40 protein-coding genes and 3 tRNA genes (2 of these 43 cut by a window edge) are annotated in these 57,671 nt (G+C 63.0%); 14 read left to right on the top strand and 29 right to left on the bottom strand.

Annotation, left to right across the window (positions count from 1 at the left end; genetic code table 11):
• The 4 genes from AC5RUP_RS14315 to AC5RUP_RS14300 form a co-directional block, all read right to left on the bottom strand.
• Positions 1-722, bottom strand: the 5' portion of a protein-coding gene (locus AC5RUP_RS14315; protein WP_494153509.1) for an HNH endonuclease. Its footprint begins 1,078 nt before the window's first position; the window shows 722 of its 1,800 coding nt (coding positions 1-722); its start codon is at positions 720-722; the stop codon falls past the left edge of the window.
• A 217-nt stretch (positions 723-939) separates the two neighbouring features.
• Positions 940-1,683 (bottom strand): SDR family oxidoreductase, encoded by a 744-nt coding sequence (locus AC5RUP_RS14310; protein ID WP_494153510.1) that lies wholly within the window; start codon positions 1,681-1,683, stop codon positions 940-942.
• 71 nt (positions 1,684-1,754) lie between these two features.
• Complete coding sequence (locus AC5RUP_RS14305) at positions 1,755-2,066, bottom strand: hypothetical protein (RefSeq protein ID WP_494153511.1); 312 nt, start codon at positions 2,064-2,066, stop codon at positions 1,755-1,757.
• 253 nt (positions 2,067-2,319) lie between these two features.
• Entirely contained in the window at positions 2,320-2,688 is a 369-nt protein-coding gene (locus tag AC5RUP_RS14300; protein WP_493977445.1) for a DUF488 domain-containing protein, read from the bottom strand.
• A 140-nt stretch (positions 2,689-2,828) separates the two neighbouring features.
• Here AC5RUP_RS14300 and valS point away from each other — a divergent pair, with 140 nt between their 5' ends.
• Positions 2,829-5,453, top strand: a complete 2,625-nt coding sequence (gene valS, locus AC5RUP_RS14295) for a valine--tRNA ligase (protein ID WP_494153512.1) — start codon at positions 2,829-2,831, stop codon at positions 5,451-5,453.
• Between the two features lie 348 nt (positions 5,454-5,801).
• Here the strand turns inward: valS and AC5RUP_RS14290 are convergent, their stop codons facing one another.
• The 10 genes from AC5RUP_RS14290 to AC5RUP_RS14245 form a co-directional block, all read right to left on the bottom strand.
• Positions 5,802-6,422, bottom strand: a complete 621-nt coding sequence (locus AC5RUP_RS14290) for a mycothiol-dependent nitroreductase Rv2466c family protein (RefSeq protein ID WP_494153513.1) — start codon at positions 6,420-6,422, stop codon at positions 5,802-5,804.
• A gap of 119 nt (positions 6,423-6,541) precedes the next feature.
• Entirely contained in the window at positions 6,542-7,834 is a 1,293-nt protein-coding gene (gene clpX / locus AC5RUP_RS14285; protein ID WP_494153514.1) for an ATP-dependent Clp protease ATP-binding subunit ClpX, read from the bottom strand.
• 58 nt (positions 7,835-7,892) lie between these two features.
• Positions 7,893-9,185, bottom strand: a complete 1,293-nt coding sequence (gene clpX / locus AC5RUP_RS14280; protein ID WP_494069170.1) for an ATP-dependent Clp protease ATP-binding subunit ClpX — start codon at positions 9,183-9,185, stop codon at positions 7,893-7,895.
• 200 nt (positions 9,186-9,385) lie between these two features.
• Positions 9,386-10,057 carry an ATP-dependent Clp protease proteolytic subunit gene (locus tag AC5RUP_RS14275; RefSeq protein ID WP_493977440.1) on the bottom strand — a complete coding sequence of 224 codons (672 nt, stop codon included), beginning with the start codon at positions 10,055-10,057 and terminating at the stop codon, positions 9,386-9,388.
• Positions 10,058-10,097: 40 nt separating this feature from the next.
• Positions 10,098-10,739 carry an ATP-dependent Clp protease proteolytic subunit gene (locus tag AC5RUP_RS14270; RefSeq protein ID WP_493977439.1) on the bottom strand — a complete coding sequence of 214 codons (642 nt, stop codon included), beginning with the start codon at positions 10,737-10,739 and terminating at the stop codon, positions 10,098-10,100.
• Positions 10,740-11,111: 372 nt separating this feature from the next.
• Positions 11,112-12,551: a trigger factor gene (gene tig / locus AC5RUP_RS14265; protein WP_494149019.1), complete on the bottom strand. Its 1,440-nt coding sequence runs from the start codon at positions 12,549-12,551 to the stop codon at positions 11,112-11,114.
• Between the two features lie 54 nt (positions 12,552-12,605).
• Positions 12,606-12,678, bottom strand: a tRNA-Pro gene (locus AC5RUP_RS14260).
• 138 nt (positions 12,679-12,816) lie between these two features.
• Positions 12,817-12,887, bottom strand: a tRNA-Gly gene (locus AC5RUP_RS14255).
• A 413-nt stretch (positions 12,888-13,300) separates the two neighbouring features.
• Positions 13,301-14,203, bottom strand: a complete 903-nt coding sequence (locus AC5RUP_RS14250) for an Fpg/Nei family DNA glycosylase (RefSeq protein WP_494158669.1) — start codon at positions 14,201-14,203, stop codon at positions 13,301-13,303.
• 12 nt (positions 14,204-14,215) lie between these two features.
• Positions 14,216-14,689, bottom strand: coding sequence for a ribose-5-phosphate isomerase (locus AC5RUP_RS14245; protein WP_494155005.1), 474 nt, complete (start codon positions 14,687-14,689; stop codon positions 14,216-14,218).
• Between the two features lie 127 nt (positions 14,690-14,816).
• Here AC5RUP_RS14245 and glsA point away from each other — a divergent pair, with 127 nt between their 5' ends.
• From glsA to AC5RUP_RS14210, 7 genes are all read left to right on the top strand, one after another.
• Entirely contained in the window at positions 14,817-16,619 is a 1,803-nt protein-coding gene (gene glsA, locus AC5RUP_RS14240; RefSeq protein WP_494158668.1) for a glutaminase A, read from the top strand.
• A 141-nt stretch (positions 16,620-16,760) separates the two neighbouring features.
• Positions 16,761-18,314, top strand: a complete 1,554-nt coding sequence (locus AC5RUP_RS14235; protein WP_494154755.1) for a glycosyltransferase — start codon at positions 16,761-16,763, stop codon at positions 18,312-18,314.
• Between the two features lie 195 nt (positions 18,315-18,509).
• Positions 18,510-21,062, top strand: a complete 2,553-nt coding sequence (gene pepN / locus AC5RUP_RS14230; protein ID WP_494158672.1) for an aminopeptidase N — start codon at positions 18,510-18,512, stop codon at positions 21,060-21,062.
• Between the two features lie 236 nt (positions 21,063-21,298).
• A complete protein-coding gene (locus AC5RUP_RS14225; protein WP_494158667.1) occupies positions 21,299-23,344 on the top strand; it encodes a DUF6541 family protein in 2,046 nt (681 codons plus the stop codon).
• Between the two features lie 402 nt (positions 23,345-23,746).
• Positions 23,747-25,732, top strand: coding sequence for a DUF6541 family protein (locus AC5RUP_RS14220; protein ID WP_494153171.1), 1,986 nt, complete (start codon positions 23,747-23,749; stop codon positions 25,730-25,732).
• A gap of 27 nt (positions 25,733-25,759) precedes the next feature.
• Positions 25,760-26,233: an OsmC family protein gene (locus tag AC5RUP_RS14215; protein WP_494153172.1), complete on the top strand. Its 474-nt coding sequence runs from the start codon at positions 25,760-25,762 to the stop codon at positions 26,231-26,233.
• Between the two features lie 139 nt (positions 26,234-26,372).
• Positions 26,373-26,801, top strand: a complete 429-nt coding sequence (locus AC5RUP_RS14210; RefSeq protein ID WP_494153204.1) for a globin — start codon at positions 26,373-26,375, stop codon at positions 26,799-26,801.
• A gap of 28 nt (positions 26,802-26,829) precedes the next feature.
• On the opposite strand, the gene AC5RUP_RS14205 is transcribed toward AC5RUP_RS14210, so the two are convergent.
• Both AC5RUP_RS14205 and AC5RUP_RS14200 read right to left on the bottom strand, forming a co-directional pair.
• Complete coding sequence (locus tag AC5RUP_RS14205; RefSeq protein WP_494090650.1) at positions 26,830-27,507, bottom strand: DUF8185 domain-containing protein; 678 nt, start codon at positions 27,505-27,507, stop codon at positions 26,830-26,832.
• Positions 27,504-28,034, bottom strand: coding sequence for an acyl-CoA thioesterase (locus AC5RUP_RS14200; protein WP_494153173.1), 531 nt, complete (start codon positions 28,032-28,034; stop codon positions 27,504-27,506). Before AC5RUP_RS14200 ends, AC5RUP_RS14205 begins: the two co-directional genes overlap by 4 nt.
• Positions 28,035-28,188: 154 nt before the next feature.
• Here AC5RUP_RS14200 and AC5RUP_RS14195 point away from each other — a divergent pair, with 154 nt between their 5' ends.
• Entirely contained in the window at positions 28,189-29,073 is an 885-nt protein-coding gene (locus AC5RUP_RS14195; protein WP_493999890.1) for an acyl-CoA thioesterase, read from the top strand.
• 91 nt (positions 29,074-29,164) lie between these two features.
• Here the strand turns inward: AC5RUP_RS14195 and ettA are convergent, their stop codons facing one another.
• Positions 29,165-30,847, bottom strand: coding sequence for an energy-dependent translational throttle protein EttA (gene ettA / locus AC5RUP_RS14190; protein ID WP_493999891.1), 1,683 nt, complete (start codon positions 30,845-30,847; stop codon positions 29,165-29,167).
• Between the two features lie 90 nt (positions 30,848-30,937).
• Positions 30,938-31,489 carry a single-stranded DNA-binding protein gene (locus tag AC5RUP_RS14185; RefSeq protein WP_494153174.1) on the bottom strand — a complete coding sequence of 184 codons (552 nt, stop codon included), beginning with the start codon at positions 31,487-31,489 and terminating at the stop codon, positions 30,938-30,940.
• Positions 31,490-31,721: 232 nt separating this feature from the next.
• On the opposite strand from AC5RUP_RS14185, the gene AC5RUP_RS14180 reads away from it, so the two are divergent.
• The 4 genes from AC5RUP_RS14180 (at position 31,722) to AC5RUP_RS14165 (ending at position 36,646) form a co-directional block, all read left to right on the top strand.
• Positions 31,722-32,576, top strand: a complete 855-nt coding sequence (locus AC5RUP_RS14180; protein ID WP_494153175.1) for a hypothetical protein — start codon at positions 31,722-31,724, stop codon at positions 32,574-32,576.
• Between the two features lie 310 nt (positions 32,577-32,886).
• Positions 32,887-32,959 (top strand) — tRNA-Arg (locus tag AC5RUP_RS14175).
• 490 nt (positions 32,960-33,449) lie between these two features.
• Positions 33,450-35,381: a cell wall-binding repeat-containing protein gene (locus AC5RUP_RS14170; RefSeq protein ID WP_494153176.1), complete on the top strand. Its 1,932-nt coding sequence runs from the start codon at positions 33,450-33,452 to the stop codon at positions 35,379-35,381.
• A gap of 89 nt (positions 35,382-35,470) precedes the next feature.
• Complete coding sequence (locus AC5RUP_RS14165; protein WP_494153177.1) at positions 35,471-36,646, top strand: CDP-glycerol glycerophosphotransferase family protein; 1,176 nt, start codon at positions 35,471-35,473, stop codon at positions 36,644-36,646.
• Here AC5RUP_RS14165 and AC5RUP_RS14160 read toward each other — a convergent pair.
• Positions 36,643-39,777, bottom strand: a complete 3,135-nt coding sequence (locus tag AC5RUP_RS14160) for a CDP-glycerol glycerophosphotransferase family protein (RefSeq protein ID WP_494158671.1) — start codon at positions 39,775-39,777, stop codon at positions 36,643-36,645. The two genes, AC5RUP_RS14165 and AC5RUP_RS14160, sit on opposite strands and share 4 nt — an antisense overlap.
• Positions 39,778-40,067: 290 nt before the next feature.
• Positions 40,068-41,261: a Stealth CR1 domain-containing protein gene (locus AC5RUP_RS14155; protein ID WP_494153179.1), complete on the bottom strand. Its 1,194-nt coding sequence runs from the start codon at positions 41,259-41,261 to the stop codon at positions 40,068-40,070.
• A 504-nt stretch (positions 41,262-41,765) separates the two neighbouring features.
• Between AC5RUP_RS14155 and AC5RUP_RS14150 the strand changes: the two genes are divergently transcribed.
• Positions 41,766-43,862 carry an acyltransferase family protein gene (locus tag AC5RUP_RS14150; protein WP_494153180.1) on the top strand — a complete coding sequence of 699 codons (2,097 nt, stop codon included), beginning with the start codon at positions 41,766-41,768 and terminating at the stop codon, positions 43,860-43,862.
• Between the two features lie 297 nt (positions 43,863-44,159).
• On the opposite strand, the gene AC5RUP_RS14145 is transcribed toward AC5RUP_RS14150, so the two are convergent.
• From AC5RUP_RS14145 to AC5RUP_RS14105, 9 genes are all read right to left on the bottom strand, one after another.
• Positions 44,160-47,864 (bottom strand): bifunctional glycosyltransferase/CDP-glycerol:glycerophosphate glycerophosphotransferase, encoded by a 3,705-nt coding sequence (locus tag AC5RUP_RS14145; RefSeq protein ID WP_494153181.1) that lies wholly within the window; start codon positions 47,862-47,864, stop codon positions 44,160-44,162.
• 78 nt (positions 47,865-47,942) lie between these two features.
• Positions 47,943-50,354: a polysaccharide pyruvyl transferase family protein gene (locus tag AC5RUP_RS14140; protein WP_494153182.1), complete on the bottom strand. Its 2,412-nt coding sequence runs from the start codon at positions 50,352-50,354 to the stop codon at positions 47,943-47,945.
• Positions 50,351-52,888, bottom strand: coding sequence for a CDP-glycerol glycerophosphotransferase family protein (locus AC5RUP_RS14135; protein WP_494153183.1), 2,538 nt, complete (start codon positions 52,886-52,888; stop codon positions 50,351-50,353). The genes AC5RUP_RS14140 and AC5RUP_RS14135 overlap by 4 nt, the downstream gene beginning before the upstream one ends.
• An 82-nt stretch (positions 52,889-52,970) precedes the next feature.
• Positions 52,971-53,432: an FAD synthase family protein gene (locus AC5RUP_RS14130; RefSeq protein WP_494153184.1), complete on the bottom strand. Its 462-nt coding sequence runs from the start codon at positions 53,430-53,432 to the stop codon at positions 52,971-52,973.
• A gap of 97 nt (positions 53,433-53,529) precedes the next feature.
• Positions 53,530-54,426 (bottom strand): glycosyltransferase family 2 protein, encoded by an 897-nt coding sequence (locus AC5RUP_RS14125; RefSeq protein WP_494153205.1) that lies wholly within the window; start codon positions 54,424-54,426, stop codon positions 53,530-53,532.
• Between the two features lie 5 nt (positions 54,427-54,431).
• Positions 54,432-55,256: a CDP-alcohol phosphatidyltransferase family protein gene (locus AC5RUP_RS14120; RefSeq protein ID WP_494153185.1), complete on the bottom strand. Its 825-nt coding sequence runs from the start codon at positions 55,254-55,256 to the stop codon at positions 54,432-54,434.
• Entirely contained in the window at positions 55,253-56,326 is a 1,074-nt protein-coding gene (locus AC5RUP_RS14115; protein ID WP_494153186.1) for a glycosyltransferase family 2 protein, read from the bottom strand. Before AC5RUP_RS14115 ends, AC5RUP_RS14120 begins: the two co-directional genes overlap by 4 nt.
• Positions 56,326-57,117, bottom strand: coding sequence for an ABC transporter ATP-binding protein (locus tag AC5RUP_RS14110; protein WP_494158666.1), 792 nt, complete (start codon positions 57,115-57,117; stop codon positions 56,326-56,328). The genes AC5RUP_RS14115 and AC5RUP_RS14110 overlap by 1 nt, the downstream gene beginning before the upstream one ends.
• Positions 57,101-57,671 carry the 3' portion of an ABC transporter permease gene (locus AC5RUP_RS14105; protein WP_494153188.1) on the bottom strand. The gene runs 278 nt beyond the window's last position, so 571 of the gene's 849 nt are visible here — the last part of the coding sequence; its start codon lies beyond the right edge, outside the window; its stop codon occupies positions 57,101-57,103. Before AC5RUP_RS14105 ends, AC5RUP_RS14110 begins: the two co-directional genes overlap by 17 nt.

The raw sequence follows: 57,671 nt of genomic DNA, 5'->3' as shown, positions 1-57,671 counted from the left end.
TCCAGGGTGATGGTCCCGGCGCCGGGAACAACCTTCGCCTCATAGTCGGCCAGGTCAGTCGGCGCCAAGCCCATGCCCTTCCGGGCGATCGCCACTGCCCGCGACAAATCAATCTCGCCGGCGTCCAAGGCACTGAGGGTGGCGGGCAGGTACCTGCCGACCTGCTGCGCGTCGGACAGTTCGGCAGCCGCCCGCTCGCGACGCACGGCAAGGATAGGTGCGAGTTCGGCGGCGGCGTGCCGGGAAATTCCGTCCGGTGCTCCGTTATCGGCGCCGGTGGCCGGGCGCAGCGCCGCCATGCGGTGCACTGCCCGCAGCCGCCGCGACTGGGTCCAGGCCTCATGCTTGCGGACCGCTTTGAGGTACTCCAAGGTGGACCAGTCATCCAAGGTTCCCGGGTCCGTCCCGGCGAGCAGACCGGCCAGTTCCGCCGGACCCAGCTCCTGCCATTCCTCCGCCCACAACTCACGGGCAGGCAGTGATACCGCAGGTTCCGGCCCTATCCCACCCTCAGACACGGCCTCATCAGCATCAAGCTCCGCTCCCGCCGATTCTGCTGGGCCGGCGGTACCGGGTGCTGAAGGGCCGGCGGGAGCGGGCACGGCAGGGCTGGCGGCGCCGCCGTCGGGCAAGGCAGGGGTGCCGGCACCGCCCTCGGGCAGGGCAGGTGTGCCGGATTGTTCCTCCGGCTCCTGTGCCTCGTCCAACACATCCGCTGCCATACTTCAAAGCTACGGACCGAGCGTCCGGGGTAGAACAAAGCTTCGACGTAAGTGCAAAACTCCCCGCCACCGCTCGCCTGTGGAGGGAGAGTCGGCATGTTTCGAGGACAAGGGGCGCTTCTGGAGGATGCGGGCTCCTTTGGAGCACGAGCGAGAATCTTGCGTGCCTATCTCAAGCGTCCACGCTCCAGAGGGGAATCCCGGTCTTTCGCGGTTGCTACTTCCGGATCAATTTGTGTGCGGCGGCCTGGGCCACTGGGCGCATGACGATCTGGTCGAGGTTGACGTGATGCGGCAGGTTGAGTGAGTACGCCACGACGCCGGCTACGTCCTCGGCCAGCAGCGGTTTCTCCACACCGGCGTAGACGTTTTCGGCCGCTTGCCGGTCACCGCCGAGCCGGTTCAACGAGAATTCCTCTGTCTGCACCAGGCCGGGCAGGATGTCGATCACGCGCACGTTGTGTTCCGCTTCTTCCAGGCGCAGGGTATTCGCCATCGAGTGCTGCGCGAACTTGGCTGCTACGTAACCTCCGCCGCCTTCGTAGGCCACCAGTCCGGCCGTTGACGTCAGCAGCACTACCGATCCTTCGCCGTTATCGCGCAAAGTCGGAAGAAAAGCCTGGATCGTGCGCAGGGAGCCGAGGACGTTGACCTCGTACATCTTCTGCCAATCGGCCGGCTTTCCCTCCCCGATGGTGTCCACGCCGAAGGCTCCCCCGGCGATGTTGACCAGCGCGTCAATCCCGCCGTCGGACAAGACCGCAGCTGCGAGCCGGTCCACTGAAGCTTGGTCGGTGACGTCCGCGGGTATGGCGACGGCGCCGGTCTCCCGGGCGAGGGCGGACAGCCGCTCGGCGCGGCGGGCAACTGCCACCACGTCCCAGCCGCTTCCCCGCAGCGCCCGAACGGTAGCTGCCCCGATACCCGAACTTGCTCCGGTGACTATTGCGCGTCTGGTCATGAATCACAGCGTAGCGGCCGACCAAGAAAGTGGTTCGGAGGTGACATTCAAACGCTTGACGACGGGCGACTTCACCGCGCGATGGTAAGCGGTTTCAGGGGGAGCGCGCAGGCCGCCCTTTCCAGTTGGTCGCCGGCAACCGTGGCGACCCTGTTGTTCCGACCGGTGTCATCGCACCAGTCGATGTTGCGGGGCATGGCCGTCACAGCCGCCTCGCCGGCGGCCGCTTGTTCCGGGATTTCGAACGCGTACCTGAAGCCGCCGCCGTCGTTCATAGGGGCGGTGGCGTTGATGATTTCCGCTCCCGCCGCGTCCACCACTATCACCTCGATCTGCGCATTGCTGCCGTAGCGGGGATTGCAGTCGGCGTCCGCAGCTGCCACGGTGACCTTCTGTCCCGGCCGGGCTTCCGTCGGACTGACTGAATATTCCGGCGGGAGACACGGTGGTGCCGCCCCAAGCCCCGTGGAGGCACCGCACCCCGACACCGAAACGGCCAGCCCCGCAGCAGCCGACAGCGCAAAGGCGGCGAGGCCCCCGGCACGGTGCCTCCTGACCGGAGGCGCCCCGCCGTCGCCCCCGCCTTGGCCCCGTAAGCCCCGGCTGTTCCTTGAGCCCCGGGTGTTCCGCGCAACGTCAGCCGGATGCCACACCGAGGTGCTCCAAAATCATCCCGCGCAGCACCACTGCCTGGTTGTGTTCCTTGTCCTTGGCCCCGTACAGCAGACAGAGCTTCGGCTGCTCGCGCGCGAGCTCCACCAGCCGCTCCAGCGCCTCCGAACCGTCCAGTTCCTGCCGGTACGCCACGGCAAAGGCGTCGAATTTCTCCGGCCGGTGGCTGAACTCCTTGCGCAATTCGGCCGAGGTTCCCGCCTCCTTCAGCCAGAGGTCCACCCCGGCGCCGTCCTTCTTGATGCCCCGCGGCCAGATCCGGTCCACCAGCACCCGGTAGCCGTCGCCGTCGTCTGCGGGTTCGTAGACGCGCTTGATGTGAACGTTCGCCATGGGCGCATCCTACGCATGACCCGCTGCGGCGGGTAGGTCTGGGCGCCGTCCCCGCCTTCGCGGCGAGCCGGGGCAACCAGGTGCTGCGCAGCCGTCGTCCAGAATCTTCATTCCGTGCCCGGCATGAAAGAATGGCCAGCATGGCTGAACATACCCCGGGCACAGACACGCCCGTCACCGTTAACGTTCCCGACAAGCCCGCCCTCGAAGGCCTTGAGGATGCCTTGACCCGGCGCTGGCGCGAGGAGGGGACCTACAAGTTCAATCCCGAGACCACCCGGGAGCAGGTCTACTCGATCGACACTCCCCCGCCGACGGCTTCGGGCTCGCTGCACGTGGGACACATGTTCTCCTACACCCAGACCGACGTGCTGGCCCGCTACCAGCGGATGCGCGGCAAGAACGTGTTCTACCCGATGGGCTGGGACGACAACGGCCTGCCTACCGAGCGCCGGGTGCAGAACTACTACGGCGTCCGCTGCGACCCGTCGGTGGCGTACGACCCGGATTACCAGCCGCCGGCCACGCCGGCGAAGAACCAGCGCGATTTCGACGTCGTCTCGCGCCGGACCTTCATCGAGCTCTGCGAGACCCTGGCTGTGGAGGACGAGAAGGTCTTCGAGAACCTCTTCAGCACCCTGGGCCTGTCCGTGGACTGGGACCTGACCTACCGGACCATCGACGACGTGTCCCGCTCCGTTTCCCAGCGCGCCTTCCTGGCCAACCTGAACTCCGGCGACGCCTACATGGCCGAAGCCCCCACGCTCTGGGATGTCACGTTCCGCACCGCCGTGGCGCAGGCCGAACTCGAGGACCGGGAGATGCCCGGCGCCTACTACCGCTACGCCTTCGAAACCGCCGACGGCGAAAAGGTCCACATCGAGACCACCCGCCCCGAGCTGCTGCCCGCCTGCGTGGCACTGGTGGCCAACCCCGACGACGAGCGCTACCAGAAGCTGTTCGGCACCACCGTGAAGTCCCCGCTGTTCGGCGTGGAGGTGGAGGTCAAGGCGCACCCGCTGGCCAAGCCCGACAAGGGCGCCGGCATCGCCATGGTCTGTACCTTCGGCGACCTGACCGACGTGACGTGGTGGCGGGAGCTGCAGCTGCCCACCCGCTCCATCGTGGGCCGCGACGGCCGCATCATGGCCGACACCCCGGAGTGGATCACCACCGAGGAGGGCAAGGCGAACTACGCCGAGCTGGCCGGCAAGACCGTTTTCTCCGCCAAGGAGAAGATCGTGGAGCTGCTGTCCGAGGCCGGCGAACTGGACGGCGAGCCCCAGAAGATGACCCACCCGGTCAACTTCTACGAAAAGGGCGACAAGCCGCTGGAGGTCGTCACCTCGCGGCAGTGGTACATCCGCAACGGCGGCCGGGACGCGGACCGGCGGGAACGGCTGATCAGCCGGGGCCGGGAGATCGAGTTCCATCCGGCGTTCATGCGCTCGCGCTACGAGAACTGGATCGAAGGCCTCAACGGCGACTGGCTCATTTCCCGCCAGCGCTTCTTCGGCGTGCCGATTCCGGTCTGGTACCCGCTGGACGCCTCCGGCAACCCCGACTACGACAACCCGGTGGTGCCCTCCGACGAGATGCTGCCGGTGGACCCGGCCGCTGATCCCGCTCCGGGCTACGAGGAGTCGCAGCGCAACCAGCCCGGCGGCTTCATCGGCGACGCCGACGTGCTCGACACCTGGGCCACGTCCTCGCTGTCGCCGCAGATCGTGGGCAAGTGGAGCCGGGACGAGTCGTTCTTCAACAACGTCTTCCCGTTCGACCTGCGCCCGCAGGGCCACGACATCATCCGCACCTGGCTGTTCTCCACCGTGGTGCGCGGCGACTCGCTGAACAGCTGCGCGCCGTGGAAGCATGCGGCGCTCTCCGGGTGGATCCTGGACCCGGACCGCAAGAAGATGTCCAAGTCCAAGGGCAACGTGGTGGTCCCCACCGACGTGCTGGACCAGTTCGGCGCGGACGCGGTGCGCTACTGGGCGGCTTCCGCGAAGCTGGGGGCGGACACCGCCTACGAGGTCGCGCAGATGAAGATCGGCCGCCGCCTGGCCATCAAGCTGCTGAACGCCTCCAAGTTCGTGCTGAACCTGGGCGCCACCGAGGCGTCGGTGCTTGCCGACGACGACTCCGTGGTCACCAACCCGTTGGACAAGTCGCTGCTGGGCCAGCTGGCCGAGGTTGTGGAGACCGCGACGGCCGCGTTCGAGAAGTACGACCATGCGCGCGCCCTGCAGGTCACCGAAAGCTTCTTCTGGTCGTTCACCGACGACTACGTCGAGCTGATCAAGGACCGCGCCTACGGTGCCGCCGGCGAGGCGGAGCAGGCCTCGGTCCTGGCCACGCTGGCCACCACGCTCGACGCCCTGCTGCGTCTCTTCGCACCGTTCCTGCCCTTCGCCACCGAAGAGGTCTGGAGCTGGTGGCGCGCCGGTTCGGTGCACCGCGCCGAATGGCCGACGACGGCGGGGCTCGCCTCGATTGCCTCCGCCGCCGACACGGGGCTGCTCGGGACGGTCGGACAGGCGCTGGGCGGCATCCGGAAGGCCAAGTCCGAGGCCAAGGTCAAGCAGCGCACCGAGGTCCTCACCGCGACCATCACCGGATCGGCCGCGCAGGTGGCCCAACTCGAGGCAGGGCTCGGCGACCTGAAGGCCGCCGGCAATGCGCGTGAGGTCCTGCTGAGCGAGGCGGAGGGCGAGCTGACGGTGGCGAAGGTCGAGCTGGCGGCCGCCGAGGCCCCGGCCGAGTAGCACAGGGCCCGTTAACGAGGGGAAGCCCCATCAGCGTTTCGCCGTTGGTGGGGCTTCGACTCTTGTGATCCAAAGGTGACGCTTTGGGTCTCGCGAACTCCGCCGATCTTCAGGTCTTCCGAGCCTCGTCACAGGCTGGCAGTTTGTGGAACTGGTCCACTACTTGTCACTGAATCTTTGGTGTTCGGTCCCGCATCTTTTGGAGGATGCGTATAGATATTTATACTCCTGCGCAAGCCGACACGCCATAGTTTCGCTAAATTATTTTCCGAAACCACAGCGTTCCGGCCGCCGGCCTCAGGGTCCAGCGGAGGACGCCGGTCAGGCGTGCGCCAGGACCCGCACCGGCTAGTCGAACTCGGGACTGGTGGTCCGGGAGCGCTTGATCTCGTAGAAGTACGGGAACTCGGCCAGCGCCACGGCGCCGTCGAAGATCTTTCCGGCGGTTTCGCCGCGCGGGATGCGGGTCAGCACCGGGCCGAAGAAGGCGCTGCCGTTAAAGGCCACGACGGGCGTACCGACTTCGTCGCCCACCTTGGAGATGCCTTCTTCATGGCTGGCGCGCAACTGCTCGTCGTATTCGTCGGAGGTGGCGAAACGGGCCAGGTCGGCGGGCAGGCCAACCTCTTCCAGCGCGGCGGCAGTCACGGACTCATAGTCCTTGTTGCCCTCGTTGTGGATGCGGGTGCCCATGGCGTCGTAGAGCTTCCCCACGTAGACCTCGCCGTGCAGTTCACGGGCGGCGATGATCACGCGGACCGGGCCCCACGCCTTCGTCAAGAACTCCTTGTACTCCTCCGGCAGCTCGTCGCGGCCGTCGTTGAGCACGGCCAGGCTCATCACGTGCCAGTCGACCTTGACGTCGCGGACCTTCTCCACCTCCAGCATCCAGCGGGACGTGATCCAGGCGAACGGACAGGCCGGATCGAACCAGAAGTCAACGGTGGACGGCGCAGCGCTTTCAGACATACGGCAAGAGCTCCTTCTTGAGGACTGGTGATACGTACTGTTGTGGGTAACTGCCCCTCCGGCGATTTTGTTCCGCGGACCCGGCACGTCACCCCGCGACGGCGCCCGGCTACCGGCGGTCAGGCGGAATCGCGGCGGCGGATGGCTTCGACGTCGTGCGGGATCAGGGTGGGGTCAGCCCCAGTCAGGACCGTCTCCGCGGTAATCACGGCGGTGGCGATGTCGTCGCGGCCGGGCAGGTCGAACATGATCGGCTGCAGCGTTTCTTCCATGATCGCCCGGAGGCCCCGCGCGCCGGTGCCGCGTTCCAGCGCCAGCTCAGCCACCGCTTCCAGGGCGTCCTGCTCGAAGGAAAGCTCCACGCCATCCAGCTGGAACATCTTCTGGTACTGGCGGATCAGCGCGTTCTTCGGCTCGGTGAGGATCCGGATCAGCGCAGGCTTGTCGAGCTCGGCCACGGTGGTGATCACCGGCAGGCGGCCGATGAACTCCGGGATCAGCCCGAACTTAAGCAGGTCTTCGGGCATGACTTCGCCGTAGTTGTCCTGCTGGGCGACGGCGTCCTTGAGCGGGGCGCCGAAGCCGATGCCCTTGCGTCCGGCCCGCGAGCCGATGATTTCTTCCAGGCCGGCGAAGGCTCCGGCGACGATGAAGAGGATGTTGGTGGTGTCGATCTGGAGGAACTCCTGCTGCGGGTTCTTCCGCCCGCCCTGCGGGGGCACCGAAGCCACGGTTCCTTCCAGGATCTTCAGCAGGGCCTGCTGCACGCCTTCGCCGGAGACGTCGCGGGTGATCGAGGGGCCCTCGCTCTTGCGGGTCACCTTGTCGATCTCGTCGATGTAGATGATGCCCTGCTCGGCCTTTTTGATGTCGTTGCCGGCGGCCTGGATCAGCTTGAGCAGGATGTTCTCCACGTCCTCGCCCACATATCCGGCTTCGGTCAGCGACGTGGCGTCCGCCACCGCGAACGGCACGTTCAGCTGGCGGGCCAGCGTCTGCGCCAGGTAGGTCTTGCCGCAGCCGGTGGGGCCGATCAGCAGGACATTTGACTTGGCGATTTCCACATCATGGAGCCCGCCGGCGGCAGCCAGGCCGGCGCTGCCCGGGGCGGCGTGGCCGGAGCGGATGCGCTTGTAGTGGTTGTACACGGCCACGGCCAGGGCTCGCTTGGCCGGTTTCTGGCCGATCACGTACTCCTGCAGGAAGCCATAGATTTCCCGGGGCTTGGGCAGCTCCAGCAGTTCGGAGGCGGCACCGGCGCCGAACTCCTCCTCCAGCAGTTCGTTGCACAGCCCGACGCATTCGTCGCAAATGTATACGCCGCCGCCGGCGATGAGCTTCTTCACCTGCTTTTGGCTCTTGCCGCAAAACGAGCACGTAAGCAGCTCTGCGCTTCCGCCGGTCCGGGCCATAGTGTGTCCCCTTGTCTGGTCCTCGATCGATCGTCCGGTGGTCCGGAGCAGTGCAGTGTCAGGCCGACTTGTTCCGGCGCTTGGCGACCACGTCGTGGGAGATCAGCGTCGGTTCCGCCTTGTTCAGCACCACGTCCGCGCTGATCACGACGGAGGCGATGTCCTCGCGGCTGGGCAGGTCGAACATGACCGGCTGCAATGTCTCTTCGATGATCGCGCGCAGCCCGCGGGCGCCGGTGCCCCGCTCCAGCGCAAGGTCCGCCACGGCCTCCAGCGCCTCCTGCTCGAAGCTCAGTTCCACCCCGTCCAGTTGGAACATCTTCTGGTACTGGCGCAGCAGGGCGTTCTTCGGTTCGGTCAGGATCTTGATCAGGGCCGGGCGGTCCAGGTTGGACACCGTGGTGATCACCGGCAGGCGGCCGATGAACTCCGGGATCAGGCCGAACTTCAGCAGGTCTTCGGGCATGACCTCGCCGTAGCTGTCCTTCTCCCCCGCCGCGTCCTTGAGCGGGGCGCCGAAGCCGATGCCCTTGCGGCCGGCCCGCGAGCCGATGATCTCCTCCAGCCCGGCGAAGGCGCCGGCGACGATGAACAGCACGTTGGTGGTGTCGATCTGGATGAATTCCTGGTGCGGATGCTTCCGGCCGCCCTGCGGCGGTACGGAGGCGACCGTGCCCTCGAGGATCTTCAGCAGCGCCTGCTGGACGCCTTCCCCGGAGACGTCGCGGGTGATGGACGGGTTCTCGCTCTTGCGCGAAATCTTGTCGATCTCGTCGATGTAGATGATGCCCTGCTCGGCCTTTTTCACGTCGTAATCGGCGGCCTGGATGAGCTTGAGCAGGATGTTCTCCACGTCTTCGCCCACGTAGCCGGCTTCGGTCAGCGCCGTGGCGTCCGCGACGGCGAACGGCACGTTCAGCCGCCGGGCCAGCGTCTGCGCCAGGTAGGTCTTGCCGCAGCCGGTGGGCCCGATCAGCAGGATGTTGGACTTGGAAACTTCCACGTCCTCCAGCGGGCTGGCATCGGAGAGGTTGGCGGTCCCCTTGGGCGCATGCCCGGACTGGATCCGCTTGTAGTGGTTGTAAACCGCCACCGCCAGCGCCCGCTTGGCGGGCTCCTGGCCGATCACGTACTCCTGCAGGAAGTCGAAGATCTCCCGCGGCTTGGGCAGTTCGAAGCTGCCCAGGTCCGACACCTCGGCCAGCTCCTCTTCGATGATCTCGTTGCAGAGCTCGATGCATTCGTCGCAGATGTACACGCCGGGGCCGGCGATCAGCTTGCGGACCTGTTTCTGGCTCTTGCCGCAGAAAGAGCACTTGAGCAGGTCAGCGCTCTCACCTATGCGAGCCATATCCGTCCCCTTACTTGGTCTACGTCGGCAACTTGCCGCGGCAGCTGCACCGCCCGATTATTGCCGGGCAGGCGCTGCGCCGCCGAGGCCAGCTGACAACAACTCTAATTCACTGCGCCGACAGTTTCAGTAACAACACTGCCCGCGGTGCGATATGACGCGCCACGGGCAGTGCAGGCATTGAGACTATTTTACGGTATCTACTTGGTGATCGCTGGCTTGTGGATCTTGCGGGAGTCGAGCACCTGGTCGATCAGCCCGTATTCCAAGGCACCGGCGGCCGTGAGGATCTTGTCCCGCTCGATGTCCTTGTTGACCTGCGCGGCGTCCTTGCCCGAATGCATGGCCAGCGCGTCCTCCAGCCACTTGCGCATCCGCATGACCTCGTCGGCCTGGATCTGCAGGTCGGAGGCCTGTCCGTGTTCGCCGCCGCCCAGCGCCGGCTGGTGGATCAGCACGCGGGCGTTCGGCAGGGCCAGCCGCTTGCCCGGGGTACCCGCTGCCAGCAGCACGGCCGCGGCACTGGCCGCCTGGCCCAGGCAGACGGTCTGGATCTCCGGGCGGATGTACTGCATGGTGTCGTAGATCGCGGTCATCGCGGTGAACGACCCGCCCGGCGAGTTGATGTAGATGGTGATGTCGCGGTCCGGGTCCGTCGATTCGAGGACCAGCAGCTGGGCCATGACGTCGTCGGCAGAGGCGTCGTCGACCTGGACGCCCAGGAAGATGATCCGGTCCTCGAACAGCTTGGTGTAGGGGTCCTGGCGCTTGAAGCCGTAGGGCGTGCGCTCCTCGAACTGGGGCAGCACATAGCGGTTCTGCGGCATGTTGGCGGCGAAACCGCCGGCAGCGGCACCGAAGTTGTAGTCCATGAGATTCTCCTGCTTGTATTCGGGTCGGTGGCGCGTGGGCTCAGGAATCTTGGGAGGCGGAGCCGCTCTGGGTCCCGCCGCCGCCGGAGACGCCGCCGGCGTGGGCCGAAATCTTGTCGAAGAAGCCGTAGGCGAGGCCTTCCTCGGCCGTGAACCACTTGTCGCGGTCGTTGTCGATCAGGATCTGCTCCACCGACTGGCCGGTCTGCTCGGCGGTCAGTTCGGCCATGACCTGCTTCATGTGCAGGATCAGCTCGGCCTGGATCTTGATGTCGGAGGCCGTGCCACCGATGCCGCCGGAGGGCTGGTGCATCAGGATGCGCGCGTGCGGGGTGGCGTAGCGCTTGCCCTTGGTGCCCGAGGACAGCAGGAACTGGCCCATGGAGGCCGCCAGGCCGGTGGCCACGGTCACCACGTCGTTCGGGATGAACTTCATGGTGTCGTAGATGGCCATGCCGGCGGTCACCGACCCGCCGGGCGAGTTGATGTAGAGGTAGATGTCCTTCTCCGGGTCCTCGGCCGAGAGCAGCAGCAGCTGCGAGCAGATGGCGTTGGCGTTCTCGTCGCGCACCTCGGATCCCAGCCAGATGATGCGCTCTTTGAGCAGGCGGTTGTAGATGTAGTCTTCGCGGCTGGCCGCTTCGACCGAAGCCATTCTCGGAGTGGCGGATTCATTCGACATGCTGAAATACCTCTCGCTTCTTCCCCGGGCGGTACCGTCACCGGTGGCCCTAAGGTCGTTTACCTACTTGGACAGTAACGTGTTCCGCTGCCCGATTCCTCCCGCACGGCGCGCTGTTCGCTGACGGCGCATCAGGCCCGTGATGGCGCGGGAAAACGCTCTGCCGGCAGCAGAAAATGACGACGGCGGAGCGACCTTTGGGGAGCACGGCCGGCCCTGACTGGGCCCGGTTCCACCGGCACGCGCTGCCGCTCCGGGAGGGAAACCGCGCACCGGAGCCGGGCGCCGGCGTCGTTCCCGGGAGTTAAAGCGGCGGACCGCCGGTTCCCCGTGAAGGGAATCCGGCGGTCCGTCCAGGCGGCAGCGCCGCTACTACTTCTTCGGTGCGTCCTCGGCGGCCTCTTCGGCGGCGTCGGTGTCTTCGATCGACTCGGTGTCGGCAGCGTCCGCTTCGGCTTCTCCGGCCTCGGCGTTGGCGGCCTCGGCGGCCTGGATCATGTCTTCGACGTTGGGCTCTTCTTCGCCGGCGGGGCGGACGAAGTCGCTCAAGTCCACCTCGTTGCCGTTGGAGTCGGTGACCTTGGCCAGCTCCAGCACCTTGGCCAGGGCCTTGCGGCGGCGGACCTCGCCCACCATCATGCCGACCTGGCCGGACTGGTCCAGCAGCTGCGCGAACTGGTTCGGGTCCATGCCGTACTGGCCGGCGGAGGACACGATGTAGTCGATCAGCTCGGCCTGGCTGACGCCCAGCTCTTCCTTGTCGGCCACGGCGTCCAGCACGATTTCGTTGCGGAAGGCCTTCTCGGTGTTCTCGCGGACCTCGGCGCGGTGCTCCTCGGTGTCGTGGTCTTCACCGTGGCTGTTCTCCGGGCGGAAGTGCTGTTCCATCTGCTCTTCGACGACGGAGTCCGGAACCGGAACCTCGACCAGTTCCATCAGCTTGTCCAGCACCTTGTCGCGGGCCTCGACGCCCTGCTCCATGATCTTGGCGTCGGCGGCCTGCTTGGCCAGGTCTTCCTTCAGCTCGGCAATGGTGTCGAACTCGCTGGCCAGCTGGGCGAAGTCGTCGTCGGCCTCGGGAAGCTCGCGCTCCTTGACGGCCTTGACCTTCACTGTGACCGTGGCGTCCTTGCCGGCGTGCTCGCCGCCGGCAAGCTTGGTCTCGAAGGTGGCGTCCTCGCCGGCGCTCAGCGCGGTGACGGCCTCGTCCAGGCCCTCAAGCATGGTGCCGGCGCCCACCTGGTAGGACAGGTCCGCGGCGGAATCCACCTCTTCGCCGTCCACCTTGGCGGACAGGTCCATGGTGATGAAGTCGTCGGCAACGGCCGGACGGTCAACGGCCTTCAGGGTGCCGAAGCGGCCGCGCAGGTCGTCCAGCGCCTTCTGGATGTCTTCCTCGGAGGCCTCGGTAGCCTCGACGGTGACCTCGAGACCGGCGTACTCGGGCAGCTCGATTTCGGGGCGGACGTCGACCTCGACGTGGAAGGCGAGCTGGCCCTCGGTGGCGGCCGGGTCGGGAACCTCGGTGATCTCAACCTCGGGGCGGCTCAGCGGGCGGATGCCGGTCTCTTCGACGGCGCCCTGGTAGAAGCCGTTCAGGCCCTCGTTGATAGCCGTCTCGATCACGTAGCCGCGGCCCACGCGCTGGTCGATCAGCTTCGCCGGAACCTTGCCCTTGCGGAAGCCCGGAACCTGGATCTGGCTCGCGATGGTCTTGTACGCCGCGTCGATGCTGGGCTTCAGTTCCTCAAAGGGGACCTCAACATTGAGCTTGACCCGGGTAGGGGTGAGGTTTTCGACAGCGCTCTTCACAGCGTTAGAACTCCTGATTGCTATTGGGGTTAAATCTGCACCAAGAATACAGAGTCGGGGCGACAGGACTCGAACCTGCGATCTCCTGCTCCCAAAGCAGGCGCGCTAGCCACTACGCTACGCCCCGTAGTGCACACGCAAGTCTACGGGCATTCCCGGCCTGCGGCACAATCACCGTGCAACCGGACGCCGCCAGCACATGTCGCATGACTGAATCGGCTGCGAACAGAAAAGGCGGCCCGTGCCGGACCGCCTCCCTGACGCGAGGGGATGACGGGAATCGAACCCGCGTAATCAGTTTGGAAGACTGAGGCTCTACCATTGAGCTACATCCCCGAGGACGATGAAACTTTAGCACGAGGGCGGGCCCGTTCGACAAATCGGCGGGCGCCGCGACGCGGCGGAGGCGGGCGCCGCGGCGCGGCGGAAACCATGCGCTCCTACCCCGACTCCCCCAATCCCCTGCCCCGGCTCCTCCATTGCAGGGTTAGGCGGTGAGTGCAGGGGCTATGGACCCTGCACTCACAGATAAACCCTGCACTCGCCAAAAAATTCGGGGTGCAACGTGGGCGCGCCGGCGGCGTAGGCAAGGCAGGCTGCGGCCCTACGAACCAGGCGGGCAGCAACCCTGCGGCACAACGAACCAGGCGGGCAGCAACCCTGCGGCACAACGAACCAGGCCTGCAGCAACCCTGCCGCCCGACGGGCCAGGCGGGCAGCTACCCTGCGGCCCGAACATTCAGGCCCAATCAGGCCCGCTGGCAGGTCGGGCACCAGTACAGCTTGCGCGCGGCCATCTCCGTGACCGCGACCGGCGTCCCGCACAGCCGGCACGGCATCCCCTGCCGCTTGTACACGTAGTGGGCGTTGTCCGGCCAGACCGGCAGCGACCGGCCGGCGGCCTCGGCGTCGCGGTGTTCGGGGCGGGTGGTGATGATCTTGCCGTCGCGGACGCCGTCGCTCATGATGTCCACGATGTCGGCCCACAACAGCGCCGCTTCCGCCGGCGGGATCCGTTGGCCGGACAGCCACGGGTTCAGGCCGCGGCGGAAGAGGGTCTCCGCACGGTAGACGTTCCCGACCCCGGCCACCACGTTCTGGTCCATCAGCAACTGCCCCACGGCGGTGCGCTTCGCGGTCAGCCGGCGGACGAACTCGGCGCCCCGGTCCGCCGCGTCCTGCAGCGGGTCCGGCCCCAGCCTGCCGACGACGGCGGACGCCTCCGTGGGCGTGAGCACCTCGCAGGCGGTCGGGCCGCGCAGGTCGGCCCAGCCGTGGGCCGACACCAGCCGGACGCGCACCTGGCCCACCGGTTCCGGCGGACCGGAGTACGCGGCCGGCGCATCGTCGTCGTACGTTTCCTGCTCCCCCACCCGGCGCGGCGCCCCGATGCTGGAGGCGCCGCGGAAGCTCTCGTCCCCGCCGAAGCTCCACGCCCCGTAGAGGCCCAGGTGCACGCGCAGGAGGAGTCCGTTGTCGAACTCCAGGAACAGCTGCTTGCCGTGTGCCCGGGCGGCCAGCAGCCGCGCCCCGTCGAGCCGGGCGGCGCCGGCGGCGAAGCGGCCCTGCGGGCTGGACACGGCGAGGCTCCGACCGGCGAAAACGTCCTGGAACTGGCGGGCCAGGCGGTGGACGGAATGGCCTTCTGGCATGACCGGCGGCCGTTAGGCCGGGATGTCGCCGGTGGTCTCGTAGGAGGCGATCTTGCCGATCCGGCGGACGTGGCGCTCGGCGTTGGAGAACGGCTCGGCCAGGAACGCCTCGATGATGGCGGTGGCTTCCTCGACGCTGTGTTGGCGGCCGCCGACGGCGACGACGTTGGCGTCGTTGTGTTCGCGGGCCAGCTTCGCGGTGTCCAGGTTCCAGGCCAGGGCGGCGCGGATGCCCTTGACCTTGTTGGCCGCGATCTGCTCGCCGTTGCCCGAGCCGCCGAGCACGATGCCCAGCGACTCCACGCCGGCGGCCTGGTCTTCGACGACGGCGAGCGCGGCGCGGATGCAGAACGAGGGGTAGTCGTCCTCCGGGTCGTACGCGGTGGGGCCGTGGTCGGTGACGTCGTGGCCCTGGCCGGTCAGATGCTGGATCAGATGGTGGCTCAATTCCAGGCCGGCGTGGTCGGTGGCAATGTGAACGCGCATGGACGGTCCTTCTGTGGCGTGCGGGAGGGCGAATAACGGCTTCCAGCCTACTGGAGCGGTGCCGGCGGAACGGATTCCGGTGCCGCACCCCCTGTCGGGCCCCGGCCGCCGTCGATAGTGTGCCCCTATGGAGCCAGTAATCAGTGACTACCTCGAATCCGTCCTTGCCGGCCTCGCCGGCAACACCGAGGGGTCGCTGGCCGGCGATCCGGAAGAGCTCGGGGTCGAGGATCCGGATCTGCTCGCGCTGAGCATGACGATGGCCGACGGATGCACCTACGAGGCCGGCGATACGCGGTCTGAATTTTCCATCCAGTCGATCTCCAAGCCCTTCACCTATGCCATGGCGCTGGCCGGGCACGGCTTCGAGGACGTGCGCGAGAAGATCGATGTGGAGCCCTCCGGGGACGCGTACAACGAGATCAGCCTGGAAGCGGATACCGGCCGGCCGCGCAACGCGTTGATCAACGCCGGGGCCATCGCCGCCTCGTCCCTGGTGGCCGACCGCTACGGTGACGACGCGTTCGAGCAGCTCCGCCTGAACTATTCGGCCTGTGCCGGACGCGACCTGGTTATGAACCAGACGGTGTACGAGTCCGCGCTCCGTACGGGCGACCGCAACCGGGCCCTCGCCTACCTGCTGAAGAGCCAAGGCGTGATCGAACACGACACCGAGGCCGCCCTGGACCTGTACTTCCGGCAGAACTCCCTCAGCGTCACCTGCCGCGACCTGGGGATCATGGCAGCCACCCTGGCCAACCGCGGAGTCAACCCGATCACCCGCGAGGAGGTCCTGACACCCCGGATCGCCGAGCACGTGCTCAGCGTGATGACGACCTGCGGCATGTATAACGACGCCGGGGACTGGGTGGCGGGCATCGGCCTGCCGGCCAAGAGCGGGGTCAGCGGCGGCATCCTGGCGGTGCTGCCCGGCCAGCTGGGGCTCGCCGTCTTTTCGCCGCGGCTCGACCAGCACGGCAACAGCGTCCGCGGCACCGAGGCCTGCCGCAAGCTGTCGGCCGAGCTGGGACTGCACTTCATCCACGCGGCCCGCAGTGCCCGGTCCACGATCCGCGGCGACTACACACTGGCCGGGAAACCCTCACCGCGCGTTCGCCCGACGCCGGAACTGTCCGTGGTGGCCGAACACGGCCACACGGTGCGCTTCCTCGAGGTCCACGGCGACATGCTCTTTCCCGAGGCGGAAACGGTCATCCGGATGGCCGCCGACCTGGCCGCCACGCACGAGGTTTTAGTGATCGACATCAGCCGGCTGGACGAGCTCGGCAGCCGCACCAAGACCATGTTCCTCCGGCTGCAGGAAACCTCGGATCCCTGCCTGCTGGTCTTCGTGGACCCGGCCGGGTTGCTGTCCGCGGAAGAGGCCGGCACGCCGGACCGGCCCCGGGCGTTCCCGTCCCTGGACGCCGCCGCCCGGTGGTGCGAAGACCGCCTCATCGGCCGGCACGGAGGACTGCCGGCAACCGGCGGACGGCTGCAGTTGCAGGACCACCCGGTGGCGGCGACCCTGCCCGCCGGCGAGCGCGAGATGCTCGGGGCATACCTGGAGCGGCGCACGTACGACGACGGGGCGACCGTCGTAACCGCGGGCGGACCAGCCGCGGGCCTGGTCCTCGTCATGGAGGGCCAGGCACGCACGGCCGCCGACGCCTCAGGGGACGATCAAACCGCCGAGGACGATCACGCCGCCCGGTATTTCACCGCCGGAACCAGCTTCGGGGGCCTCGGCGGCGCTCCGTCCCGCACCCAGCTGCGCGCCGAGGGGAAGGTCTGCGTGGAGGTCCTCACGCCCGACGGCTATGCGCGCCTGCGTCGGGACGCCCCGGGCGCGGCCCTGAGCTTGGCCGAACGGCTGCTGGAGATCGCCGCCGAGCAACGCGACCTCACCGTGGCGGCCGCGCAGGCCTGAGAGGCGGCGCGGCGGCCAGCGCTGACCAGGCGGTGCCGCGCCCGTCGTGGCCGCAGCGGCGGCCATCCGCGGCCACCCGCCCCTTTACTAGCGCCCGGCGGGCCGGAACAATGGCGGCATCCCTGACGACAGGATGCCATCGTGCCGCTCACCGCCCACTTTCCCGTCAACACCCTGGCGCTCAAGCGCGGCGGCCTGGTCAAGGCGGTGCGCACCCGGGCCAACACGCTGGCCGGGAACGGCGCGGCCGAACAGATCTGGATCGAGGTGCTGGGCCTGCAGCACCGGCTCGCCCGCGATGTGGCCGGCCTCAAGGCGGACGGCCACCTGCATCCGGAGGTCAGGGTCCGCAGCGTCCTGTACGGGCTGGATCCGAGCCCCGGGACCGATACCCGCCAACCGGTCCGGCCTCCGCCCGAGGACGACTACGACATCGTCCCGGTCGGCAACTCCGGGCTGGCCTTCGGGTACTTCCGCGACGGAATCCAGGAATGCTACGTGCGGTTCCACCCCGAAGGCACGGTGGCCGCGGTCGAACGGCTGGCCCCCAGCCGTGCACGGCTGCGCAGGGAGGAGATGGATGAACAGGGCTGCCTGGTGCTGGTCCAGCATTTTCAGGAATCGTCCAAGACGCCCACCGCCCAGCGCCTGATCGGCCGCGACGGCCGCTGCTTCCTCACGATCACGCACCACCCCGGCTCGCCCAAGTGGGGGCGCAGCTACCTGTTCGACGGCGTGGCCCGCGACGACGGCGATGCCCTCACCTTCGCGGATCCCGGTGAGCTCTACCGGCACGCCTTCGAACAACTGCTGGCCGGCGAGGACGCACCGGTGCTGACCTCGGAATTCCGCGAGAACTTGAACAACCTGCCCGGCCGGAACCTGGACGATGTGGTCTGCAGCGTCAGGCACCCGAACCTGCGGCGCATCGCCGCGGTGCACAGCAACCACCTGGAGCCCCCGTACGTGGCGGGGTCCGGCGTCAGCCGCAACTGGCGACGGCTCCTGGACAACCTGGACAGCTGGGACGGCGTGGTCCTGCACACCGATGCGCAGCGCGAAGACATCGCCGCCGAGTTCGGCCACGCCGACCGGCTCCACACCATCGGCCAGCTGGCGCCGCCGCAGCAGCCGGACCCCGGCCACGCGACCGATCCGGACCGGCTGGTGATGGTGGCCCGGCTGCACCCGAAGAAACGGGTGGACGAGGCGATCCGGGTCTTCGCCTTGGTGCGCGCGGGCAACCCGCAGGCCCGGCTGGAGGTCTTCGGCTTCGGCTACGGCGACGAGGAGGAGGGAGCTGTCCGGGCGCTCATCGACGAACTGGGCGTCGACGCCGCGGTCAGTTTCCCGTCGTTCACCAACAGCCCGTCGGACATCTACGCCACCGCCTGCGTCACGGTGCTGACGTCGGCGTCGGAGGGCTTCCCGCTGATCCTGCTGGAGAGCATGTCCTACGGCGTGCCGGTCGCCGCCTTCGACGCCAACTACGGCCCCCGCGACGTCATCCGGCACGGCGAGAACGGCTTCCTGGTGCCCTTCGGCGACCGGCAGGCGCTGGCCGACGGCATCCTGGCGCTGATGCGCGACCCGGAACTGCGCTCGCGGTTCGCCCGATCCAGCCGCGAAACCCTGCAACGCTTCGACGAATCCGGCTATGTCTCGGCGTGGACCAAGGTCCTCGCGGGTGGATAGCCGCGATGGGTCGCCCGCGCCGTCTCCGGCCGCAACTATTCGCCTTTCTTGCCGCAACTGCTGCGCGCCACCCCGTAGCGGTGAGACAATGGCCACATTGTGCAAGGGTTGTTTCATATCGCGTCCCGCCACGCACACCCGTCCGGTCCCGCGCAGCCGGGGCACTAAGTACTTCTGGAGGCGAACTTGCCAGGTTTGAATCTCACCCGTGACGAAGCGCGCGCCCGCGCCGAACTGCTCCGCGTGGAGTCGTACGACGTCACGCTGGACCTCACCCGCGGCGACAAGGTGTTCGGCTCGCGCACCGTGGCCACCTTCACCGCCACTCCCGGCGGCTCCACGTTCATCGACGCCGTCACGGACACCGTCCGCTCGGTCACGCTCAACGGCAAGGCGCTGGATCCGGCCGAGGTCTCCGACGGCGTGCGCATCCAACTGCCGGACCTGGCGGAGCACAACGTGCTGGAGATCGACGCCGACGCGCTCTACATGAACACCGGCGAGGGCCTGCACCGCTTCGTGGACCCGGTGGACAACGAGGTCTACCTCTACAGCCAGTTCGAGGTGCCGGATTCGCGCCGCATGTTCGCCGTCTTCGAGCAGCCGGACCTGAAGGCGGCCTTCCGCTTCACCGTCACCGCGCCGTCGCACTGGGATGTCATCTCCAACTCCCCCACCCCGGCGCCCCGGCACGTCGGATCCACGGACGACGGCGATGCGTCCGCCACCTGGGCGTTCGAGCCCACCCCGCGGATCTCCTCCTACATCACCGCGCTGATCGCCGGCCCGTACCAGTCCGTGCGCAGCGAGCTGACCAGCTCCGACGGCCGCACCATCCCGCTGGGCGTGTTCGCGCGCAAGTCGCTGATGCAGTACATGGACGCGGAGAACATCTTCACCCTCACCCGGCAGGGCTTCGAGTTCTACGAGAAGCAGTTCGGCACCCCGTACCCCTTCGAGAAGTACGACCAGCTGTTTGTGCCGGAGTTCAACGCCGGCGCCATGGAGAACGCCGGCGCGGTCACCTTCCTGGAAAACTACGTGTTCCGCTCCCGCCCCACCAACGCCATGGTGGAGCGCCGGGCCATCACCGTGCTGCACGAACTGGCGCATATGTGGTTCGGCGACCTGGTGACCATGCGCTGGTGGAACGACCTGTGGCTGAACGAGTCCTTCGCCGAATTCATGTCCACGCTGGCCGCCGCCGAGGCCACCGAGTACAAGGGCGCCTGGACCACCTTCGCGTCGATGGAGAAGTCCTGGGCCTACCGGCAGGACCAGCTGCCCTCCACCCACCCGATCACCGCGGAGATCAAGGACCTGGAGGACGTGCAGGTCAACTTCGACGGCATCACCTACGCCAAGGGCGCCTCCGTGCTCCGCCAGCTGGTGGCCTGGGTAGGCCAGGAGGAGTTCATGGCCGGCGTCCGCGAGTACTTCGGCAAGCACGCCTGGGGCAACACCGAGCTGGCCGACCTGCTGGGCGAACTGGAAACCTCCAGCGGCCGGGACCTGAAGGACTGGTCCGCCAAGTGGCTGGAGACCGCCGGCGTGAACACCCTCCGTCCGGAGATCTCCACCGACGACGACGGCGCCATCACCTCGTTCGCCATCCTCCAGACCGCCCCGGAGGGCTACCCGACCATCCGGCCGCACCGCCTCGCCGTCGGCTTCTACATCCTGGACGACGCCGGCAAGCTGGTGCGCACCCACCGCGAGGAACTCGATGTTGACGGCGAGCGCACCGAGGTGCCCCAACTGGCCGGCCTGGCCCGTCCGGCGCTGGTGCTGCTCAACGACGACGATTTGGCCTACGCCAAGATCCGGCTGGACGAGGTGTCCCTGGCCACCTCCAAACGCCACGTGAAGGACTTCACCGCGTCGCTGCCGCGCACCCTGGTGCTCGGCTCGGCCTGGGACGCCACCCGCGACGGCGAGACCCCGGCCCGCGAATACGTGGAGCTGGTGCTGAACAACATCGCCTACGAGACGGACTCCTCGGTCGTGCTGGTGCTGCTGCGGCAACTGGCCACCACGCTGACCTTCTATGTGAACCCCGACGACCGCAAGCGGCTGACCGTCGCCGCCGCCGACCGGCTCTGGGAACTGGCCGGAGTGGCGGCCGCGGGTTCCGACTCGCAGCTGCAGTTCGCCAAGGCCTTCGCCGTGCATGCCCAGACCGGCGGGCAGCTGGACACCGTGGCCGCGCTGCTCTCCGGCGAGCACACGCTGGAGGGGCTGACCGTCGACGCCGACCTGCGCTGGGAACTGCTCACCTCGCTGGTGGCCGGCGGCCGCTTCGGCCAGGCCGAGATCGACGCGGAACTCGAGCGGGACCAGACCGCCACCGGCCAGCGCGCCGCCGCCCTGGCGCAGGCCGCCATCCCCACCGCCGAGGCGAAGGCGGCGGCCTGGGAGTCCGTCGTCGTCAAGGGCGAACTGCCCAATGCCACCCAGCAGTCGGTCATCGCCGGCTTCACCCGCGTGCATGACACCACGCTGCTGGAGCCCTACGCCGCGAAGTACTTCGACGCCATCGAAGACATCTGGAACACCCGCACGCACGAACTCTCGCAGCAGATCGTCGTCGGCCTGTATCCGTCGCAGTTGTCCACGCAGGCCACCGTGGACGCCACGGACGCCTGGTTGGAGTCCCTGGCGGACCGCTCCCCCGCCCTGCGCCGCCTGGTGCTGGAAAACAAGGACGGCGTCGTCCGCGCCCTGAAGGCCCAGGCCGCCGACCGGTAACCCGCGCCCTCAACGCATAGCTGCCCGCCGAAACACACCCGTTCCGGCGGGCAGCGCCGTCTCCGCAAGGCCCGGACACCAGCGCCACTGCCTCCGCCGCCGCTCCGGGGTTCGCCTTTCGTTCACCACCGCGACATCTGCCGCCCCTACGGTTCCATGAGCACGCGGCGGGAGTACTGCACGGCCCGCCGCCGGATCTACAATTCCACAACGGTTGGTGGCGCAAGGGAGTCCTCATGGCAGTTGCCGGACAGCTGGCTGTCATGCTCGCTGTCTTCTACCTTCCCGGCTTCCTGGCCCTCCGGGCGCTGCGCCAGCCCGCCGTCCGCTCCCTCGTGTTGGCCCCGGCCGCCGGGACGGCGCTGGCGGCTGCCGGCACCATGGTTTGCCTGGCGGCCGGCGTGCGCTGGAACCTGTTCTCGGCCATCCTGCTGGCGGCGCTCGGCATCGGCGGGTGCTGGCTCCTCGGGCGGGCCATCGCTCCTCCACCCGCGGCGCGGCTCGCCGTCCCGCGCTCGGTGAAGTGGCTGCTGGCGGCGTCGCTGGCCATCGCGGCGCTGGTCCTGGGCTCGGTGATGCTCGAGGCGATGGGCTCGATCCACCGCGTCTCTCAGGGCTGGGACCCGACCTACCACGTGAACGTCCTGCAATGGATCAAGGACAACGGCCAGGCCAGCCCATGGAGCATCTGGCCGATCTTTGGCGGGGCGCCGCCGTCGTTCTATCCCGCCGGCTGGCACGCGATGGTGTCGCTGGTCCCGGGCGACGTGGTGACGGCGGGGAACCTGGCCTGCCTGGTCATCGGCGCCCTGATGTGGCCGGCCGCCCTGGCCCTGCTGGCCCGCGCGCTGTTCCCCGCCCGGCCGCTCGTATGGGTTATCGCGCCGGTGATAGCTTCCTCCATGCTGGCCTTCCCGGTTGTTCAGATGTTCCGTGCCGGCCAGTGGCCCAACGGCTTCGCGGCCGCGCTGCTGCCGGCCATCCTCGCGCTCGGCATCGAACTGCAATACCGGCTGCCCGCCGGGGCGGAGGCCGCGGACAGCGCCCCGGCCCGGGTTGGGGCCGGCACCGGGGCCGTGGCCCGCGAAGGTTCCCCGTCCCGCAGCGCACAGAGAAGGACGACGGCGGATCTCACCGCACTCGCGGTGGTCGCGTTGGGCGCGACCTGGATCCACCCCTCCGCCGTCGGCAGCCTGCTGGTGCTCGGCGGGTTCTACCTGGCGCGCTTCTTAGTGCTCCGCCTGGCCCGGCTCTGGCGGAGCCGCCGCGCGCTTTTCTACGCGGCGGCGGGGCTGCTGGCCGCCGCCGCGGCTGCCGCCGCGTTCGTCCTCGCCACCTCCACCCTCGTGGCCGCCGTCCTGTCGTATCCACGCGGGTCGACTGCGGGCTGGGCCGACGCCCTCGCGTGGCTGTTTTTCGACCTGCCGCGCCAGCCGGACAGCGACGACGCCACCCCGGAGAGCTACGCCGTCGTCGTCGGGCTGCTCATGGCGGCCGGAACGGTGTGGGCCTGCTTCATCCCCCGCGCCCGGCCGGCCGTTGCGGGCATGGCGGCCGCCGTCGTGCTCTTCATCCTCGCGGCCGGCCCGGAAGACCGCCCGTTCCGCTGGCTCAGCGGCTTCTGGTACACCGACCCGCCGCGGATCGCCCCGCTGGTCCACACTTTCGGCATCGTCTTCGCTGCCCTGGCCCTGGAGCGGCTGTGCACGCTGCCGGCCGGGCTTATCCGAACCCGCAATCCGGCCGCTACTCGCCAATCGGTGCCCGCGGCGCTGGCGTTTGCCGTGCTGGCCGCCGTCTTCGTGACCTCCGGCGGCTTCCGGCACGACGTCCGGGTGGAGGCGGCCTCCATCCGCTACGGCATCACCGAGCACCGCGACGGGCGCGCGCTGATGGGCGACGAGCAGGAGTTCATCAACTCCCTGGAACCGCTGCTGCCCGACGACGCGATCGTCATCGGCGATCCCTTCAACGGCCTGCCCTACATCTACTCCCTCACTGGCCACCGGACCGTCTATTTCCAGAACGTCAGCAGCGCCGGCAGCGCGGACAAGGACTACCTGCGGCACCATTTCCGCGACATCGGGTCCGATCCGCAGGTCTGCGGCGCGCTGCACAGCACCGGTGCCACCCACCTGTACGACGACCAGACGATCCGCGGCTACCAACACAGCGAAAAACACCAGTGGCCGGGATTCCAAGACATTGACTTCTCCCGCGGCTTCCGCCTGATCGCGTCCGACGGCACCGCGGCGCTCTACGAAATCACCGCCTGCCGCTGAGAGCGGGGCCAGGCAGAGGCGGTCTCCGGGCAGGTGCTCGCGGCGGTGCTGGCGTACGCCCGCAACCACCGTTCGTGTTACATTGCATCGGCCTTTCGGTGCCCGTCGGAGGCGAAGGCAACTCGGGAGGGACCGACAGGACCCGCGTGGGTGCCAGTGCAGGAAAGCTGAGAACGAACAGTTCAGGCTGAGGACACGTTTCCGTGCCGGACCATTTGGCTACCTATACTGAACGACTGGCGACTGCCTCTCAGTCAGTCGCCTCCAAGCTGGGCCCCATAAGAGTTAGGAACTAATGTCGCTGCCGTCCGTCGTCATCTCGCCCGAGCGTGAGATACGGTCCTGTTCCTGCAAGGGCCACCGTTGGAGCCCCTAGCCACTACTGCCCAGCTCTTGGCCCTGGTGGCCATCTTCTACATCCCAGGGGTCCTCGCCCTGCGTGGTCTCCGGCTCGAATGGCTCCGGTCGCTCGTCCTGGCACCGGCCGCTACCGCCGCCCTCTTCGCAGTCGCCGCAATGTTCTGCTTGGTCACCGGAACTCGCTGGAGCCTTGTGTCCGCAGGGCTGGTGACGATCGCCGGCATTGGCCTCAGCTTTGCCGTAAGCCGCTGGATCAACCCTCCGGCCCGACTGCCTGCGCCACCTCCGAGCCGCCCGACCATCGTATTGTTCGCCTTTTCCTTTCTGGCCGGCGCCGTAATCACCGCCCAGGCCCTCATAACCGGTATGGGTTCGGTCGACCGCGTAAACCAAGGTTGGGATCCGACTTTTCACGTCAACGTCCTGCGCTGGATTCAGGAATCGGGACAGTCCAGCCCCTTCAGTATCAATCCGATCTACGGAACGGGTTTAGGGTCCTTCTACCCCGCGGGCTGGCACGAAATGGTGTCGCTGGTTCCCGGCGACATAGTCACGGCGGCCAATCTGGCTAATGTCGTCATCGCCTGCCTGGTCTGGCCGTCCGCTCTGTCGTATCTCGCTGCGGCACTCTTCCCTCACCGCCCTGCAACCATGATTCTGACCCCATTGGTGGCATCGGCTGTGGCCGCCTTACCCGTCGTGCAACTGAGCCGAGCAGGACAGTGGCCCAACGCGTTCGCTACCGCCCTTGTCCCGGCGGTGTTCGCCCTGGGCATCGAACTCGTCGCGCGCCGGAACCGCCGTCTTGCTCTGAACCCGAACCACAAAGCGCAAAGACGGCGGCTGACTCTATCGGACCGCCGCGGCACCGCCGTGAAGGTCTTGGCCCTGGTGGCCGTGACTGCAGGGACAGCGTGGATCCACCCTTCCGGCCTTTTCGCTCTGGTTGCCTTCGGCGCTATCTACATGTTGTGGTTCCTCGTCGTGTGGTGCCGCACTGCATGGCTCCGGAGCAAATCTGCCGGCGTCTTCTGGGGCGTCCTGCTCGCCGCCGTGTTGACGGCAGCCGTCGGTTTCATCTTGAATTCATCACTTGTTGCCTCAGTTGCCTCATACTCGGGCACCCCTCGGCAGCCGTTTGAGGACGCGGTCGAATGGTTGTTCTTTGACCTGCCCAGGCCGCCCACAAGCGAGTACCTTCCGCCGGACAGCCACAACTGGTGGATAGGAACACTTGTAGCCGTTGGTGCAGTCCTCGCCATCCGGCACAGGGCCACGGCTCCTGCGGTGGTCGGCATGGGTGTAGTTGCCGTCTTGTTTGTCGCCGCAACCCATCATGCCCGTCCGCTGGGACTGCTCACCGGCTTTTGGTACAACGATGCCACTCGCCTGGCCTCAGTGTTCTCCGTGATCGGCATTGTCCTCGCAGCATTTGCCCTGGATCGGATGCTGACGTGGCTACTCGGGCTGCGGCGGAACGGTAAGGACCGAAGCCAGGAAATATACGTGCCCGCGCTTGCAGGCATTTTGGTGCTTGGCATGTTGTTCCTCGCCTCCAGCGGCTTCCGCTTGCCTATGCGCGTGGACGAAGCCGGCGAGTCCTATTACGTCACCTCGGATTACTACGGGCGGGCGCTGCTCGGGAATGAGCAGGAATTCATCGAGTCCCTCGATCGGGTGCTGCCGGACGACGCCGTGGTCATTGGCGATCCTTTCAACGGTGCCCCCTACATCTACGCGCTGACCGGACACGATGTGGCCTTCACGCAGATGGGCTGGGCCGACAACACCGCCGACAAAAAATACCTGCGTGCACACTTCCGGGACCTCCACCACGATCCGGAAGTATGCCGCATTTTGGACGCGATGAACATCGAGTATTTCTACGATGATGGTCCGGAGCGCGCCCGCCAAACCAACCGCAACCACCAGTGGCCAGGCCTCCACGATGTGGACGTTTCGCACGGCTTCCAGCAGATCGCCAAGCAGGGCAGCGCAGCTTTGTACCGGATCACCGCCTGCGCATGAATCACGTCCTCAGGGTTTAATGGCGGCATGAACCTTTCCGAGCACCGCTATGCAGTTTCCCTCCACTGGACCGGCAACCGCGGCGAAGGCACCGCCAGTTACCGCGGCTACGGGCGGGACCACGTGGTGCGCGCGGCAGGGCTGCCGGAGCTGGCCGGCACCGCCGACCCCACCTTCCACGGCGACAAGGGCCGCTGGAACCCGGAACAGCTGCTGCTCACGGCCCTGTCCCAGTGCCACATGCTCTCCTACCTGCACGTCGCGGTGAAGAACGGGCTGGTGGTGACGGCCTACGACGACGACGCCGAGGGCACCTTGCGCCTAAACCGTGACGGCAGCGGCGAATTCACGTTCGTGACGCTGCGGCCCAGGGTGGCGATCGGAGATCCGGGCCAGACCGAACTCGCCCAGCGGCTCCATGCGGATGCCAACAAGGTCTGCTTCATTGCGCGCAGCGTGAACTTCCCTGTCCACCACGAACCCCGGGTCGTCGCGGGCTGAGACAATGGTGCAAGACAGCATCAGCGAACAGAGACCATCAATGAGCGAAACACCCCAAACCCCCGGACAGCCCGCCGCGCGCCCCGGTGCGGCGCAGCCGGCCGACGCCGCGGCCCTTCCGTCCCGTTTCGGCCAGCCGCTGGCCACCCTGACCCCGGCTCCGGCCGCCGCGTACGCGTTCAAGCAGCCCTCGTACACGGACAACTTCTACGACGCCGTCGGCGGGCACGAGACGTTCGTGAAACTCGTGGACGTCTTCTACGACGGGATCGCAGAGGACGACGTGCTGCGCCAGATGTACCCCGAAGAGGACCTCGGGCCGGCCAAGGTCCGGATGCGGATGTTTCTGGAACAGTACTGGGGCGGCCCCGGAACCTACAGCGAACAGCGTGGCCACCCGCGGCTGCGGATGCGACACCAGCCGTTCAAGGTGGACTTCGACGCCCGTGACCGTTGGCTCAAGCACATGCGCCGCGCCGTGGATGCCCTGGAACTGCCGCCGCTGCACGAACAGACGCTCTGGGACTACTTCGAGCGCGCCGCCCACTCCATGGTCAACAGCGCCTGACCTGCTCCTGTGACGCAGCCGGCTCCCGCTACAGCGAGGCGCCGCTGCGCACCAGCACGTGGCCGCGCCCGGTGCTGAGCCGCAGCCAGCGGCCGTTCCGGTACACCTCCGCCGGGTTCCCGTCGAGGAAGCCCAGCGTGAGGGCGGCAAACGCCGCCCCGGCCGGGAGTTCAACCGATTCCGGCAGTCCGCCGGCCGCGGGCAGCGGCCGGCTCCAGACGGTGCTGCGCGCGTTGTTGACGATGAGCTGTCCGGGGTTGTCCGGCAGGGCCTCGGAAATCTCCCGGATGCCCGCCCGGGCTGCCTCCTCCAACACCTCGGCCTGCAGGCCGCCGACGCGCTCCCACCCGGACCGCGGCGGCAGCACACCCGTCCAGGATTCCGTCACGGTCGTGGGCGGAAGGGCCAGGCCGGTTTCCTCGTTCCCCATCCTGGCCAGCCGGTCTCCAACCGAGGCCAGCGTGACGGTCTCCTCGACGGCGGCCGGCGCCGCCAGCGGCATGACCCGCAGCCCCAGGATCGTCGGCGTCGCCTCGCCCAGAATCCGCGGCCGCATCATGCACACGTAGGCGGCCAGCACGCTGCCGAAGGCCTGCAGGTGGATGGCGCCGTCACCGGCGGCACGGGACCGGCTGACGAAGGTCTTCAGGTCGGCCGCTACCTGGACATCGGCCAGCTGCAGGACGGGGGTTCCGGGGGACATCATTCTGCGGCCTCTACGTTCGTACCGGTTGCGCCGGCACTGTTGCGGAACGGAACCGGCGGCCCGGCCCACAGCTGCAAGGCGGCGCGGTACGCATCGGGCAGCGGCACCGGCCGTCCCGTCGCGGCAGCAACCAGCACCATGGTCGAGGCGCCCAGCGCATGCACGGTGCCCGACTCCCCGGTGTCGGCATCAACGACCGCGTAGCCCAGGTCGAAGCTCGAAGAACCGATCCTCGTCACCCAGACGCCGACGTGGACCGGTTCCGCCCGGTAGTCCAGCGGTACCCGGTACTCGATTTCCTGCCGTCCCACCAGCGTCAGGTTTCCGTCGCCACCGAGTTCACGCAGCGTCGCACCCGGCTTGTGTCCGGCGGTGGTCGACAGGTCCGGCCGCAGCTGGTGCAGCAGCACCCGGGCCGTTTCCAGATAGCCCAGGTAGGTCACATTGTTCACGTGTCCGTAGGAATCAATGTCGCTGAACCTCAGCTGGATCGGAAACCTCGGGGCATGGTGCGGAACGGTAGGCATGATGCCATCCTCTCAAAGCGCGGGAGCCGCAACTAACCCGCTGCCGGCCCACCGTCGTGCTCCGGCATGCGGGGCGCCCCGGAGTTGAGCGGTTGAGCGGTGCCAACTACTGTCGGAGGTGTTCGTACCCGCGGGTAATCGGCAAGGAGACTACATGACCGCCATCGAGGAACACGTCGATCCGACGGCGGTGTTGCTGGAGCTGTTGGACCTCTCCGATGCCGACGGCGCGAATACGGACGAGGAGATTTTCGTCGGTGTTTCCGAAAAGCAGCCGCGCGGCCGGGTCTTCGGCGGCCAGGTGCTGGCACAGTCCGTGATCGCGGCGGTACGGACCGTGGAACCGGACCGGCCCATCCATTCCATGCACGGGTACTTCCTGCGTGCCGGCGACGCCGACCTGCCGATTACCTTCGGCGTCGAACGGCTGCGCGACGGCCGTTCGTTCTCCGCCCGCCGCACCCATGCCTATCAGAACGGCGTGCCGATCCTGTCCATGATCGCCTCGTTCCAGACCCCGGCCGAGGGGCTCGAACACCAGGAAGACTTCCCCGACGGAATCCCGGACCCGGAAACCTTGCCGAGCACCGCGGACTTGCTCGGCAAGGTGGACCACCCGGTGGCGCGGCACATGGCCTACCACCGCCCGTTCGACGTCCGCCATGTCCAGGACGCCCTCTATGTCCAGGCCAAGGGCGAACGGCAGGCGGTCAACGCCGTCTGGATGAAGACCAAAGGGCCGCTGCCCGACGACCAGGGCCTGCACCGGGCCGCGCTGGCCTTCGGCAGCGACTACACCCTGCTGGAACCCATCCTGCGCCAGCACGGCGTCAGCTGGGTCACGCCGGGCATGAGCGTCGCCAGCCTGGACCACGCCATGTGGTGGCACCGCCCGGTCCGGGTGGACGACTGGCTGCTCTACGTGCAGTCCTCCCCCAGTGCCTCCGGCGCGCGCGGCCTCGCGGTCGGCAAGATCTTCAACCGGGCCGGCGAACTCGTCGCCACCGTCGCCCAGGAAGGCATGATCCGGATTCCGTAAGCCGGAGTCGCCCGCCTCACGTGCGACAAAAAACGGGCCAAAGAGAACGGCCGGGCTCCGTAGCGGGGCCCGGCCGTTCCATGTGTCCGTGCTAGTCGCGGGTCAGGCGGCGGTGCGTGACGCGGTGCGGCTTGGCCGCGTCCGGGCCGAGCCGCTCGACCTTGTTCTGCTCGTAGGAGTCGAAGTTGCCCTCGAACCAGTACCAGTTCGCCGGCTCTTCCTCGGTGCCCTCGTAGGCCAGGATGTGCGTGGCCACCCGGTCCAGGAACCAGCGGTCGTGCGAGACCACCACGGCGCAGCCGGGGAATTCCAGCAGCGCGTTTTCCAGGCTGGAGAGCGTTTCGACGTCCAGGTCGTTGGTCGGCTCGTCGAGCAGCAGCAGGTTGCCGCCCTGTTTCAGGGTCAGGGCCAGGTTCAGCCGGTTGCGCTCACCGCCGGAAAGCACGCCGGCCTTCTTCTGCTGGTCCGGTCCCTTGAAGCCGAACGCGGAGACGTAGGCGCGGGACGGCATTTCGACCTGGCCGACCTGAATGTGGTCGAGCCCGTCGGAGACCACCTCCCACAGGGTCTTGTTCGGGTCGATGCCGCCGCGGGACTGGTCCACGTACGAGATCTTGACGGAATCGCCAATCTTAAGCTCCCCGCCGTCCAGCGGTTCGAGTCCGACGATCGTCTTGAACAGGGTCGTCTTGCCGACGCCGTTGGGGCCGATCACGCCGACGATGCCGTTGCGCGGCAGCGAGAAGGACAGGTCCTTGATCAGCTCGCGGTCGCCAAAGCCCTTGAACAGGTCCTTGGCCTCGATGACCAGCTGACCGAGCCGCGGTCCCGGCGGGATCTGGATCTCTTCGAAGTCCAGTTTCCGGGTGCGCTCGGCCTCGGCAGCCATTTCCTCGTAGCGGGCCAGACGGGCCTTGGACTTGGTCTGGCGGCCCTTGGCGTTGGACCGGACCCAGTCCAGTTCCTCGGTCAGGCGCTTGGCCTGCTTGGCGTCCTTCTTGCCTTGGATTTCGAGCCGGGCGCGTTTCTTCTCCAGGTAGGTGGAGTAATTGCCCTCGTACGGGTAGAGGTGGCCGCGGTCCACTTCGGCGATCCATTCGGCCACATGGTCGAGGAAGTACCGGTCGTGGGTCACGGCGAGGACGGCACCCGGGTAAGACTTCAGGTGCTGCTCCAGCCACAGCACGCTTTCGGCGTCGAGGTGGTTGGTGGGCTCGTCGAGCAGCAGCAGGTCGGGCTTCTGCAGCAGCAGCTTGCACAGTGCCACGCGCCGCCGTTCGCCACCGGAGAGCACGGTCACGTCGGCGTCACCCGGCGGGCAGCGCAGCGCGTCCATGGCCTGCTCCAGCTGGGAGTCGATGTCCCAAGCGTCCGCGGCGTCGATGGCCTCCTGCAGCTTGCCCATTTCCTCGAGCAGCGCGTCGTAGTCAGCATCCGGGCTGGCCATCTCTTCGGAAATCTCGTTGAAGCGCTGGATCTTGCCGTAGATCTCGCCGACGCCTTCCTGGACGTTGCCCAGGACGGTCTTCTCCTCGTTCAGCGGCGGCTCCTGCAGCAGGATGCCGACGGTGTAGCCGGGGCTGAGCCTGGCTTCGCCGTTGGAGGGGGTGTCCAGGCCGGCCATGATTTTGAGGATCGTGGACTTGCCCGCACCGTTGGGGCCGACGACGCCGATCTTGGCGCCGGGGAAGAACGACATGCTTACGTCGTCCAGAATGACTTTGTCGCCAACGGCCTTGCGGGCCTTGGACATCGTATAAATGAATTCCGCCATGCCCTCAAGGCTAGTCGCTGCGCTCCACGATCACATATTTTGCCGCACCGCATCCCCCTGTCCCGGCGGCTCGGACACCTCGAGCCCCGATCAACTCGCCCTGGGCAGTTGCGCTTCCTCCTGCCGGTCCTCGTCGGCACTGCCGTCGCTGCCGCCCAGGTCTGGCTCAAGGCCGAACTCTCCGCCGGCTGGATCCCCGGCGTCGGCACCGGCCAGGGCCATCGCGCGGTAGTCGGCGCCGCCCTGCCCGGCCTCAGCGGCCTCGCGCAGGGCTGCTGCCGGCGCCGCGATCTTGGTGAACGAGGCAGAGCCGCGCCGTAGGTCGTGGCCCACCGTGTCCGCGTCGATTTCGGGAGCGGTGCCGCGCCTCCCGTCTTCGGTGGACCACTGCCGCAGCTTGAGCTTGCCGCTGACCACCACCGGATCGCCCTTGGCCAGGCTGCGCCACAGGTTCTCCGCCAGGCCCCGGAACGCCTGCACCGTGTACCAGTTGGTCTGCCCTTTGACCCACTCGCCGGTCTCCCGGTTCAGCCAGTCCCCCGAGCAAGCCAGCCGGAACTCCGCCACGGCATCTCCGCCGTGCGTGCGCCGCTGCTGCACCTCGGTACCGACCGTCCCGCGCACCGTAATGTAGTCGCTCATGCTCTTCTCCCGTCCGCTGTAGCGCCGGCGCCCTGCCGACACCATCGAGCCTCGCCGCTCCAGCACCTGCGGTGAAGCGGTCCACGCGGCATGTGGACCGCGGCGTCGGGCGGCGTCCTTGTGGAGGGCGGGTGTGAGCAGCGTCTCCATCACACAACGGCCGTGCCGGGAACCGTCCGCGGGCAGGTATCGTTACCTATCCGTAATAATCTCCGACCGGATTAGGTATCAAATGGCTGACGACTCCGCTGCCGACGACAAGCGCAAGCCGTTTCTCGGACTGAGTGGCGCCCAAACTATCGCCTCGGCGCTGGCCGCCGTGACCTCCGCATTGGTGGGCTCCTTTCTCGGCGTCGCCGGAACGCTGATCGGCGCCGCCGTCGGCTCCGTCGTCGCCACCGTCGGCGCCGCCCTTTATGCCCGGACGCTGAGCTCGGCCGCCACCGTGGCCATGAAGAAAATCCCCAAGGCTCGAATCGGTGCCCTGCGGGAGGTTGAAAAGGTGGCCGCCAGCGCCCCGTCCGAAGCGATCGAACCGCAGCCTAAACCCGCGCGTAAGCCCATCGCCCCGATGACGTGGGTCAAGGTTGGACTGGCCAGCGCCGCGGCCTTTGCCATCGCGATGGTCAGCATCACCGCGGTGGAGCTCGGCACCAGCCAACCGATCTCCAGCCTGGTCTCCTCGACTACGGGTATCGACCCTGCCTCAAGCGCCCACAAGACGACCCTTGGCACCCTCGGCGGAAACCAGGAAGCCGCGGATCAAACTGACAAGCCGGCCAAGCAGGACGAGGGGCCCGCGAAGACTGGAGATGGCGCCGCCGACGACGCCGTGACCACGGACGATCCCTCGGTCGGCGGAAACAGCTCAACGGAGACTGAAGAGCCGGGAAGCGGCGGATTCAACGGCCCCGAACAGGCCCCGACCCCTGCCCCGGAAACAAGCCAGACCGCCGAGCCTGCCCCGCAACCGAGCCAGACACCGGAGCCGAGCCAGACACCGGCACCTGAAGACATCCCGGAACAGGGTTTGGATGGGCAGGGCGGCACGGTCGATGGTGGCGCCGACGCCGGAACCGGCCAGTAGCAAGTTCCTTCCGCGGCTGGACGCCCGCCGGACGCCCAGCCGCGGGAGTCTGTGCGCGCCCGACGGCACAGCCTGGGCGATGGCGGCAGGACGGAACGGAGTCAGAACAGTACGTCCTTCTTCCCTGTGGCAGTGCGCCGCAGCCCTGGGCGACGACGGCACGACCGCGGCCGCCATCGCGCCCGGCCTTGAACGAATTGCTAGACTAAGCACCGGCCGCAGTGGCGTCCACGAGAGTGGGCACACCCTGGACACATTTGGAAACTCCGGAATTGGAGTGGACAAGTGAGTGAACAGTAGCCGGCCATCTGCCTCGGTAGCTCAGCGGATAGAGCAGGAGCCTTCTAATCTCTTGGTCGCAGGTTCGATTCCTGTCCGGGGCGCAAGTGACTCAGCCATGAGTTATATGGCATAACCAACGGCCGATGGCCGCAAGATTAATTTCGTCCCCCGCGGGCCTGTCACCGCATCCGACTCTAGTCACAAGGGTTAGTTTGAATGTTAAGGTAAAACGATATTGCAGGACCGACCGAGTCGGTTCCTTCCTCGAAGCGACACCCCGGAGACACCATGGCTGACCGTCACTCACAGGTCCAAGACAACACCTTTAGGACCAAGCTGATAACGGGGTGCACCACTCTACTGCTGTTGCTCCCCGTCAGCGGATCCCCAGCGTGGGCAGCCGACTTTGAGGCGCCTGCCGAAACGGAGTCGGCGGCCGCAGCTCCCGACGATCCAGCGGTCGGCTCTTCTGACGCAGCGCCCTCCTCGACGGCAGCACCGACGGAGCCCACTACGGCACCCACAGCCAACGAGACTTTACCGGAAGGCTCCCTGCCGGATGCGGAAAGCGTCGAAGTGCATTCCCCGGGGTTGAGTACCGGCCCTGCGGATGCAGGTGGCGCAGAAGAGGAAGCGCCTGACAATTCTAAAAACGAAGGGGATATCCCCTTCGAGGAGCTCACGCCGGAACAGCTGCACGAACTGATGTCCTCGCTCTACGGCACGCGCGGCGCAGCTATGGGCAAGGGCGAGGAACTTCGGGAGCAAAACGACGCCGCGATGAGCGAACCGAAGAGAGCTGAAAAGCTCGACGAAACGCTCGAAGAGCTGGACATCGAGCGCACAGCTGCTGTCCAAATTAAGGCGGAATCATCTGCCACAGCAGACAAGTGGCGGCCTGCCGGAATTCAGGGAATTGATGTCAGCAACTGGCAGGGCGACAACATTGATTGGGATGCCCAACAGGACAAAGGGATCAAGTTCGCCTACCTAAAAACCACGGAAGGCAACTACTACGAGGATCCGACATTCTGGGGGAACTACAGCGGCTCATACAAAGCCGGAATCATCCGCGGAGCCTATCACTTTGCCATACCGCGAATCTCAGCCACGGAGCAGGCAGACTTTATGCTCGCAAACGGAGGCGGGTGGTCAGCAGATGGAAAGACGCTTCCTCCTCTTCTGGACATCGAACACAACCCGTACGGCGTCTACGGCAACATGTGCTACAACATGACGCCGGCCAAGATCGTAGCCTGGGTCAAGCAATTCTCAGACAGGATCAAGGCCAAGACAGGGCGCCTGCCAGTGATCTACACAACTGCCGGCTGGTGGGACAAGTGCACGGGCAATAGCACGGCATTCGCCAACCATCCTCTTCATATTGCCGGATATCCCGTCGCCGGGTGGCCTGCCACTGATGCTCCCTCCCTCCCCCGTGGCTGGAAGACCTGGGACATCTGGCAGTACAGCTCGACTGGTCCTTTCATCGGCGATTCGAACGTGTGGCGCGGCAGCCTCGCACAGTTGAGGTCGTTTGCGAAGAACGCCAGCTACAAATCCGGTCCCCGGATCACCAAGTCCGTCACCACTCCCGGAACGTCCCGCCTCGCCGGGTCCGACCGCTATGCAACGTCGGTTGAAATTTCTCGCCGCTCATTCAATGCAGGCGTGGACAGCGTATTCATTGCCTCGGGGGCGGGATACGCCGACGCGCTGGCTGGTGGACCTGCGGCTTCTCACAAAGTCGGCCCGGTCCTGTTTGTGGCCAAGAACGGAATTCCAACAGTTGTCCGCAATGAACTCAACCGTCTTAGGCCCCGGACAATCTACATTCTCGGAGGCACCGGCGCCATCAGTTCCGGGGTCCAGAAATCTCTCGAAAATATCGCGTCGGTCAAGAGGATCGGCGGATCGGACCGTTACGAAACCGCCTCAAAGCTGGTCAACGAAATGTGGGACCGTTCCACGACGGTCTACGTAGCGTCCGGAGCAGATTACCCTGACGCATTGGCCGGCGGAGCCGCGGCTGCTCGGCAAGGAGCACCGGTTCTCATGACCAAGCCCAACGGACTTCCCAGCTCAACGGCTACCGCTCTGAAGCGCCTGAAGCCGGCCCGCGTTGTCATCCTGGGTGGCTCCGGAGCCGTGTCGCACACCGTCGCCCAACAAATATCGTCAGCTCTGCAATCAGCACGGGTCAGCGCCAGACAGGTGCGTTATGCCGGCTCCGACCGCTACGACACCGCTGCTAGGGTCGCACGAGGGGAGTTCCCTGCGACCCAGTGGCGGATCATGTATGCTTCGGGTTTGAACTACCCCGATGCGCTCGCCAGCGCTCCTGCTGCGGCCGTAAACGGCGCGCCGCTGCTCTTGACAAGGGCCGCATGTTCGCCTGCGCCCATCGCGAACGCCAGCAACGCGTTTGCCCAAGCCTTGCCCTACTACGGTGTCTCGCCGGTGCGGATCATTGCGGGCGGATCAGGCGTAGTGGCCACCGCTGCGCCCACCTCCCGCTGCTGAAGTGTAGCGTCGGCGCGGGTCTGTCGTAACCTGTCAAGTGACGTTGCTAAAGGAGGCTCGTGTCCCCTCTGCCAGCTTTCCGTAGGAAGTTGACTGTTACCCAGCAGCTACTGCTCGACGTCGCCCGCGAACGGGGGGTTCGTCGGCTGCTGGAACAGGTCAACGCCAAGGCAGGCGGTGACTTCGACTGCGTCCTGTACTTCGCTGACGGCCCGGACAGTGCCTATCAGGTAAGGCAATGGCTGGCTCCCCTGGCGAAGCTGGCGGAGCGCCACCGGGTAGCCGTTCTGGTCCACCGGCCAGCCACGGCCGCGGAACTGCTTCCTGATTCCCCGCTGCCGGTGTTCCTTACCAAGGGCATCGCGGAGGTGGAGGCATTCATCGAACGCGCCGGCGCCCGGATGGTGTTCTACGTCAATAACAACCGGGATAACTTCACGGTCCTCCGCCTGCCGGCTCAGGTGCACGTGCACCTGAGCCACGGGGAGAGCGACAAGGTGTCTATGGTCTCCAACCAGCTGAAGGCCTACGACTTCGCCTTCATCGCCGGCCCTGCCTCCCGGGAACGCATCCTCACCGCCCTGCAGCGGTTTGATGAGTCCCACCTGGTGGAAGTGGGACGGCCGCAACTGGACTTCGCCACTCCTGCCCCGCACACCAAGAACGACGGCGGACGCCTCACCGTTCTGTACGCCCCCACCTGGGAAGGGGACCGCCCGGCCATGGCGTACGGCTCGCTGGCCAGCCATGGACGGGAGATTGTCGGCTCCATCCTGGCTGATGCCCGCTACCGGCTGGTCTTCCGGCCGCACCCGCGGACCGGCAGCAGGCTCGCCGCCCACCGCGCCGCTCTGCACGAGATCAAAAAGATGATCGTCTCCGCGGAAAAGGCCGAGCCGGCGGGCCACCGGGTGGACACGGCTGCCGACTTCTCAGCCGCCATGGCGGAAGCGGACCTGTGCATCTGCGATATCTCGGCCATGGCCTTGGACTGGCTTCCCAGCCGGAAGCCCCTGCTCATGACAAGGCCGGCGGACCCCGGCACCCACATCGACGCACAGGGCGTGGCCGCCAAGACCACGCTCATTGACCAGTCCGAGGCCGCACGAACGCCGGCGCTGCTCGCCGAGGCCGCAGCGGCCGGAATCAGCCCCGACCAGCTGCAGCTGATCGCCCACCACTTCGGCGATACCACGCCGGGCGCGAGCACGGCGCGGTTCGTCGGCGCCGTGGGTACGATCCTCTCGGAACAGCCGGCGCCCTAGGACAGCAAGCGGTCCACCACGCGTCCGGCGGCGTTGCCGTCGTCGCGCGGGGCGTACTTGGCCACAAAATTCTTGAGCCTTAGCTCGCGCGCGGGGTCGCTCGAACGGCTCTCGTCTATCGCGTCGAAGAGTTCGCCCTCCGTCTGCGTCACGGGACCGGGCAGTTCCGTGTTGTAGTCCAGGTAGAAACCGCGCAGCGTGTCGCGGTAGTTTTCCAGGTCGTAGGCATAGAAGATGATGGGCCGCTGCAGGATGGCGTAGTCGAAGAAAACGGACGAATAGTCGGTGATGAGGACGTCGCTGGCCAGGTAAAGTTCCTGGATTTCGGGGAACTTGGAGACGTCGTAGACGCAATCGCCCGCTTCTTCCGGAATCTTCACGGCGTCGCTGACCAGCACATGCATGCGTAGCAGCAGCACGGTATCGTCGCCGAAGCGGTCTTTGAAGGCTTCCACGTCGAACGGCAGATCGAAACGGAACCGTCCCGTGCCGGTCGGCTGGTCGTCCCGGAACGTCGGAGCGTAAAGAACCACGCGTTTGCCCTCGGGGATGCCCAGCTTCCGCCGGACGGCCGCGGAGCGCTGCGCGGCGTCGGGCCGCACGAGGATATCGTTGCGGGGGTACCCCAGCTCCACGACCTCGCCGCTGTAGCGGAAGGCACTCCTGAACGCTTCCGTGGCATAGGGGCTGGGTGAAAGCAGCGTGGTCCATTGCTTCACGGCCTCGTCCACGCGTGCAATGTAGCCCGGATCCCGGCCGTGCACGGTGTCCAGGTCGTGGACCATCCGCTTGAGCGGCGTTCCGTGCCAGGTCTGGATGAAGACCCCGTCCTTCCGGCGCCGGAAGTAATGCGGGAAATTCTGATTGTTGATCCAGTACTTGGCCTTGGCCAGATACCAGTAGTAGCTCGGCGAGAGCCGCTTGACCACCTTGGTGTAGGGGTCGGGCGCCGGGAGCTTGCCTTGATAGACCCAAACCTTGCGGCGGGTGTCCCCCCTCCGCACCAGCTCTTCGTAGATATAGCGCGGACTGTCGGCGTACTGTTTTCCAAGCCCGGACTCGAACACCATCAGGTCCGTGTCCATGGGCGTCTTCGAGACCAAGGCAAACATCCGCTGCATGGCCGGGAAGTAGAAGCGGCTGCGTCGGAACCTGCCAAACAGCCGTTCGAACAGCTCCGGGTCTATGGCTTTTTTCCACCGGGGGTCAGCGGGGCGGGCTTCCGCTACCGCCTCGAAGATCCGCTGGCAGTTGCTGGTGTCCTGGAAGGTCAGGAAGCGGCGGGAGCGGGCGACGTTCGCGGGCGTGGGAGTGCAGCCGCGCCCCAGCGTGGCCTCCAACTGGTCCAGCACGGCAGACCGGGCAAAAGCAATCTCGCCCGGCAATTCCTCATCCAGGTCCAGGTGGGATCCTTGCGGTCCCAGGAAACGCTCGCGGTCAAACTGGAAGTAGTGCACCGGTTTCTCAAGAAAACTGAAGTCGAAGCCCACGCTGGAGTAGTCCGTCAGCAGGACGGCGCTTTCCTTGAGCAGGAACTGCACGTCCACCTCGCCCTGCGAGATAACACGCGCCGGTGCCCCGGAGAAGTGGTGCCGGAACCGCTGCATGTTCGGATGCAGGCAGAAGATCACCTCGGCGTCGTGCTTCTCGGCCAGGGCACGCAGTCGTTCGTCGTGGAGCAGCGCGTTCCACTCCTGGAAGTACTCCGACTCTTCGAACTCATCCGGATTCTGGAGCCAGTCCCGCCACGTGGGAATGATCAGGATCTGGTTCGGCCGCACCGACACATCGCCGGCGAAGAGCGCGTCAAACCGTGACAGGCCGGTCACCAGCACGTCCTTGGGCGGATAACCAAAGTCGCTGACGATGTATTCTTTTTCCCGCTCGGAGCTCACCATGAACAGGTCGGTGTCGAACCCGGGAGCTTTTTTGCCGTAATTCGGGACCATCCACTTGGTGCCCATCACCCCGTGCTGCAGGAACACCTTGACGCCGCCCACCGCCTTGCGGAACTGCGGGAGCCACGTGGGGTACAGGAAATCGGGATGGTGCGAGCCAATGAACCGTTCGGCCCGCAAGGCCAGCTCGAAATGTTCCTTGGAGCGGTAATTCACCACGTGGTCCAGCCCGTCCAGGTTGCGAAGGTCCGGCGACGCAGGGTCAATCACGTAGTAGGTGTCGATCTCGGGGTGTTCCCGCCGCATGTAACGGAAGAAATGCAGTCCGGTGTCTTGGGCCTTGTAAGGCCGCTCCCCCACCAGCCAGACCGGCTTGCGTTCCGTCCGGGCCTCCGGCAGCCGGCGCTTCCGGGTTTGCTCCCGCAAGAATTCGAAGGCGTCGGTATCCAGGAGTTCAACGTGGAAAGACGTGTTTTTCGCTTTGAACGTGTAGTAGGGCGTGATGGCCAGCGTCTTCTCTCCCCGCTTTTGCCATCCGGGCCGGGTGAGTTTACGCGTTACATAACGAGTGCGGCCCACACGTGCATGCTGGGGTTCGGATTCGTCTGAGGCAAATACGTCGAGCCAGGCATCCAAAATCTCGTCGCCGCCCGCCAGATCTTCATTTGAGATACTGGCCAAATTGAGCCGAGCATGCACGGTATACCGGCGCAGCCCAAACTTTCGACGACAGTATTCCTCGTCCAGCACCAGTTCTGCGCGCGATGTGTACCGGATTCCGCTCTCGCGACTAACGAGCGCCATGTCCACTGCATGGGCCCATCCGTGGCGTGTAACCAGTCTTCCCTGCAGATCAACGGTCCCGCCTTTGACGGACAGGCGATCAACATAGACGGCGTTGAAGGGCTTGAGTGGTCTGTTGATTGCTATCGACAACAAGCCATTACGATTCACATAGGCCTCAGTGCTCCCGCCACCCACTTGAACTTGATGCAGACGGCCGACAGCCGTACCGGTGAACCTGCCCAGCGTGGCCCATCCAGTCACGACCGAACTTGGTGCCACGAATCCTTCAGTCAGGGCAGTCTGAACCTCATCGTAGCTGCGTCCCCGAACAATCCCTTCCTTAAGGTCGGGCTCATCGTCGAGAACGTTGGCTACGTACTTCGGCAAATTACTGGCCGAGGATTGAAGTTGAATGTAGAGTCGCAACGTTTTGCCGGAGTCTCCCATTTGGGGCAAATTTTTGTGCGCGAGCTCCGTTAGGTTGATTTGGGCGCTATACGTGCGTGTCATGCCGAGGGGAGTGTCTGGTAATTCACTGGCCTCGGCAAGTTTGCTCCATGTGTCCTCGCTGTCCCGGCACCAGAGAGACGTGGCTCGCAGCTCCGATTGAAGCGAAAACACAATCCGCAGTCGGGTCCCCTCCTGGCTGACGTTTAACCATTTAAACTCAGGCCTTACCGGGTATCCCGGCCTCCCCGGCAGCAGGCGGGCTTTCACCATCGCGCTCCTCAGTAGCCTCATGATGTGCGAGATTCGAAGGTACTGGCAACGGGATAATATGCCGAGAGAAACGCAGCAACCAGCTTGTTTACGCGTGCAGTGTCCGAGCCTGAAGCATCTACTTCATTGAGGCAAAAAACATCCGCGTCCCGATGTGCTAGCAGTCTCAAGAGCTTTGCTTGGGCAGCCGGGTCGTCAATATCGCAGTAGCGGTAGTCGAGGCTGCCCGGGACGGCAGCGCCTAGTTCGAAGCCGTAATAATGAGACAGTGAGGAAGCAATCGACAGGTCGGATGGGCTGCGAAATCGGCTCATAGCTGTCTGACGCACGAGGTCCGGCAAACTTTGCTCTAGACGTGAGAGCGTGCTAACGCGCTGCGGATGTGCCGCGTGCTGGAACTTCAGGCACGTAGTTTTCGAAAAAAGTCTTTGGATCACTTCCCTATTGCGCTTTGCCGCACTGTCCACTGGAAGCTCGTCAACGGAGGCAGGGCTCCACCCAATGTGCTGTCCCGTCAAAAAAAATTTGGCAATGCCATTGGCATGGAAGAACAGCTCCGGGCTCACGGGCCGCCCGAAGAAGACATCGTCGTTCATATATACGTAGTGCTCGGACAACCCGTTGATGTGGTGCAATTGCGATTCGATGGCGTGCGAGTTGAAGGTCGGCAAAGCTTTAGCGGGTGTAAAAATCTCTCGATGATCCACGATCGTGATGCGGTCGTTCGACCTGTCGAGCCAGCCGGGCGCCTGACCCGCTGTCACCAGATAAACGTGATTAACCCAGGGAGCGAAGTAGTCCAATGAACGCAAGGAGAATCGCAATTCGTCCCGTGAAACGAATCTTGCGTCGTTGACCGCTGTCGTGTTGCGCTTCTCAACGTGTTCGTTGTCGAGCCATTCTCGCTTGGACCGTCGCCACTCCGCATCGCTTCCGTCGACCCATGTGTACACCACATCAATCGGGAAGTTAACCTCGGTGATCACAGGCAGGGCAGGTATGTGGGCCTCTCGGGGAACGATACTTATGCCTAGTTGAGCGTTCCCCAAAAGCCGCCCCGACACGTCCACTGCTTCAAAGATAACTGACGGCTGAAGAGGCCACGGGTCACTGAGAGAACCCAGCCGCGAGCCATCAGTGTTGACGATATAAAACTTTCCCGAACCCACAGCTGCGGAGATCACGTCTAGTGCGTGCCGCCATTCGGCCATCGGTACGTCCACAAAAGTCGCGACACCGCCAGCGTCTCTGAGGACTGCGTGGTCTACTTGTGCATGCTTCAGAGCGTTCAAGACTAACTCAGACGTCGACTTGCGGGTGTCCCAGGCAGAGAAGCGGTCGGTTGAACGGGGGATTACCCTTGCTCGTGCCGGAGCATTATTTCCCCGTCGAGACGATTTCGCAGCCCTCAGCATCGACCTAACACGCCGCTGCGGAGCTGTTTTGCCAGCCATCACATCGAAGGTGGCGTGAATCATCCCAGGCGGGAGTGCGGAAACCATTCGGCCCTTGAGTCCTCCGCGCATACGCCGCCCCTACTCCCACTACCCGGGGATTTGACCTGTCGCTGCCTCTTCATCAGTCATTGACTCTTCCAGCAGCAAATGTGCTGGCGGCTCGCCTGAGCGAGCCGTTGCGCGTATCCCCCCGTTCCGCGAAAATACAACTCACATCGACCAAGCTGTCGCACCTCATTATGTTTTCAGGAGCCGACCTTGGCAACAGCAGCCCAGCCAGCCACCGACCGACCTCCATCTGGGACTCGTGGCACATACCGTGCAGACATCCAAGGCCTGCGGGCGTTAGCAGTCGCGCTCGTTGTCATCTACCACCTCTGGCCGGGTTGGCTATCAGGTGGCTATGTAGGAGTGGACGTATTCTTCGTCATCTCGGGTTTCCTGATCACCGCTCACTTGTACAAACGACCACCTGAGAGCCTGCGCGACCTCGCCACGTTCTGGAGTCGGCGGATTCGTAGGCTGCTGCCGGCTGCGTTCTTGGTACTTCTTACAACGACTATTGCCTCAAGGGTCTTTGCTCCTCCCACGCAGTGGGAAGCGACAGCGCAGGAAGTTATCGCTTCAGCCGTGTATATGCAGAACTGGGCACTTGCTGACCGCTCGGTGGACTATCTTGCCGACGACACCGCGCCAACACCCACACAGCACTTCTGGTCGTTGTCCGTGGAGGAACAGTTTTATGCGTTCTGGCCCGTTCTTGTCCTCGCGGTGTTCTGGTTTGCGCGTCGTAGGGCGGTTGCTTGGCATGATCTCCTTCTAACCGCGGTGACTGCGGTTGTGGTCTTTTCGCTCTTGGTTTCCATTGCTGTAACGGCATCTGAACCAGGGCGGGCCTATTTCGTGACGCCAGCACGGATGTGGGAGCTTGGAATCGGCGGGCTCGTCGCCCTCGCTGCTCCGGCACTGGATGGCCGGCTGCCATTAGCATTGCGCAACGCGGTTGCCGGTGCCGGCATTGCCGCTGTCATCGCCTCAGGGAGTCTTTTTTCGGAAGCTACTCCCTTCCCTGGTTATGCTGCCTTGCTCCCGGTCCTGGGGACAGCCGTGGTTATCCTCGCAGCCGCCGAAGGCCGCTTTTCGCCCACCTTTCTATTCAACAGCCGCCCGATCCAGTGGCTCGGAAACGTTTCCTACTCGATATACCTGTGGCACTGGCCGCTAATCGTACTCATCCCCGACTCCACCGGCGCAGACTCCAATTTGCTGGACAAGGTGGTCATCCTCACGGTAACCCTGGCATTGGCCGGGCTCAGCAAGAAGTTCGTCGAGGACAGGTTTCGTTTCGCTCCGCAACGTAATTTTCGCGCTCGATCCTTCGCGATTGCTGCTACGTGCATGGCCATATTGTCGGTTGCCGGCGGCGTTCAGCTGGCCGAAGTCGGCTTTCGAAACGACCAAGCCGAAAAACAATTGGCGGCTTCTGTCACTGCAGGAGGCCCCTGCTTTGGAGCCGCAGCCATTGCAAGAGGGTTTGAAACATGCGTACCAAATCCTGACGCCCCAGTAGTGCCCGACCCAACGTTAGCCAAGGACGACAGATCCGATGCGTACGCCGATAACTGTTGGTCCAACCAACCGTTTACCAGCCGCCCCGTCTGCACCTATGGCGATGGCGATACCCAGGTTGCGTTGGTTGGCAACTCGCATGCCGGGCAGTGGCTGCCGACGCTTCAAGTACTCGCTCAGCGACACCAATGGACCATCTCCACTTTCTTGGTCTCTCGATGCAATCCGACATCTATCCTTCTGCAATTCGACACTGAAGAGAAGACAAAAAACTGCGCCGAATATGGTGACTGGGTGCTTAAGGAAACGTCGGGCAACACCTTCGATCTGGTGATCACTTCAGAGCGACAGTCAGTACCGGTGCGAGGTGAATCGTGGGACACGACAGAACAGTCCGCTGCCGCCGGGTACAAGGATTACTTGTCCCAATGGGCGGACAGCGGAGCAAACATTCTGGTAATCAAGGATCCACCTTTCCCTGGTAACACCATTGACTCGATACCGGATTGTTTGGCCGTCAACCCAGGCAGCCCTGGCAACTGCTCCGGAACACCCCAAGACTGGCATTGGATGGATCCTCTCACCAAAGCAGCGGAAGAATTAAACCATCCCAGAATCCGTACCGTGAATTTGGACCGGTACTTCTGTGACGATGGCAAATGCTTTGCCGTTATCGGATCAGTAGTAACGTACTTCGACGCATCGCATGTGACTGCAACGTACGCTGAAACACTTGCCCCTTACTTGAAGCAAACGATTCTAGAAACACTCGACAGACATGGATAGAACTCAATAAGGAAGTCTTCCCGCCAGGAGGACAACGGCGCTTAGTAACCGCTGCCCGGTCAGCCCATGTATACGCCAAGCGCTTGTCGGCATATTAGGAAATTTACCCATAGGAGTATGGCGAGATAAGCGTGTCATGACCACGATCATCAGTCATTTGGACGCGCGTTGAAGCTGGTCCACACGGAATCCCACCAGCGCTGAGCCGAAACTTCTTGCGACAGCCGGATTACTTGCTGCGCAACTAGATAAAGAACCGCGTTGAATGCGAGGAGACTGCAAGCTGCCTTCGGACCCCTACAGGCTGACCCGCTTTATGACAACGTCGGCGACCCGAGCGGACGCCCCTCCGTCGTCGTTAGGGGAGAACTGAGAAACGAATGATTTATAACGCTTGTCGTACTCTCGGCTAATGAGAGTCAAGTTATCGACTGCCCTCACAAGCTCACTTGTCGTCCGCAACAGCGGGCCAGGCGCCGAACTCTCGAAGTCGAAGTAGAAGCCGCGTGTAGAGTCCCTGTACTGCTCAAGGTCAGGCACTAAGAATAGGATTGGTTTACCTGTGACGCAGTAGTCAAACATTATCGATGAATAGTCAGTGACCAGTACGTCCGAAACATTCATCAAATCGTTCACGTCGGGGTAATCAGAGACGTCAATCATCCCCGGCACGTCACGGCGCCGGGAAGAATTCGCCGTATTGCTATGACCCCGAAGTAGGATTGTGGTTGACTCGCCCAACTTCTGGCGTACTTGATCGAAATCCAAATGCGACACCAAAGCATAATGATTGGAGGAAGTCTTCACGTTGTCTCGCCAAGTGGGCGCATATAGCACTACGCGGTTACCCTCAGGCACTCCAATTGCCCGCCTTAGCTCAGTCAGTCGCTCCTGAGGCTTCTGAACGGCAAGGGCATCGTTCCTGGGATAACCCATATTCAACACCTCGCCCTCATAACCAAAAGCTAAAGGAAGAACCTTCTCAGCGAAATCATTTTGTGCAAGCAAGGTATTCCAGTACTGCGCTTCTCGCCTCATCAACTGACGGTACGAGATCGACAAATTCGCACTAGGTACGTCGTTGCCAATCTTCTTCAAAGGCGTACCGTGCCATACCTGCAAATAATATTGATCGGGGCTTTTTCGAAAATACGAGGGAAAGTTATTGTTGTTCACGAGCACACGGGCCGAGTGTAGAACGTTATGGTATTCACGGGAATGAACAACAATGGGCGTTGCCCCTTCGGGTATCGGCGTAGAAAAATCTCGCACAGCCCAGTACATGGTGAAGCCTGTCTCACGCTTTACTAATTCATCGTACAGAGACCTCGATGAGTCATTCGCATACCTACCACCAAAGCTCTCGAACAGCATCGCGTCATCAGGGCGGCTAGTCCGTGTCGGGCGATTAGTCTGCAGCCTCCGCTGATTGAACCGCCCTCGTTCCTCATTGGAAAGAGGAGGGAACACGTTGAGCCATAACGCGGCGGCCCGCTCAGTTCGGGACAGACGGACTCTAACCCTCTGAGAAAGTGCTTCGTACGGCAACTTTTGTTGCAGAGAATCGGAAACGGGAACCCACATCGAGTTCTCCAGGGATCCATCGGGCTCGGTTCCTGCGCGCAACGAATAGCCGCCTGGGCCAACTATCGTCGATTCACCGCTCCACTTCTTCTCAGTCAGTGAGAAAATAGCAGAGAACTTAGTTGATGATTCGTCATACGAGACCTCGGAGGGCACAATCATCCCATCCGTTGATTCCAAAAAGAGATTCAATGGGACGGAAGGAGGCATTACGGCCGTTCCTGAAATGGAAAGGTTCTCGTTCCAAGAGTCGAAGCGAACGTCATTTACGATCACTCTCTGGGCTCTTTCTGACAAGCGAACAAAACCATTCCCGGTTAGTTCGGCCCGAAGGAGACCATTTTGTGGTGAGGCTGAGTCGAGACTATCGGTACCCCCGCAAAATTGTATTACCGAATGGGCGTTATCGTGAGATAAACGCACTTCCCACGTCAACTCCTTCTTAGGGGCCAGCTCGAAGGGCAGCTCCGGGAGGGCCAGGGAGAAATAATCTACTGATCCCCGGCTAGAGACTGGCGTCGCCGAGATCATTAGCCCTGTATCTCGTTGACGCGCCAGCAGAGATCTCGTTGCCCCCGAAGGAATACCTTCAACTTCTAGATTGAACCTTCGTCCTGACAGCTCCATCGCGCGAGCTACTGGAACAGCCCGTGGAACTGAGAGTATGAAGCCGTCACCGGCATCCCACCGCATGGCGAGCCGGCGACCGTCGATCAGCGGCCCGTGCAGGAATCGCCCAGCCGAGCCGCGGGTATCCCTAGATAGGAACACGTCGCTACGGACGATGCCGGCTACTTCAACTGTTAGCTCGACACGCCACGCCGTTTCCTCCGTGGAAGAATTCGCCCGATCCACGAGCAGCCGGGGGTCGACGCGAAGGATAAACGCGGAGCTGCTATACGAGTTATAGGCATCCATGCCATAAGCGTCTAGGGAAGGATTGTGGACGGGCTCAACAGACAGGGTGATCGCGTCGTCAGCGCTGATGAGACGGGCATTCACGGTGGATTCATGCCGATCATTACCCAGACCAGCTATGTAGGCATAGCCTTCGATGATCAACTCGTCGTTGCTTGCCCACTGCGCTTGCAGCAACTTGGAAACTAACCTTAGGCCCTTCTCACTAACGGCCAAGTCAGTAGGCGTCAGCTTAAACGACAACTCGGCCAAATAGTCCACGTCGGCAATGAATTTGCAGCCATGCCGTTGCAGGCTATAACCCGATCCAAGTTCTTGTTGCCGAGCGAGAACAGTCTCAACATCATTACGTGTACCCCATAGCACGCTATAAGCAAGCAGCCGATACGAGATCGGAACCATCGACCAGGATTCCTCGTCCATTTTGTCGGCGAGGGATCTAACACCGGTCCGCAGTGTTTTCCAGTACTCCTGACCTGTTCGTGGGATCTGCTCGTAATAAGAAACGAGGTCGAAACCGATGGCTTTTGCCCGCCAAGAACGCACCACCGCTTCTTCTGCATTTGCGCCTATTATCGAGCCGACGCGTTGCTTGACTTGAAGGCGGTCGAACAAGTCATCGATGTTTGCCTTTTGTTGCGTTATGGATGAACCATCGCTCCTTATCAACCAGTTATAAACGACTCGTTGAAGGACATCGAATGACTTGGAGGAGGTATACGCTCTGGCGGTGGGCTCTTGATCCTCATAACGAATCCCCTCAGGAAAGACGCCTATATTCTGGTCCCAGAAATCACGGCGGAACAATTTATTGCAAGAAAAAACGTCCTGCAAGATGTCTGGATCGTCGGCGAGAGACAATTTGAGACGGTCTACTCTGTGAACGTGTTGTGCCCACCCAGGGACCCAGGTACGCTCCCCCTGTTGACGTTGAATATTCCCTATAACGAAGTCCGAACCTGTCGAGTACAGCGTGCGGGCCATGACCGAATAAGCCCCGGGCAAAATGGAGTCATCTGAATCCACAAAAGTCAGATAATCACCGGTTGCTGATTTGATTCCCGTATTTCTAGCAGCACCCAGACCAGCATTAGCTTTTCGTATAACTTTGACCCTAGGATCCCAGCGTGCAAATCCTCGCGCAATGCGACTGGTGCCATCCGACGATCCATCGTCGACAACAATGATTTCTAGATAGGGATAGTCTTGACGGATAATACTGTTGAGGCAATCGGCTAGGTAGGCCTCTACGTTATACGCCGGAACGACGACGCTAATCTTTCCCAGATCCGCGATTGGGTGGACCAGCCGTCGCTTGATGCGTGCAAGAAGTGCAGGATGAAGGCGGGATCGCAGTTTAGCCGACCATGCTGCTGGTATTGGGGAGCGGGCGCCCCTGGTTGCAGCTGCTAGATACTTCCCCAGCGCTTCTATTCTGGGCGCGCTCCCGGCCCCAATCTTGGAGATTGTTTGACTCCCAATGTGCATACTTTTCTTCATGCCTAAACTAACTCCATAACCGTGACCGGCATTTCGACCGGTTTGCGCGAATGGCGAACTGACAACGCGTCGCCGCGACTACCTATTGATAAGCCGTGCGGTGTACGACTTTAGAAAAGACGTGACACGGCCCTGCTCGTTGCTAGGCTCAAAATGGGAGCGCGGGAAAGCGTCCTCCAATGCACCAAAGTCGAACTTCGTCCTCGGAAGCCTGGCTTCCGCTGCTAAAGCAGTGATGTCCAAGCCACTAACTGCATTGACTGCTATTGTGTGCTCGGCTACTTGAGAGCGCTCAAGAACGGTGAAAAAATCCTCAAACTTAAAGGTGTCCCCGGCTAGCTTTGAATCCTCTATTCTCAGCCAAAGCCAAGGGACACCATACGCCTGGGCAACAATCAGTCCATGGAGCGACGTAGAGATGACCGCTGGCGCATTAGCAATCTCTGTGACCACAGTTTGAGCATCTCTTTCAACCTCCAACAATCGATAACCATCCGCCGCTCCTTGCTCGAAATGCCCTCTGTGCAGATAGTGGGGTATTAGGGCCGGGACTCCGAAAGGCTCCCGTGGGGCGTTGAAGTATCTGGGCAGTAGCAAAGCAGGATCGCCAAAAACTCGAGGAACATCCCAGCCCAACTTGTCCCTCAATTCCTTGTAGGTCTTCCAACCCCGGACAGCGTGGACCCGCTTCGGCTCTCGGTCTTTCAATCTCGCGATGCTCTTCTCATGCAACGGAGCAATAAGCCCGGATCCCCACACGTCTAGCCCACCCTTCTCCATAAGATTCAGAACTGATCCAACAGATACAATTCCACTTGGGGACTCCGGGCGATCTTTGATGTTGAACGGGCGAGAGCCTGTCATCAGATTTATTAACCAGGGACCGATAAGATCACCAAAATTTGTCCGCCCCTCCCACCAATATACCGGCAGGGACTCGTTGGAAGGCCCCGATACATCGGTAAGACGAGGTTTCTGGGCCACGCGCCTCCTCATGTATGCCCAGTTGATCTGGTCGACTATATGGCGAGCAATGACGGCATCGCCCGCGCTCACGTTCCAATCTCCAAGCACATGATGCTTTGACCCAAGCTTAACGCAAGGGCGAGGTGCAGCGATGCTCTGCACTATTGATGCAGATTTCTCGTCTCGGCCCACCATCTTGAGCTTCACTCTGGAGGCATCTACAGTGATATCGAAGCCGATTCGCGCACCCTCCCAATTGAAATCGTAGACCAGGCACTGATCGTTATAGAACCATACCCGAGTTGGCTTCTCTAACAACATGGCATAGGCATCAACACTGTCTTTTATTCCTGGAAGTTCCGCGCCGGCGTCTTCTATCCCAGCACTATCAGAAGTTTTGATGCTACGGTCAAACGCTTGTTTCAGCTCTTCATCGAGTATATGGATTGATCTGTCAACTGCAGTCACATGCGTTCGACTTCTCTTCCAATTTGAATTTATGCCCATAAAATGCCTATGAACAATGCTTTCCGTTGCTTGGTTATCAACTCCTTCGACCCAGTGCGTCTTCCACTGCCGAGCACTGCTGGCCCGTGCCGGGCTGAGAATCCACTTTTTTGTCGAGGCGCCCCGCCTCTTGTCGAAGTATAAGAAGTCGCTGTGCCTGGGAACACGGTTGAGAGGACCGCCCGCAGTTTCAATCCATTTTCCCCGGAAGGTCAAGACAGGAGCATCCGACATATCCAACAGGTCGAAGGCCGACACATGATTCTTTGTAATGAGTAGCTCGTCTATATCGGCACTGATTACACCGTGGGCTTCTGAAAGGAACCTATTTCTGGCGTGCTGGAGAATACCGTACTCACAAAAGTCAGAGTCCCAGGGGGCACCCTTAAGCCCCTCCCAATCTCCTCCCTGAGGCCCGAATGTGTAGGGCCAATTCACTACGACTGCCGCTTCCAGGGCTGCAATATCAGACACACTCTCAAGTACGTCATGTACGGCATAGCGATCAGAGCCATTGTCATATAGGAGAACGGCATCAACGCCATGTTCTTGCACGTGAAAGTCCACCCAATCACGAATCCATTGGAGATCATTGTTGCGTGACTTCGTGAGAAGTACTCTTCGGCCCTTGAAAACGTCAGAATGGTCGCTGCCGATAGATGCGCTCAGGACATGTTCTTTGACTCGAAAGCTAATGGTACTCGCATCGAGCTTTGCTCCTCTTACGAATGAGTCCTGAGTCCGGTCAAGGTCTGAGAATACCGGCTGGATCCTATCTCCTTGACCTGGGACGCCGGCCTCCTCCAAAAGTGGCAACAAGTTGAGGAGCGGCGGGCCGGAAAGAACAACCTTCTCCTCTCGCCGGAATACATCATAAAAGAGCGTCGAGCTGTCGAAGTTCTCCAGATAATTCGGCTGACGCTGATGCGGAGGGCGTGGCGGATTCCTGCGAAGTCCCTTCGGCAGGATGACTGGGGAAGGTTGAACTATCATCCGTACGTTCTTGTCATCAATCATGACATATTACCGCCTTCCATTGCGCCATCATGACCATTCACTGGATCCCCCAGAGCCTGTTTTGCGGAAGTTGACCCAAGCAATTTCGGATTGCCATCAACGACTGATTCGAACTCGCGCAATGCAACGGCGTTATATGCAGCTGGATCGAAATGAGGCGTGGGAACTTCTCCGTGAACGAACTTCATCATTCCAGCAGCTAGAGAGTCGTCATCATCCTCAACAATCAGACCTTGTCCCGTGCTAACAACACTGTGTACTACATTGAAGCGAGTTGTTACAACCGGCAGACCTAAAATCATCGCCTCAATCAAGGCTAGGCCCTGGCCTTCATAGCTACTTGAGAACACGAAGCAATCAGCTTGCCGCATTATGGGGAAAGGATTCTCGAAGTAGCCCGCGAGCACCACATTCTCCTGTAAATGAAGGGAATCTATAAGCATGCCGAGTTCACTTCGCAACGGACCATCACCGACGACGACTAGTTTCGCTTTGGGATACCTGTCGACGACTTTTGACATAGCGCGGATCATACGCGCGTGATTCTTTTCCGGCGAAAGTCGCCCAACTGAAACGAACTTCGGAAACCCTTCGGGAAACTCGAAGTCAACATACTGGTCTGCCCCACGAAGGACTCCTTCAGCGTCTATGAGATTCCTAGCCGCGACAAAAGCCTCAGGTCTTGCATATCGAGCCATTTTGTTACGATTGATAGAGTTCAAAGCCTCGGTGACAGATACTATGCGATCAAACTTAGAATAAAACGAAAATGTTGATGTTAGGTTCGCAAGGTGTGGCTTAGCGCCAGAAATGGTCCTGTGTGCATCCTGAACGAGATCATTGTGGGCCCAGATGATCCGGGTCTTCGCTCCGCTTTGAAGCAACAGCATCGGCCAAAAGGCGGAATATCCATCAAAGGCCATGACGGCGTCAAATTGCACGTCGCCAAAACATCTTTTCCATTCCATGGAAAACAACTGCTCTTGGCGGCGAAAGTTAACGTTTTTAGCCGAGAGTCCGCCAGCCTTCATGAATCGCCTGTACTCGCGGCGTTCTGGTATCTGCTTTGCCATCTCACCTACGCGAGGAAGGAGCCGCGCTCTTGAATCAATCTGTAGTGACTTGCTTATCTTGATGGGATCCTTCGTATGCGGAAACAGAACAGAAACGTCATAGCGCGAATAATCGATTTGTTTGAGTAAGTTCAGTGCTGCTGTTGTGATTCCATTCGGTACAAGCGATCCAATATGGATTAGAATCCGCTGCTTGTTGGTCTGGAAATCCGATACAACCGCGTAACCGCTCCGCTGATCTCTGAAAACGATGTCCACCACACTCCTACTGGCGTTATCCGCCTGGGAGGACAAATATTTCTCTTTCCACGCCCTACGTTCTCGGGCATAAGAATCGGGATTCGTGGTCTGAGGTTCCACCAATTTGCTGATCCAACGTGCTGCCTCTTGCGCCGAATCTACAACCGGCCCCGGCCACTGATTAGGCGCAACATACACGCCTCTCTGCTCCTCGTATTCCCTCATATTACGCGTAAGAAAAACAATGGGTCGCTCGGTCTGAAGGTAATCGAAAAATACGCTGGAGTAATCCGTAACCAAAAGATCTGTAACAGCGAGTATCTGATTCGTTGGAAGATAGTTAGGGACAACCCGACGTTTCAAACTGTCCGTCATTACAGCGCGACGATAAACGAGTTGATGCACCTTCAACAGAACTTGGAAGTCTTCATTCTCCAGAGAGCGGTCCAGTTCATCCAGCACCTCTACTAGTTCATCAACCGTTTGATCCACTTCATAGGGATTCGTTCCCGTCCATGTCGGGGCATAGAGGACTGTCTTGCGGGCGGGATCGAGCGTCACGCCTGCTTGTTGAAGCTGATCCTTTATGTCGTCGATGCCCCGAGGAGTGGGATTCTGACGGTCAAGCCGCGGCTGGCCTTGCTCTATAATCTCACCACGGAATATTCCGCTTAACTTGTAAGCACGACGATACATTGACTCAGTCATGAACGAGTTGGCCGATAATAGGTAGTCAGCCGAAAGGAAGTTTCGGATCACATTCCTTGTGTCCGGACCGCCGTTTGGGATGTCATAACCCATCCGTTTGATGGGGATTCCATGCCAAGTATTAAGATATGTTTGGCCCTCGCGCTTTGCAAATTCTGGGGGGAAAGTTGAGTTGTTGATAAGATATCCCGCAGTTGCAAGGTATCTGAAGTACTTCCTGGAACGGTACTTCACAAATTGGACGCGCTTATCGGCTCGATACTTATGCATGGAAGGTGCATAGGACGCGTAGTCGCTTATGACCCATACATGCTTCAGATGCTGCTGGTCGTCTGCCTTCAGGAGCTCTTGAAAAATCGCCTCCGGGTTGCAAAGCATTCCGTTTCCATCGAATGACTCATACAGCACTGTAGCCGCATCCACGGGCGCTAGGCGCGCGCGTGCAACAACGTGGTCCAGCCAGATTCTTCCTATACGGTGCCGGATCTTTCGTAACTTCACAACCGTATGCATGACTATCTGCCCAACCAATCACTCTTGGAGTACGCGGGCGTTGCGCAATTTTCAGGTTGGCACGCCCGTACATCGTAAAATTTCAGCTAAGTTCTTTAACTATCTGGCTGATACTATCCAGCGTCCGTTTCAGCTCTTCAACGTGTCTCTCATCGAACGCACTCAGGACGCGCTTCATTTCTGTTGTGGATATACCAGAGGTGCGCGGGAGGTAGACGACTTCAACGCGGTCGTGGAGATCATCAAATTTCCCTTCCCAGTCGGCACCGATTCCAAAAACATCGACATCGTACTTCTCGATGTCGATCCTTTTTTGATCCCAGCTTTCCTCTGCCATTGCGATGTCTACGTATCGGATGGAGCGGACAATTTCAATTCTTTGCTCGAAGGGTACAACCGGCTTCTTTCCCTTGACCGCATTGAACTCGTCTGTCGAGACACCGACTATCAGGCGGTCGCCCAGACTGCTTAGTCGCTTCAAAATGTTCAAATGGCCAATGTGGAATAGGTCAAATGTCCCATACGTCAGGACGGTTTTAACCATTTGACAACCTCGAGTTTCATAGATGTTGTGTTCTTGTCCATCTTCCAGTCTAATGGCCAGGCGCAGTGCAAGGCCGCAGGGCGGCCTGATGTGTCCCTCAAATCACAGGCCAGCGTCCATTGAGACCCATCCTAACGAGGGTAGACCACTTGAGCTTTGGAGTCGGGCCGCCGACCCACGGATTTTGAGCCCACCCGGCAATCCATCCAGCACACCACGGTTTTACGGATTTAACATCGCGCAAGGACCTGACCATTTGGACCCCGGTCCAAGCGAAGACATACAACCAACTGAATGGCCATCGCAGATTTCGGCGGGCCAACCAAACCCTATTTCTGGCATTCAAGCGGTGGAACGCTCGGTGTCGACGGGGATCGATGACGGGGTGTCCAGCCCTAAGATCTCCGGCATACCAGGTGCGAAAGCCAGTGTCCCAAACGCGCCAAGCAAATTCAATGCCCTCGTGGGCATACCAGAATGTCGATGGCCAACCCGGTGTTTTATCGAATACGTCCCGACGAATGACGATCGCCATTTCTACTACGGAGAAGACATTGCTGGAGTGGTAAGGGCTTCCTTTGCGCAGCCTGGGAATCCATCGTTGCGGGGCATCGGGATTCTCGGGATCTTCGATCCGAGGCTGGATCATTCCGATGTCAGGCAGTTCCTTGAACAGCTTGGCGCAAAGGGCAAGAAAATCGTCGTCGAGCAGCCAAGCGTCGTCGTCGAGGAAGAAGAGGTACTCCCCTTCTACATGCGACACGCCGGCGTTCCGCCCGGCGGGGATGCCGATGTTCTCCTCGATATGCAGCGTTTTGAAATCGGCCGGCACGCCTTCCGGGTCCCAGCCATTGCCCACTACTACGACATCCAGTTTTACCCCTTGCTGGCGTTGCAACGATGCACATCCGCGTTGCAACTCAGCGGGTCGAGTTCCTTGCGTCAGGATGACAACACCGAAGGTGGGCTCCTGTGCACTCATTTCTTGTTGCATCCCGCTCACTTCCGCAGCCTAGGCGAAGCCATGATGGCGACGAAATGGCCGAAATTGACGAACAGGACTGCGGGCACGAGGACGAAGAGCAGCCAACGCTCCCCCGTTACCTGCGGGCCGGCTACCACCGACACGATGGAGGCCGCCAGGACCAGCAGACTCATCTCCACCGAATGCAACACCCGGTGGAAGGGCAGGAACCGGGCAAGCCGACGGAGCCTGCCGACGAAGGACGTGGCGGGAACGGCTTTCGCCTCTGCCGTGTCTGCGAGCTTATCCATCCCCGCCAACGCCCGGGAGGCGTGCACCATCTCATTTTGGGCCTTGTTTAGGACGATCAGGAACGCCAACAGCGCACCGAGGAACAGATAGAGGTAGGCCTGCCCCGGATCGCGGCTCAGCAGGCCCAACTCTCCCATGCACCGCAGTCCGAGTGCGATGGGAATCAGCCCCTCGGTGGTGTAGTGGCCGATCTTGTCAAGGAAAATGCCTTTGGGGCTTTGAGTGCCGCGCCACCGCGCGACTTCCCCATCGCTGCAGTCGAAGTACAACTGCAGTTGCGAGAAGAAGACCGCGAGCAGTGGCCCCCAGATTCCCGGAACCAGCAGCGAGACGGAGATTGCCCATCCGGACAAAATCATCAGCCCGGTGACACCGTTCGCGGAGATCGGGGTGCGGACCAGGACGCTGGTGAGGTAGATGGAGATGTGCCGCAAGTAGAGCTCAGCGGTCCAATGCTCAGCGTTTTTTCTGCTCCGGACCTCTGGCGGCTGGGCTACGGAGCGGAGCTGCTCCAACGTGGGACGCGCCGGCCGCTGAACGGCGGTCACGACTTCCTCCGGCTGGTGTCTACGGTGCCTGCCGCCCCGAACAGCCGTCCGCGAAGATACCCCAGCCCCCAGCTGACGTGGATTCCTGGCAGCACCGCCAGCAGCCGCACGCGTTCGGGCCTGCCAAGGTCGCCCGACATGCTTGCCGAGGCGCACGCGATACCCGCAGCGTAAAATGCGGGAACTGCGGCTGCTGCGCCAGCCAGTACCCTCAAGCCTCCCGGCAACTTCTTGGCCGTGCCAGTGGCGAGCATGGTGGCAGAGGCAACACCGACGCTCAACGCGGCAACCAGCATTGGCGGCAGGAAGTGCCTCACGGATTTTCCTTCGCTGTGCCGGCTGGCCAGCTCTGCCCGCCAGATACCCGCGGCGTAGAACTGCCGTACCAGCTTTCCCCACTGCGCGCGAGGCCAATAGACGACCTTCAGCTCCGGGTCGAACCAGACCGTGTAGCCGGCTTGGCGCAGGCGCAGGCACATGTCCCAGTCCTGGCCCCGCCACAGCGTTTCCTCGAATAATCCGACCTCATCGAAGACCTCGCGGCGGAAGATACCGAGATAGGCAGATTCTGCCGGCCCCTCCGGTGCCCCGCTGTGATAGGCGGCGCCACCGAGTCCCAGGGGCGAAACATAGGCGGCCGCGACTGCCCGCTGAAAGGGCGTCTTGCCTCGGGCGTCCATGAGCCCGCCGACATCAGCTGCGCCGGTCCGCCGCAGCGTTGCCACGCCGCGCTTGGTGTAGTGAGGCTCAAGTTCCGTATGAGCGTCCACCCTGACGACGACCGGGTGACTTGAGGCTCGCAGGGCAAGATTCAGTCCGGCCGGGGTGCGGCCGGTGGGGCTGTTGACGCTGCGTAACCGCGGTTCCCGCGCCTGCAGGTCCGCCACGATCCGGTTAGTCTCATCCGTTGAAGGTCCTAGCGCCAGAACCACTTCCTTTAGCCCGGGGTATTCCTGGTTCAGGATGCTGCGGACCGCGTCCTCGATATGCGTCGCCTCATTGAGGACGGGCATGATGTAGGACACGCCGGGGTACTCCTCCAGCGGAGGCAGGACGGATGCCGAAGTCACTATTTCCTGGACTCCTTGTAGGCGTCCACGACTTCTCTCGGGTCGCCGTCCATTTCCAGCACGCCTTTATTGATCCAAATAACCCTGCTACAGGTATCCAGTATCGATTTCATCGAGTGCGAGACAAGGAAGACGGTGCCGGCGTTCTCGCGTATTTCGCGGATGCGGGCCTCGCTCCTCTGCCGAAACCGCTGGTCGCCGACCGCGAGTGCTTCATCCACGATGAGGATCTCGTGCTGCTTGGAGGCGGCGATGGCGAACTTCAGCCGTGCCTGCATGCCGGATGAATAGGTCCGCATGGGAAGGTCGATGAACTCTTCCAACTCGGCAAACTCGACGATGTCGTCCCGGAGCCCGTTGATCTCCTGCTTGGAAAACCCGAGCGCGAGTCCGCCCAATTGGATGTTCTTTTCCCCCGAGAGGTCGGGGATCAGGGCCGCCCCCACGCCCAGCATGTTCGGACGAGAGGAGGCGTAGACGGCACCCTGCGCTGGAGGCGTCAGCCCGACGAGCGTGCGCATCAGCGTGGATTTGCCGGATCCGTTTGAGCCAATGACCCCGATGGATTCATTTTCGTAGGCGGTGAAGGAGACTCCCTTCAGGGCGTGGACTGTACGGAGCCTGCCGGCTCCCCGCTGGAGCAGCGATCGCCCGGTGCCCTTGACCGGTTTTCCGCCGGCATGGACGTAGTACTTCACGTGCAGATCATCGACCACGACGACGGGTTTACGGGCGGCGCCGGCCGTATCTGTGCCCATCAATGCTTCTCCAGTCTTAGTCGACTCGGCCATACCGCTCCTCAGCTACCCAAAAGAACAAGACTCCGGCAACGAAGACCGCTACGGACCAGACGGAAAAGTAGAGCCAGTAGATCGGATCGTAATCCATATCCGGCATGAGAATCCCTCGGGCGATGGAAAGGATTTCATGCAGCGGGTGGAAGTCGAACAGCGCGATGGCCCAAGGATGCGATGCCAGAATGCGGTCGATGGAAAACAGAACGCCCGAGGTGTAAAAGAGGATCCGGGTGACGAGCGGAAGTAACTGAGTCAGGTCCCTGACGTGGACGGTGAGTCTGGCGCCGATCAGGGCTACGCCCAGGTTAAACACCGTGAAGATAGCAACCAGCGGAATGATCAGCAGCCATTCCACACTGATCGGCGCACCCAAGATCAGGATGTACACGAACATCACGGCAAGCATTGGCACGAGTGTCATCAGCTGCTGAATCACGGTGGAGACGGGCAGCGTTATCCGTGGGAAGGCCAGGGACTGCACCAGGGCGCCGTTTCCTGTGATCGATTTGGCGCCATTGTTCATCGAGGTGGAAAAGAACTCGAAGAGA

It is taken from the genome of Arthrobacter sp. Y3223151 (assembly GCF_059091125.1).
The sequence above is the reverse complement of the archived record's forward strand: the minus strand, read 5'-3'. Positions and strand labels throughout refer to the sequence as shown.

Coding starts and splice junctions, on each gene's coding strand:
- AC5RUP_RS14310 (WP_494153510.1), bottom strand. CDS start 1,683: ATGACCAGACGCGCAATAGTCACCGGAGCAAGTTCGGGTATCGGGGCA.
- AC5RUP_RS14300 (WP_493977445.1), bottom strand. CDS start 2,688: ATGGCGAACGTTCACATCAAGCGCGTCTACGAACCCGCAGACGACGGC.
- valS (WP_494153512.1), top strand. CDS start 2,829: ATGGCTGAACATACCCCGGGCACAGACACGCCCGTCACCGTTAACGTT.
- AC5RUP_RS14290 (WP_494153513.1), bottom strand. CDS start 6,422: ATGTCTGAAAGCGCTGCGCCGTCCACCGTTGACTTCTGGTTCGATCCG.
- clpX (WP_494153514.1), bottom strand. CDS start 7,834: ATGGCCCGGACCGGCGGAAGCGCAGAGCTGCTTACGTGCTCGTTTTGC.
- clpX (WP_494069170.1), bottom strand. CDS start 9,185: ATGGCTCGCATAGGTGAGAGCGCTGACCTGCTCAAGTGCTCTTTCTGC.
- AC5RUP_RS14275 (WP_493977440.1), bottom strand. CDS start 10,057: ATGGACTACAACTTCGGTGCCGCTGCCGGCGGTTTCGCCGCCAACATG.
- AC5RUP_RS14270 (WP_493977439.1), bottom strand. CDS start 10,739: ATGTCGAATGAATCCGCCACTCCGAGAATGGCTTCGGTCGAAGCGGCC.
- AC5RUP_RS14250 (WP_494158669.1), bottom strand. CDS start 14,203: ATGCCAGAAGGCCATTCCGTCCACCGCCTGGCCCGCCAGTTCCAGGAC.
- AC5RUP_RS14245 (WP_494155005.1), bottom strand. CDS start 14,689: ATGCGCGTTCACATTGCCACCGACCACGCCGGCCTGGAATTGAGCCAC.
- glsA (WP_494158668.1), top strand. CDS start 14,817: ATGGAGCCAGTAATCAGTGACTACCTCGAATCCGTCCTTGCCGGCCTC.
- AC5RUP_RS14225 (WP_494158667.1), top strand. CDS start 21,299: ATGGCAGTTGCCGGACAGCTGGCTGTCATGCTCGCTGTCTTCTACCTT.
- AC5RUP_RS14215 (WP_494153172.1), top strand. CDS start 25,760: ATGAACCTTTCCGAGCACCGCTATGCAGTTTCCCTCCACTGGACCGGC.
- AC5RUP_RS14205 (WP_494090650.1), bottom strand. CDS start 27,507: ATGATGTCCCCCGGAACCCCCGTCCTGCAGCTGGCCGATGTCCAGGTA.
- AC5RUP_RS14200 (WP_494153173.1), bottom strand. CDS start 28,034: ATGCCTACCGTTCCGCACCATGCCCCGAGGTTTCCGATCCAGCTGAGG.
- AC5RUP_RS14195 (WP_493999890.1), top strand. CDS start 28,189: ATGACCGCCATCGAGGAACACGTCGATCCGACGGCGGTGTTGCTGGAG.
- ettA (WP_493999891.1), bottom strand. CDS start 30,847: ATGGCGGAATTCATTTATACGATGTCCAAGGCCCGCAAGGCCGTTGGC.
- AC5RUP_RS14185 (WP_494153174.1), bottom strand. CDS start 31,489: ATGAGCGACTACATTACGGTGCGCGGGACGGTCGGTACCGAGGTGCAG.
- AC5RUP_RS14180 (WP_494153175.1), top strand. CDS start 31,722: ATGGCTGACGACTCCGCTGCCGACGACAAGCGCAAGCCGTTTCTCGGA.
- AC5RUP_RS14160 (WP_494158671.1), bottom strand. CDS start 39,777: ATGGGAGACTCCGGCAAAACGTTGCGACTCTACATTCAACTTCAATCC.
- AC5RUP_RS14155 (WP_494153179.1), bottom strand. CDS start 41,261: ATGGCCGAATGGCGGCACGCACTAGACGTGATCTCCGCAGCTGTGGGT.
- AC5RUP_RS14145 (WP_494153181.1), bottom strand. CDS start 47,864: ATGAAGAAAAGTATGCACATTGGGAGTCAAACAATCTCCAAGATTGGG.
- AC5RUP_RS14140 (WP_494153182.1), bottom strand. CDS start 50,354: ATGATTGATGACAAGAACGTACGGATGATAGTTCAACCTTCCCCAGTC.
- AC5RUP_RS14135 (WP_494153183.1), bottom strand. CDS start 52,888: ATGCATACGGTTGTGAAGTTACGAAAGATCCGGCACCGTATAGGAAGA.
- AC5RUP_RS14130 (WP_494153184.1), bottom strand. CDS start 53,432: ATGGTTAAAACCGTCCTGACGTATGGGACATTTGACCTATTCCACATT.
- AC5RUP_RS14125 (WP_494153205.1), bottom strand. CDS start 54,426: ATGCAACAAGAAATGAGTGCACAGGAGCCCACCTTCGGTGTTGTCATC.
- AC5RUP_RS14110 (WP_494158666.1), bottom strand. CDS start 57,117: ATGGCCGAGTCGACTAAGACTGGAGAAGCATTGATGGGCACAGATACG.